53 protein-coding genes, 1 pseudogene and 1 riboswitch (1 of these 55 cut by a window edge) are annotated in these 57120 nt (G+C 46.3%); of the genes and pseudogenes, 20 read left to right on the top strand and 34 right to left on the bottom strand.

The annotated features are described in order from the left end of the window. The first annotated feature begins 82 nt into the window (after positions 1-82). From LZT21_RS02430 to LZT21_RS02410, 5 genes are read left to right on the top strand one after another with little or no spacing between them, the layout of a single operon-like run. Positions 83-652 (top strand): glutathione peroxidase, encoded by a 570-nt coding sequence (locus LZT21_RS02430; RefSeq protein ID WP_233924454.1) that lies wholly within the window; start codon positions 83-85, stop codon positions 650-652. A gap of 5 nt (positions 653-657) precedes the next feature. Then, on the top strand, positions 658-2067 hold the full coding sequence (locus tag LZT21_RS02425; RefSeq protein ID WP_233989171.1) for an NAD(P)/FAD-dependent oxidoreductase: 1410 nt from the start codon (positions 658-660) through the stop codon (positions 2065-2067). A gap of 13 nt (positions 2068-2080) precedes the next feature. Further along, positions 2081-2866 carry a DUF1365 domain-containing protein gene (locus LZT21_RS02420; RefSeq protein ID WP_233924452.1) on the top strand — a complete coding sequence of 262 codons (786 nt, stop codon included), beginning with the start codon at positions 2081-2083 and terminating at the stop codon, positions 2864-2866. Beyond that, positions 2863-4170, top strand: a complete 1308-nt coding sequence (locus LZT21_RS02415) for a cyclopropane-fatty-acyl-phospholipid synthase family protein (RefSeq protein ID WP_233989170.1) — start codon at positions 2863-2865, stop codon at positions 4168-4170. Before LZT21_RS02420 ends, LZT21_RS02415 begins: the two co-directional genes overlap by 4 nt. After that, positions 4167-4949, top strand: a complete 783-nt coding sequence (locus LZT21_RS02410) for an SDR family NAD(P)-dependent oxidoreductase (RefSeq protein WP_233924450.1) — start codon at positions 4167-4169, stop codon at positions 4947-4949. The genes LZT21_RS02415 and LZT21_RS02410 overlap by 4 nt, the downstream gene beginning before the upstream one ends. A gap of 16 nt (positions 4950-4965) precedes the next feature. Here the strand turns inward: LZT21_RS02410 and LZT21_RS02405 are convergent, their stop codons facing one another. Genes LZT21_RS02405 through argS form a run of 3 tightly spaced genes read right to left on the bottom strand, consistent with a single transcriptional unit; the run spans position 4966 to position 8081 of the window. Next, on the bottom strand, positions 4966-5733 hold the full coding sequence (locus LZT21_RS02405) for a thiol:disulfide interchange protein DsbA/DsbL (RefSeq protein WP_233989169.1): 768 nt from the start codon (positions 5731-5733) through the stop codon (positions 4966-4968). Beyond that, positions 5730-6320 (bottom strand): SPOR domain-containing protein, encoded by a 591-nt coding sequence (locus LZT21_RS02400; RefSeq protein WP_233924448.1) that lies wholly within the window; start codon positions 6318-6320, stop codon positions 5730-5732. Before LZT21_RS02400 ends, LZT21_RS02405 begins: the two co-directional genes overlap by 4 nt. A gap of 9 nt (positions 6321-6329) precedes the next feature. Beyond that, positions 6330-8081 (bottom strand): arginine--tRNA ligase, encoded by a 1752-nt coding sequence (gene argS / locus LZT21_RS02395; RefSeq protein WP_233924447.1) that lies wholly within the window; start codon positions 8079-8081, stop codon positions 6330-6332. A 41-nt stretch (positions 8082-8122) separates the two neighbouring features. Here argS and LZT21_RS02390 point away from each other — a divergent pair, with 41 nt between their 5' ends. After that, positions 8123-8455, top strand: coding sequence for a DUF1840 domain-containing protein (locus LZT21_RS02390; protein ID WP_233924446.1), 333 nt, complete (start codon positions 8123-8125; stop codon positions 8453-8455). A 30-nt stretch (positions 8456-8485) separates the two neighbouring features. Here LZT21_RS02390 and metH read toward each other — a convergent pair whose 3' ends face one another. Both metH and LZT21_RS02380 read right to left on the bottom strand, forming a co-directional pair. Then, complete coding sequence (gene metH, locus LZT21_RS02385; protein WP_233924445.1) at positions 8486-11221, bottom strand: methionine synthase; 2736 nt, start codon at positions 11219-11221, stop codon at positions 8486-8488. Continuing rightward, on the bottom strand, positions 11218-12321 hold the full coding sequence (locus LZT21_RS02380; RefSeq protein ID WP_233934774.1) for a homocysteine S-methyltransferase family protein: 1104 nt from the start codon (positions 12319-12321) through the stop codon (positions 11218-11220). Before LZT21_RS02380 ends, metH begins: the two co-directional genes overlap by 4 nt. A 77-nt stretch (positions 12322-12398) precedes the next feature. On the opposite strand from LZT21_RS02380, the gene LZT21_RS02375 reads away from it, so the two are divergent. Further along, positions 12399-12887, top strand: coding sequence for a PhaM family polyhydroxyalkanoate granule multifunctional regulatory protein (locus LZT21_RS02375; RefSeq protein ID WP_233924443.1), 489 nt, complete (start codon positions 12399-12401; stop codon positions 12885-12887). Here LZT21_RS02375 and LZT21_RS02370 read toward each other — a convergent pair. Further along, positions 12802-13902, bottom strand: coding sequence for an MBL fold metallo-hydrolase (locus LZT21_RS02370; RefSeq protein ID WP_370634753.1), 1101 nt, complete (start codon positions 13900-13902; stop codon positions 12802-12804). The two genes, LZT21_RS02375 and LZT21_RS02370, sit on opposite strands and share 86 nt — an antisense overlap. Between LZT21_RS02370 and aceK the strand changes: the two genes are divergently transcribed. Continuing rightward, positions 13894-15678, top strand: a complete 1785-nt coding sequence (aceK, locus tag LZT21_RS02365) for a bifunctional isocitrate dehydrogenase kinase/phosphatase (RefSeq protein WP_233989168.1) — start codon at positions 13894-13896, stop codon at positions 15676-15678. The two genes, LZT21_RS02370 and aceK, sit on opposite strands and share 9 nt — an antisense overlap. Further along, positions 15678-15872 (top strand): DUF1289 domain-containing protein, encoded by a 195-nt coding sequence (locus tag LZT21_RS02360; RefSeq protein ID WP_233989167.1) that lies wholly within the window; start codon positions 15678-15680, stop codon positions 15870-15872. The genes aceK and LZT21_RS02360 overlap by 1 nt, the downstream gene beginning before the upstream one ends. Positions 15873-15917: 45 nt before the next feature. Here LZT21_RS02360 and LZT21_RS02355 read toward each other — a convergent pair whose 3' ends face one another. Beyond that, entirely contained in the window at positions 15918-16901 is a 984-nt protein-coding gene (locus tag LZT21_RS02355; protein WP_233934776.1) for an MDR family oxidoreductase, read from the bottom strand. 147 nt (positions 16902-17048) lie between these two features. Here LZT21_RS02355 and LZT21_RS02350 point away from each other — a divergent pair, with 147 nt between their 5' ends. From LZT21_RS02350 to LZT21_RS02340, 3 genes are read left to right on the top strand one after another with little or no spacing between them, the layout of a single operon-like run. After that, positions 17049-17291 (top strand): hypothetical protein, encoded by a 243-nt coding sequence (locus LZT21_RS02350; protein ID WP_233989166.1) that lies wholly within the window; start codon positions 17049-17051, stop codon positions 17289-17291. Between the two features lie 23 nt (positions 17292-17314). Next, the gene (locus LZT21_RS02345; RefSeq protein WP_233934778.1) at positions 17315-17827 is read left to right on the top strand and encodes a flavin reductase family protein; all 513 of its coding nucleotides are present in this window, start codon (positions 17315-17317) and stop codon (positions 17825-17827) included. Positions 17828-17863: 36 nt separating this feature from the next. Beyond that, the gene (locus LZT21_RS02340) at positions 17864-18532 is read left to right on the top strand and encodes a glutathione S-transferase family protein (protein ID WP_233934779.1); all 669 of its coding nucleotides are present in this window, start codon (positions 17864-17866) and stop codon (positions 18530-18532) included. A 10-nt stretch (positions 18533-18542) separates the two neighbouring features. Here the strand turns inward: LZT21_RS02340 and LZT21_RS02335 are convergent, their stop codons facing one another. The 8 genes from LZT21_RS02335 to LZT21_RS02300 all read right to left on the bottom strand — a co-directional run bounded on the left by LZT21_RS02335 (position 18543) and on the right by LZT21_RS02300 (position 30091). Further along, positions 18543-21584 (bottom strand): efflux RND transporter permease subunit, encoded by a 3042-nt coding sequence (locus LZT21_RS02335; RefSeq protein ID WP_233924435.1) that lies wholly within the window; start codon positions 21582-21584, stop codon positions 18543-18545. A 49-nt stretch (positions 21585-21633) separates the two neighbouring features. Next, entirely contained in the window at positions 21634-22776 is a 1143-nt protein-coding gene (locus LZT21_RS02330) for an efflux RND transporter periplasmic adaptor subunit (RefSeq protein ID WP_233924661.1), read from the bottom strand. Between the two features lie 176 nt (positions 22777-22952). Then, positions 22953-24602, bottom strand: a complete 1650-nt coding sequence (locus LZT21_RS02325) for an efflux transporter outer membrane subunit (RefSeq protein ID WP_233924434.1) — start codon at positions 24600-24602, stop codon at positions 22953-22955. 58 nt (positions 24603-24660) lie between these two features. After that, positions 24661-26493 carry a glutamine--fructose-6-phosphate transaminase (isomerizing) gene (gene glmS, locus LZT21_RS02320; RefSeq protein WP_233924433.1) on the bottom strand — a complete coding sequence of 611 codons (1833 nt, stop codon included), beginning with the start codon at positions 26491-26493 and terminating at the stop codon, positions 24661-24663. Continuing rightward, positions 26494-27939, bottom strand: coding sequence for a bifunctional UDP-N-acetylglucosamine diphosphorylase/glucosamine-1-phosphate N-acetyltransferase GlmU (gene glmU, locus LZT21_RS02315; protein ID WP_233989165.1), 1446 nt, complete (start codon positions 27937-27939; stop codon positions 26494-26496). It abuts the gene before it with no gap. Beyond that, positions 27936-28841, bottom strand: a complete 906-nt coding sequence (ttcA, locus tag LZT21_RS02310; protein ID WP_233989164.1) for a tRNA 2-thiocytidine(32) synthetase TtcA — start codon at positions 28839-28841, stop codon at positions 27936-27938. Before ttcA ends, glmU begins: the two co-directional genes overlap by 4 nt. Positions 28842-28861: 20 nt before the next feature. Further along, the gene (locus LZT21_RS02305; protein ID WP_233924430.1) at positions 28862-29257 is read right to left on the bottom strand and encodes a dihydroneopterin aldolase; all 396 of its coding nucleotides are present in this window, start codon (positions 29255-29257) and stop codon (positions 28862-28864) included. Between the two features lie 9 nt (positions 29258-29266). Further along, positions 29267-30091 carry an SDR family oxidoreductase gene (locus LZT21_RS02300; RefSeq protein ID WP_233924429.1) on the bottom strand — a complete coding sequence of 275 codons (825 nt, stop codon included), beginning with the start codon at positions 30089-30091 and terminating at the stop codon, positions 29267-29269. 43 nt (positions 30092-30134) lie between these two features. On the opposite strand from LZT21_RS02300, the gene LZT21_RS02295 reads away from it, so the two are divergent. After that, positions 30135-31316, top strand: coding sequence for a class I SAM-dependent methyltransferase (locus LZT21_RS02295; RefSeq protein ID WP_233989163.1), 1182 nt, complete (start codon positions 30135-30137; stop codon positions 31314-31316). A 19-nt stretch (positions 31317-31335) separates the two neighbouring features. Here LZT21_RS02295 and LZT21_RS02290 read toward each other — a convergent pair whose 3' ends face one another. Genes LZT21_RS02290 through LZT21_RS02280 form a run of 3 tightly spaced genes read right to left on the bottom strand, consistent with a single transcriptional unit; the run spans position 31336 to position 35383 of the window. Next, entirely contained in the window at positions 31336-32490 is a 1155-nt protein-coding gene (locus tag LZT21_RS02290) for a polynucleotide adenylyltransferase (protein WP_233989162.1), read from the bottom strand. Further along, the gene (locus tag LZT21_RS02285) at positions 32487-33398 is read right to left on the bottom strand and encodes a complex I NDUFA9 subunit family protein (protein WP_233934784.1); all 912 of its coding nucleotides are present in this window, start codon (positions 33396-33398) and stop codon (positions 32487-32489) included. The genes LZT21_RS02290 and LZT21_RS02285 overlap by 4 nt, the downstream gene beginning before the upstream one ends. Continuing rightward, positions 33395-35383 carry a transglycosylase SLT domain-containing protein gene (locus LZT21_RS02280; protein ID WP_370634771.1) on the bottom strand — a complete coding sequence of 663 codons (1989 nt, stop codon included), beginning with the start codon at positions 35381-35383 and terminating at the stop codon, positions 33395-33397. The genes LZT21_RS02285 and LZT21_RS02280 overlap by 4 nt, the downstream gene beginning before the upstream one ends. 75 nt (positions 35384-35458) lie before the next feature. On the opposite strand from LZT21_RS02280, the gene LZT21_RS02275 reads away from it, so the two are divergent. After that, on the top strand, positions 35459-36076 hold the full coding sequence (locus LZT21_RS02275) for a 5-formyltetrahydrofolate cyclo-ligase (RefSeq protein ID WP_233989160.1): 618 nt from the start codon (positions 35459-35461) through the stop codon (positions 36074-36076). Between the two features lie 25 nt (positions 36077-36101). Here LZT21_RS02275 and metF read toward each other — a convergent pair. The 3 genes and pseudogenes from metF to metK form a co-directional block, all read right to left on the bottom strand. After that, positions 36102-36941, bottom strand: a pseudogene (gene metF, locus LZT21_RS02270) (methylenetetrahydrofolate reductase [NAD(P)H]); the annotation flags it as partial. Between the two features lie 33 nt (positions 36942-36974). Further along, a complete protein-coding gene (gene ahcY / locus LZT21_RS02265) occupies positions 36975-38426 on the bottom strand; it encodes an adenosylhomocysteinase (protein ID WP_233924422.1) in 1452 nt (483 codons plus the stop codon). Positions 38427-38488: 62 nt separating this feature from the next. Next, positions 38489-38582, bottom strand: a riboswitch (S-adenosyl-L-homocysteine riboswitch). A gap of 91 nt (positions 38583-38673) precedes the next feature. Next, positions 38674-39840: a methionine adenosyltransferase gene (metK, locus tag LZT21_RS02260; RefSeq protein ID WP_233924421.1), complete on the bottom strand. Its 1167-nt coding sequence runs from the start codon at positions 39838-39840 to the stop codon at positions 38674-38676. 175 nt (positions 39841-40015) lie between these two features. Here metK and LZT21_RS02255 point away from each other — a divergent pair, with 175 nt between their 5' ends. From LZT21_RS02255 to dapF, 3 genes are read left to right on the top strand one after another with little or no spacing between them, the layout of a single operon-like run. Next, positions 40016-40936: a lysophospholipid acyltransferase family protein gene (locus LZT21_RS02255; RefSeq protein ID WP_233989159.1), complete on the top strand. Its 921-nt coding sequence runs from the start codon at positions 40016-40018 to the stop codon at positions 40934-40936. 12 nt (positions 40937-40948) lie between these two features. Beyond that, positions 40949-41854: a lipid A biosynthesis acyltransferase gene (locus tag LZT21_RS02250; RefSeq protein WP_233989158.1), complete on the top strand. Its 906-nt coding sequence runs from the start codon at positions 40949-40951 to the stop codon at positions 41852-41854. Beyond that, positions 41851-42747 carry a diaminopimelate epimerase gene (gene dapF, locus LZT21_RS02245; RefSeq protein ID WP_233924418.1) on the top strand — a complete coding sequence of 299 codons (897 nt, stop codon included), beginning with the start codon at positions 41851-41853 and terminating at the stop codon, positions 42745-42747. The genes LZT21_RS02250 and dapF overlap by 4 nt, the downstream gene beginning before the upstream one ends. Before the next feature lie 9 nt (positions 42748-42756). Here dapF and pyrE read toward each other — a convergent pair whose 3' ends face one another. Then, positions 42757-43443: an orotate phosphoribosyltransferase gene (gene pyrE / locus LZT21_RS02240; RefSeq protein WP_233934788.1), complete on the bottom strand. Its 687-nt coding sequence runs from the start codon at positions 43441-43443 to the stop codon at positions 42757-42759. 8 nt (positions 43444-43451) lie between these two features. On the opposite strand from pyrE, the gene LZT21_RS02235 reads away from it, so the two are divergent. Beyond that, positions 43452-44234, top strand: a complete 783-nt coding sequence (locus tag LZT21_RS02235) for an exodeoxyribonuclease III (RefSeq protein WP_233924416.1) — start codon at positions 43452-43454, stop codon at positions 44232-44234. A 16-nt stretch (positions 44235-44250) separates the two neighbouring features. On the opposite strand, the gene LZT21_RS02230 is transcribed toward LZT21_RS02235, so the two are convergent. The 12 genes from LZT21_RS02230 to gatC form a co-directional block, all read right to left on the bottom strand. After that, positions 44251-45603, bottom strand: coding sequence for an MFS transporter (locus tag LZT21_RS02230; protein WP_304610425.1), 1353 nt, complete (start codon positions 45601-45603; stop codon positions 44251-44253). Then, positions 45566-46147, bottom strand: coding sequence for a methionine biosynthesis protein MetW (metW, locus tag LZT21_RS02225; protein WP_233924415.1), 582 nt, complete (start codon positions 46145-46147; stop codon positions 45566-45568). The genes LZT21_RS02230 and metW overlap by 38 nt, the downstream gene beginning before the upstream one ends. Continuing rightward, positions 46144-47283: a homoserine O-acetyltransferase gene (locus LZT21_RS02220; protein ID WP_233924414.1), complete on the bottom strand. Its 1140-nt coding sequence runs from the start codon at positions 47281-47283 to the stop codon at positions 46144-46146. The genes metW and LZT21_RS02220 overlap by 4 nt, the downstream gene beginning before the upstream one ends. After that, positions 47280-47942 carry a nucleoid occlusion factor SlmA gene (gene slmA, locus LZT21_RS02215; protein ID WP_233924413.1) on the bottom strand — a complete coding sequence of 221 codons (663 nt, stop codon included), beginning with the start codon at positions 47940-47942 and terminating at the stop codon, positions 47280-47282. Before slmA ends, LZT21_RS02220 begins: the two co-directional genes overlap by 4 nt. A gap of 18 nt (positions 47943-47960) precedes the next feature. Next, a complete protein-coding gene (gene argB, locus LZT21_RS02210) occupies positions 47961-48863 on the bottom strand; it encodes an acetylglutamate kinase (protein WP_233924412.1) in 903 nt (300 codons plus the stop codon). A 41-nt stretch (positions 48864-48904) separates the two neighbouring features. Then, the gene (gene dksA, locus LZT21_RS02205; protein WP_233924657.1) at positions 48905-49312 is read right to left on the bottom strand and encodes an RNA polymerase-binding protein DksA; all 408 of its coding nucleotides are present in this window, start codon (positions 49310-49312) and stop codon (positions 48905-48907) included. A gap of 249 nt (positions 49313-49561) precedes the next feature. Further along, the gene (locus LZT21_RS02200; protein ID WP_233924411.1) at positions 49562-50617 is read right to left on the bottom strand and encodes a GTP-binding protein; all 1056 of its coding nucleotides are present in this window, start codon (positions 50615-50617) and stop codon (positions 49562-49564) included. Positions 50618-50662: 45 nt separating this feature from the next. After that, on the bottom strand, positions 50663-51655 hold the full coding sequence (locus LZT21_RS02195) for a tyrosine recombinase XerC (RefSeq protein ID WP_233924410.1): 993 nt from the start codon (positions 51653-51655) through the stop codon (positions 50663-50665). After that, positions 51636-52310 (bottom strand): DUF484 family protein, encoded by a 675-nt coding sequence (locus LZT21_RS02190; RefSeq protein ID WP_233924409.1) that lies wholly within the window; start codon positions 52308-52310, stop codon positions 51636-51638. The genes LZT21_RS02195 and LZT21_RS02190 overlap by 20 nt, the downstream gene beginning before the upstream one ends. A 9-nt stretch (positions 52311-52319) precedes the next feature. Beyond that, on the bottom strand, positions 52320-53786 hold the full coding sequence (gatB, locus tag LZT21_RS02185; protein WP_233989258.1) for an Asp-tRNA(Asn)/Glu-tRNA(Gln) amidotransferase subunit GatB: 1467 nt from the start codon (positions 53784-53786) through the stop codon (positions 52320-52322). Further along, on the bottom strand, positions 53786-55306 hold the full coding sequence (gene gatA, locus LZT21_RS02180) for an Asp-tRNA(Asn)/Glu-tRNA(Gln) amidotransferase subunit GatA (RefSeq protein ID WP_233934790.1): 1521 nt from the start codon (positions 55304-55306) through the stop codon (positions 53786-53788). The genes gatB and gatA overlap by 1 nt, the downstream gene beginning before the upstream one ends. Further along, the gene (gene gatC / locus LZT21_RS02175; RefSeq protein WP_233924407.1) at positions 55303-55596 is read right to left on the bottom strand and encodes an Asp-tRNA(Asn)/Glu-tRNA(Gln) amidotransferase subunit GatC; all 294 of its coding nucleotides are present in this window, start codon (positions 55594-55596) and stop codon (positions 55303-55305) included. The genes gatA and gatC overlap by 4 nt, the downstream gene beginning before the upstream one ends. 61 nt (positions 55597-55657) lie before the next feature. Here gatC and LZT21_RS02170 point away from each other — a divergent pair, with 61 nt between their 5' ends. After that, the gene (locus tag LZT21_RS02170; RefSeq protein ID WP_233989157.1) at positions 55658-56701 is read left to right on the top strand and encodes a rod shape-determining protein; all 1044 of its coding nucleotides are present in this window, start codon (positions 55658-55660) and stop codon (positions 56699-56701) included. A gap of 24 nt (positions 56702-56725) precedes the next feature. Then, on the top strand, positions 56726-57120 hold the 5' portion of the coding sequence (mreC, locus tag LZT21_RS02165) for a rod shape-determining protein MreC (protein ID WP_233924405.1). The gene runs 553 nt beyond the window's last position; only the first 395 of its 948 coding nucleotides appear in the window; it begins with the start codon at positions 56726-56728; its stop codon lies beyond the right edge, outside the window.

The raw sequence follows: 57120 nt of genomic DNA, 5'->3' as shown, positions 1-57120 counted from the left end.
ATTAAGCTGGAATGTCTTAGACTTGCACTTTTGCGGTTCCCACCTAAACCGCCCACGCGTTTTTACCCTGAGGCTAATAAGCATGTTGAAGTTGAAATTACTGGCATTTATTTGCTTCTTTTTAGGCGGTTCTTTTGCTCTGGCGCAGGCAGCGTCTAGCCAATGCAGCCCCCTACTTTCGCATACTTTTCCACGCCTGCAAGACGAGGCACCACAAAACTTATGTCAATATCAAGGTAAGGTCATTTTGGTAGTGAATACTGCGAGTTATTGTGGTTTTACGAGCCAATATGAAGGTCTAGAAAAATTGTATGCCACTTTTAAAGATCAAGGCTTCGTGATACTGGGCTTTCCATCAAATGATTTTGGCCAACAGGAGCCTGGCAGCAATAAAGAAATTGCCGATTTTTGCAAAAATACCTATGACGTAAAATTTCCTATGTTTGCTAAAACAGCTGTCAGTGGAAAAAATATTAATCCGCTATTCAAAATGCTAGTGGCCCAAACCGGAACCACCCCAAAATGGAATTTTTATAAATATGTCATTGACCGTAATGGGAAAGTGATTGATTCTTTCAACAGCATGACTAAGCCCGAGAGTAAATCGATTACCAGTGAAGTAGAAAAACTACTTAAAGAGAAAGTGTTGTAATTTTAATGACGACAAAAAAGCGTGTAGCCATTGTTGGTGCCGGCATAGCTGGTCTAGGCTGTGCGTATGCCTTACGTCAATCGGCTTTATTGGAACTCACCGTATTTGAAGGCGGCGATCACCTTGGTGGCCATAGCCATACTATCGATATCGAAATTAACACCCCTACGGGGCTAGTTCGCCATGGCGTTGATACCGGATTTTTAGTTTTTAATCGGCAAACCTATCCCCGTTTATTACGTTTGTTTGAAGAGTTGGCGGTTCCCATTGTGGCTTCAGAAATGTCCTTTTCAGTTGCACTTGAAACACCAACGAAAGTATCTCCCGCTGGCAATCCAGAGCGTGCACTAGAATGGGCAGGCACAAATCTCAATGCATTTTTTGGGCAGCGGAAAAATATATTTAAGCCCGCTTTCTGGTTAATGGCTTATGACATTATGCGTTTTAATCGCTTGGCTACTGCCCTAGCTTTAAAGCAAAAACATGAACCCCATACCAACCTCGGTAGAGAAGAAAGTATTGCGGTTTTTTTAAAGCGCCATCGCTTTAGTGAGCATTTTTGTCAATGGTATTTTTTGCCAATGATTGGCGCTATTTGGTCGTGCCCAGTTGAGCAGATGCTAGCGTTTCCCATTTTATCAATGGCTCGTTTTTGTCATAATCATGGCTTATTAAAAATACAAGGGCGCCCCCAGTGGCTAACCGTACAAGGCGGCTCTCGTGAATATGTAAAACGCTTAGTTAGCGCACTAGAATTGCACGCAGTAACCATTACGCGGGAAAAGGTATTACGGGTTACCGTGCCTGAGAATATCAACAGTGGCAGTAAGATTGCCATTCAAACTGCACAGGGTATAGCGTATTTTGATGAAGTAGTCATGGCCTGTCATAGTGATGAAAGTTTGCGCTTGGTGCATGGAAATAGCGCAGCCGAGAAAGCAGTCCTAGCGAGTATTCCCTACCAGCAGAACCGCGCTATCCTCCATACTGATAGCTCTTTTTTGCCCACCGCAAAACGCTGCTGGGCCTCCTGGAATTACGTTACAGAAATGGGGCATACAGCCCATCAAGCAACTGCTGTTAGTGTCAATTATTTAATTAATAAACTCCAACCGTTACCAGTGCAACTTGAGCAAATACCCATCATCGTCAGTTTAAATCCGCTGCGGGAACCTAAACCAGAAACGATTCATGCGGTGGTTCACTATGCACATCCCATTTTCGATGCTAGTGCTATTCAAGCCCAATATGATCTAGCCTTGATGCAGGGTAAATCGTCAGTCTGGTATTGCGGCGCTTGGGCAGGCTACGGCTTTCATGAAGATGGCTTACGTTCGGGTGAATTAGTAGCGGCCGATTTACTGGAGCACCTACATTCGTTTGCCTTACCAGCGCCCGTTCAGCGCACGGCCTAATTGAGAAAACTACATGAAAGAAGCTCAACTCACTTTCGGCGTAGTTAAACACACCCGCTTTCGACCTAAGCATAATTCATTTGGATATCGGGTTTTTACTCTCAAAATTCCGCTGCGCTTACGGCGCACTGATGCACAAGTACTAAGCCGTCATGGCTTGGGGGACAATCAATTTCGCTTTATTTCCTTTTATGATAAAGATCATGGTCAAGGTAATGCAGATTCGCTGGCTTGGGTAGAGGCACTCTTAACTCAATATCAGATTAATGGGGTTGATGGCGAGATTTGGCTCCAAACTTTTCCACGGGTTTTGGGTTATACCTTTAATCCCGTGAGTTTTTGGATTTGTACCCGCACAAACGGTGAAGTACGTGCCGTTGTGGCGGAAGTCAACAATACCTTTGGCGAGCGGCATTGTTATTTGCTGGCTAAAGATTCCGGCGAATCGATTCGTTCTGGTGAAACCTTAGCGAGTCGCAAAGTCTTTCATGTCTCACCATTTTGTGAAGTGCAGGGCAATTACCATTTTCGCTTTTTATTTGCCCAAGATAGCCAAGCAAAAAATCGTACCCTTTATCGCATTGAGCTACTTGAAGATGATCAGGCCCTTATTAATACAAGCATTAGCGGAACTGAGCGACCTTTAAATCGGCGCAATTTACGCTTGGCCATCTTGAGTTATCCTTTAATGAGTATTGGCGTGATTGCCCGAATTCATTGGCAAGCAATTAAGCTGTGGCTTAAAGGCGTGCCCTTTCACTCAAAACCCCAACCACCGGAATTTGAAGTAAGCCGATGAATCGACCTGGACAGCCTTTACTGGCTAAACTCAATTTCTCAAAAGCACGGGCCGATACGGCTAGCTATCGTAATATTCCGCTGGCCGCCAGAACCATTTTAAAAATGCTTGGACATTTAAGTGCCGGTCATCTTTCGATTGCTCTGCCAAATGGAGAAATTCAACACTTCGGGCAAGTAAGCGAGGCTCTACATGCTGAAATTCATGTGCTTGATTGGGGTTTGTTTAGAGATGTCCTACGCCATGGGGATATTGGTTTTGCTGAAAGTTATATTCGCGGTAAATGGGAGACGCCCAACCTTAAGCTCCTACTTGAGTTAGCCATACGAAATCGAACTATTTTAGAAAAAGCAATTTATGGCAGCTGGGTGGGATCCTTAGCCTACCGATTTAAACATTGGTTAAGACGCAACTCAAAAGCGGGTAGCCGCAAGAATATTCATGCGCACTATGATTTAGGTAATGCGTTTTATGGGCTCTGGCTAGATGAAACGATGACCTATTCCAGCGGATGGTTTGAGTCCCAGGGGCAAACATCGTTAGCTCAAGCCCAAAATGCTAAATATCAACGCATTCTCGATTCCTTACAATGTAAAGCAGGTGATAGCGTTCTTGAAATTGGCTGTGGCTGGGGTGGCTTTATGGCTGTAGCTGCCCGCGCAGGCCTGAATATTACTGGGCTAACTCTCTCGAGCGAACAAGCTAAATTTGCACATGAGCGTATCGCTCAGGTCAGTCAAGCTGATGCGGTTAATTCCACTCGCGCTAGCCATCAGCCGATTAGTTTTGTCGTGCGCCTACAAGATTATCGCGACTGTCATACTCAGTTTGATGGCATTGCTTCAATTGAAATGTTTGAAGCAGTAGGTGAAAGCCATTGGCCCGAATATTTTCAAAGTATTGCAGCCTGCCTGAAACCCAATGGCAAGGCCTGCGTGCAAACTATTGTGATTGCCCCTGACTTATTTGAGCGCTATCGCAATAGTACCGACTTCATTCAGCAATACGTTTTCCCCGGTGGAATGTTGCCATCACGTGATGCTTTTATTGCTCAAGCTAACCAAGCGGGGTTACAAATTGACAGCGAATTTGCTTTTGGTAAAGATTACGCCAAAACCTTAGGCATCTGGTTTGAGCAATTTAACGCTAAATTGCCTGAGGTAAAACAACTTGGCTTTGATGAGGCCTTTATTCGCTTATGGAATTTTTATTTAATGTATTGTGCTGCTGGCTTTTCAGAGCAAAACATTGATGTCGTGCAATTTACGTTAAGCCATCAGCCAAGCACAATTCCGTCGCCATGAGCATGCAGCAACCCGGAATTACTCAATTTACAGGCCTACGGGTCTGGGTAATTGGTGCCACCAGTGGAATTGGTGAAGCATGTGCAAAAACACTCATTACGGCAGGAGCAAGAGTCGCCTTATCAGGACGCCGCTTTGAGCGCCTAGAGACCCTTTGTGCCTTAGGTCAAGTTAATCAATGTTTAAGCTTACCCCTTGATGTTACTAAGGCAGAACAAATTGATCTGGCCTATCAAGCAATTGTGCGCGCTTGGCATGGGCTCGATTTATTACTCTTTGTTTCTGGGATATATATTCCGCTGCGGGCTGATAATTTTGCGCTTGCTGCTGCTGAGCAAACCGTACAAGCAAATGTACTCGGCCCCATGCGGGCTGTAGCTGCAGTTCTGCCCGATATGCTTGAACAACATGCTGGCCATATTGCCATTGTGGGTAGCGTAGCCGGCTATAGTGGCTTACCCAAAGCGCTCGCTTACGGTCCCAGCAAAGCGGCAATGATTAATTTTTGTGAGGCTTTATTCTATGATTTGCAACCCCGCGGATTAAGTGTGCACATGATCTCGCCCGGTTTTGTAGAAACCCCAGCAACCGCCCAAAATGATTTTGTGATGCCCGCACTAATCAGCCCAGAAACAGCAGCGCAAGAAATTTTAGCCGGTATTCAACAGGGTAAATTTGACATTCACTTTCCTAAACGGTTCTCGCGATTTTTAAAATTCTTACGCCTGTTACCGTACCCAATTTACTTTTGGATTTTGCGTCACTTTGTCAAAATTTAATGCTGTTCTTCAGTATTTATTTGTACTTCTCTTTGCGCACTTTGTCGACTAAATAATCCATTGTTTGAATGGCTTTTGTTTTGGTTCCTGCAATCGATGGAGAAGTAACATAGCGCCCTTGAATAACCACCGTTGGCACACCGTCAATACGATAGTTAGTCGATTGTTGATTGGCATTCCGTGCTTTTGATACGGTAGCAAATGAGCGAAAGGTGGTAAGAAAGGTATTGCGATCGAGCCCCTGACTGACTGCCCAATCGGCAATGTCATTTTCCGTTAGTAGTCGTTTGTTTTCTTTATGAATCGCGGTCATGACTTTATTATTTAAGGCATCCCCTTTGCCCATGGCTTCGAGCGTAAAAAATAGCTGACTATGCACTAAAAAATCGTCTCTAAATGCCACTGGTATACGTTTAAATACTACGTCTTTACCTTGGCGACTAGCCCAAGCACTAAGTTCGGGTTCAAACTCAAAACAATGCGGGCAGCCGTACCAAAAAAATTCAATTACCTCGACTTTGTTTTTGGTTTCGACGGGTTGCGGGGCAGTTGAAATGCGGTAGTCAATACCCTCTTGAATTTTTTGATTGCCAGGCTGAGGCTTAATATTAGACGCTGCGCTACCTGCCGCTTGGCCTGCGGTTTGGCCTGCGGTTTGGCCTGCGGTTTGGCCTGCCGTTTGGCCTATGATTTGCGCACTCAGCTGCCCCAAGGGCAAAAGACTAAAGGCTACTAATAAGCCACGAACACAAAGTTGACGATAAAAAGAAAGGGGTGAAATCATGATTTATTTGCTCGAATAATAGTGGGTTTCATGCCAAGACTACTTAATTTATTAGTAATTGCTTTGGTATCTTCAGTTGAGACAAATGGGCCAATCCGCACACGCCATACGACACTACCCTCGACTGATGCTTCACTCATTTGCGCCTCAATACCCTGAATTGCTAAGTTTGCCTTTTGTGCATCGGCCTCAGCTTTTTTGCTGTAAGCGCCTACTTGGACAAAGAAAATGGGTTCGGTATTCTTGGCTTCTGGGGCTTTGACATCTGCTGGCTTTTGCTCAGGTTTTTTGCCATTGGCAATATCGCGAATCGGATCGGGGCTAGCTTCCGTATTGCTAGGTGGTTTTTTTCCTTGCAAGGGCTTATTCAAATCTAATGGGGTGGCAGCTGGGGCGCCCTCTTCTTCAACTGGAACGGCGGGTTTAATCGTTAATGGTAAGTTCGGCGCCCGAATTCCGGGCTTTTCTTGCGGGGGCGTTTTCGATAAATAAAAAGCTACCCCCAAAGCTAAAGCAAGGCCTAATGTTAGCCCGAGAATTAAACCCAATAAGGTACCCCCAAATTCTCTTGTCGATTTCACTTTCATCCCCTCATCTTACATTTTGCTCGGGGCTGATACCCCCAAAACAGCCAAGCCATTCTGAATTACCTGACGGGTCGCCGCTAATAAAGCTAAGCGAGCATTTTTTAACTCGAGATCATCCACTAAGACACGATCTGCATTGTAAAAGGTATGAAAATCGCCGGCTAAATCGCGTAAATAAAAGGCGAGTGCATGGGGGGCTAAATCGGCCGCGGCCGTAGCAAGTAATTCTGGATATTCAGCTAATCGCCGCAGCAAATGATCGGCAGCTTTACTACTTAATAGACTGAAGTTTGCTGTAGCTAAATCAGCAGGAGAACCATGCCATTGCGCCAGAATGGAGCAAATTCGGGCGTGAGCATACTGGACATAAAAAACTGGGTTTTCGTCGTTTTGTTGCAAGGCTAAATCAACATCAAAAATAAACTCCGTATCGGCTTTGCGCGAAATTAAAAAGAAGCGGACTGCATCACGTCCGCGTTGTAACGCCAACTCACGCTCCTCCGCTGTCATGGCGTCATGAATACCACCCGACCATTCAATTAAATCGCGCACCGTGACATAAGATCCAGCGCGTTTCGATAATTTCACGACTTCGCCATTGCGCATCACCGTAACCATTTTATGCAAAACATAGGCTGGGTAATTACTGGGAATGGCCCACTGACGTTGCTGTGCCACCCCCTGTAAACCTGCGCGGACGCGCATGATGGTGCCATGGTGATCACTACCCTGAATATTGATGACCTGCTGATAACCCCGCTGCCATTTACTCGCATGATAGGCAACATCGGGTACAAAATAGGTATAACTGCCGTCAGACTTTCGCATCACCCGATCTTTATCATCGCCGTCTGCAGTCGTTTTGAGCCACAAAGCACCATCGGTCTCATAGGTTTTACCAGCGGCCTCTAAGTCAGCGACAATGTGGGCCACGCTGCCATCGGCATATAGAGAAGACTCTAAGTAGTACTGATCAAATTGCACCCCAAAAATACTTAAATCCAGGTCTTGTTCTGCCCGTAAATAAGCAACCGCAAATTGACGAATTGATTCAAGATCGGTCTCTGAGTGATGCGCTGGCAAAGCGCGATATGCTGTTGCAATATCGGCAATGTACTCACCGTTATATGCTAACTCTGGCCATGCACTATCGCCTGGCTTGAGCCCACTTAAGCGCGCCTGCACTGAGAGGGCTAGGTTGGCAATTTGCACACCTGCATCGTTGTAATAAAACTCGCGGTGAACTGCTAATCCTTGGGTGCTGAGTAAATTAGCAATGGCGTCTCCTAGGGCTGCCTGTCGCCCATGCCCTACATGCAATGGGCCAGTAGGGTTAGCTGAAACAAATTCGATCATCACTTTGGCTGGTTTTGCATTTCCCGCTGAGGGCGCTAACTTGACTAAGCCAAAGCGCGCTTGCTCAACTAAGATCTCTTTAATAACCGCTGTTTTAGCTTGATTGGTCAGGCGAAAATTAATAAAACCAGGCCCAGCAACTTCAGCAGCAGCAATGAAGTCGGCATAATTGGCTTGGTTTGTTAAATGGCTAATTAAGGTTTGCGCTAAATCACGCGGCTTAAGCTGCCATAGCTTTGCTACTTGCATGGCAATATTGCAAGCCACATCACCATGATCAGTCGATTTTGGCCGTTCGAGCTGGGGTACTGGTATGTCAGTTGGCGACAAACCGTGAGCGAGTGCTGTCTGTTTTAAAGCTTCACTTAAGAGCTGAATTAAATGGTTCTTTTGGGTTGTCAACATAGATTAATGAGTTTATCAGGCAGCAATGGTAAGCTCGACAGATGATTTACCATTTTCATTCTAAAGCCGGCCCCGAGGTGATCATGTTAAGTGATCTGAGTGAACGCATTTTTACAATCTTGGGCAAGCCCCTTGAGCAACGCGGCATTTTGACTGCCGCTGAACTGCCAAATTTAATTTGGCTCCTTGAAAGCGCTATTATTCAAGATCAACAGCAACGCCAATCCCAAACTCAGCCCCAAACCCAATCCCAAGGAGCTCACTCTAGCTCGGCAATGGCAAAAGGCGATCCTCTCGGCAGGCGGGCCTTTCCATTTTTAGAGCTCATGAAGCAGGCGGCGGCGGCGCAAGAACCTCTGGTGTGGGACATCTAAACTGCGTTGCAATCAGTTGCAGGTACTGTCCTAGTCGAATTGACTTGCTAAGGAGCGCTGTACCACTTCAATTGTTTCATTGCGTCTTTTAGCTAAATCTGCCAATTGATCTTGACCTACTTTGCCCACATTAAAATAACGGGCTTCGGGATGACCTAAATAAAAGCCACTAACACTCGAAGCAGGGTTCATCGCGAATGATTCTGTTAAGCTCATCCCAATATCTTCTGAGCCGAGTACACGTAATAAATCTAACTTCACTTCATGGGCAGGACAAGCCGGGTAACCTGGCGCTGGGCGAATACCTTGGTATTGCTCAGCAATCATTTGCTCATTACTAAGTTGTTCGTTCGTGGCGTAACCCCATAAATCGGTACGCGCCCGCCAATGCATTAATTCAGCGAATGCCTCAGCTAAACGATCGGCTAGTGCTTTAAGCATAATTGCACTGTAATCATCATGTTGCGCTTGAAATTGCGCCACTTTTTTCTCGACCCCGTGGCCTGTAGTCACCGCAAAACAACCTACATAATCAGCAATGCCAGTGGCATGCGGTGCAACGTAGTCGGCTAAGCTGCGGTTCGGGCGCCGTTGGCCATCGACTACGGGTCGTTCGCTCTGTTGGCGCAAGTTATGCCAAACAAATAAGGGGTGATTGCGGGCTTCATCAGTATATAAAACGATATCGTCGCCAACCGTGTTGGCGGGATAAAAAGCCATTACGCCATCTGCCTGCAACCATTGGCCTTTAATTAATTTTTCCAACATTGCCTGTGCATCTGCAAATACTTTGCGCGCTTCCACGCCAACAACTTCATCATCCAATATTGCTGGAAACTTACCTGCCAAATCCCAAGTTTGAAAAAAGGGAGTCCAGTCAATAAAGGGGGCTATTTCAGCAAGTGAGTAATTTTTAAAGAGCCGCCGACCAATAAATTTGGGTTTGTGTGGAACCCAATTTTGCCAATTAATACATTCCTGATTTTTGCGTGCCGCCTCTAAAGAAATGAGAGGCGTCTTGCGTTTGTTCGCGTGTTGGTCGCGGATACGGACATAATCTTCCTGTAATTCAGAAATGAATTTTTTTGCGCCCTCATCGGAAAGTAAACTTGACGCTACCGAAACTGAGCGCGAAGCATCGGGTACATAGACCACTGGACCATCATAGTGCGGGGCAATTTTGACGGCAGTATGTACCCGAGAAGTGGTCGCGCCGCCAATCATTAAAGGTAATAAACGGTCGCGAAAATAGGTATCGCGTTGCATCTCTTGGGCTACATAGGTCATTTCTTCAAGTGAAGGTGTAATCAAGCCAGACAGGCCAACAATGTCGGCCTGCTCTTCTTTGGCTTTCTTTAAAATTTCGGCGCAAGGCACCATCACGCCCATATTAATAACGTCAAAATTATTACACTGCAGAACCACAGTAACAATGTTTTTACCAATATCGTGTACATCGCCTTTAACTGTGGCCATCACAATTTTGCCTTTGGCCTTCGCTTCACCACCACCAGCGATATGCAAACGTTTTTCTTCTTCAATGTAGGGAATTAATACCGCAACAGCCTGCTTCATAACGCGCGCGCTTTTAACGACTTGCGGTAAAAACATTTTTCCAGCACCAAATAAATCGCCAACCACATTCATGCCATCCATTAGTGGGCCTTCGATTACCTCAATTGGCCTGCCACCCGCTCCCATAATTTCTGCGCGTAAAGTCTCGGTATCGTCAACAATAAATGTGGTGATGCCGTGGACCAAAGCATGGGTTAAGCGCTCGCGAACTGGCGCCTCTCGCCAAACTAAATTTTCTACTTGCTTACTAGCATCGCCTTTAAAAGTTGCGGCTATCGCTAATAAACGTTCAGTAGGGGTTTGGCCATCTTTTTCTTTAAAGCGATTGAGTACGACATCTTCAACACGTTCGAGTAACTCTGGGTCAAGATCAGCATACACACCTAGTTGCCCGGCATTGACAATCGCCATGTCCATGCCAGCTTGAATGGCATGATAGAGAAATACGGTATGAATGGCCTCGCGAACGCGATCATTGCCGCGGAAAGAAAAGCTGACATTAGAAACCCCGCCGCTTACTTTTGCGCCGGGTAAATTGGCTTTTATCCAGCGAGTAGCGTTAATAAAATCAACCGCATAATTATCATGCTCTTCAATGCCGGTGGCGATCGCAAAAATATTCGGATCAAAAATAATATCTTCAGCAGGAAAGCCCATCTCACCGACCAACAAGTTGTAGCAGCGTTGGCAAATTTCAGTTTTGCGCTTAAAGGTGTCAGCTTGACCTTGCTCGTCAAAAGCCATTACTACAGTAGCCGCGCCATAGCGTTTAACTAAACGCGCTTGTTTACGGAATGCGTCTTCACCTTCTTTAAGGGAAATAGAATTCACAATGGATTTGCCTTGCACGCACTTTAGGCCAGCTTCAATCACCGTCCATTTCGACGAATCAAGCATGATGGGAACTCTAGCAATATCTGGCTCTGAGGCAATTAAATTCAAAAAGCGGGTCATTGCCGCCTCGGAATCCAGCATCGCCTCATCCATATTGATATCAATTACCTGCGCACCATTTTCAACTTGTTGGCGGGCGACCGCCAAAGCTTCATCAAATTGATTATTCAAAATCATGCGCGCGAAAGCTTTTGAGCCAGTTACATTGGTACGCTCACCGATATTGACAAAGCCCACTGCAGGAGTGATATTGCAGGGCTCTAAGCCAGCTAAGCGCATCGGCTTGATATCACTCATGACAAGACTTCAGGTGAATTTTCACGATAAAACGCCCTGGGTTTACGGCGGGCTACTGCGGTGGCGATAGCTCGAATATGCTCTGGCGTAGTGCCGCAACAGCCGCCTACTAAATTGACTAAACCATCGGCTGCAAAACCATCAATTAATCCGGAAGTCATTGCGGGGGTTTCATCAAAGCCCGTATCGCTCATGGGGTTCGGTAAGCCGGCATTCGGATAGCAGGAAATTGCCGTATCGCAAACCCGCGCTAATTCGGCGATATAAGGGCGCATTAAAGCCGCTCCTAAAGCACAATTAAGGCCGAAAGTCAGCGGCTTAATATGACGCAAACTGTTCCAAAATGCCTCAACCGTTTGGCCAGATAAAATGCGCCCCGACGCATCGGTGACGGTACCAGAAATCATCACTGGTAAAAGTTCTCCAGTTTCTTCAAAAAATTCATCGAGCGCAAATAACGCTGCCTTAGCATTTAAAGTGTCAAAAATAGTTTCAACTAAAAATAAATCGACACCTCCAGCAAACAAACCTTCAATTTGTTCGCGATAGGCTTTGCGTAAAATGTCAAAGGTTACATTTCGCGCGCCAGGGTCATTCACTTCAGGAGATATACTCGCAGTTTTAGGAGTTGGGCCAATGGCACCAGCTGCAAACCGCGGCTTATCTGCTGTGCTATAGGCCACACAAGCCTCGTGAGCAATACGCGCGGCTTGTTCATTCATTTCACGAGCTAGCTCGGGCATGCGGTAATCATCTTGCGCAACGGTGGTGGCGCCAAAGGTATTGGTCTCGATAATGTCGGCGCCCGCCGCAAGATATTGATCGTGGATGTCGCGAATAATTTGTGGCTGCGTTAAAACTAATAACTCGTTATTCCCCTTAACATCGCTGGCATGCTGCGCAAAACGCTGACTCGCCGGCAAGCCGCGATAGTCGGCTTCAGAAAGCTTCCGCTGCTGAATCATGGTGCCCATTGCGCCATCTAAAATTAAAATGCGCTCTTGCAAGAGCTGGGGTAAAAGGGCGCCACGCGTATACCTTGCCGAACCGAAAAAGGCAGGTACTGTTGAAGTGGGTGCTACTGAACCATTTGATTGCATTGTGAGGTTAAGAGGATTAATCTTTAGAATCCCGTATTTTATCGGTATTGCTTGTCTTTAGCCAAAATGGAGAATTTATGTTTGGAACTATCCCAGAATTTAATCAAAGCCTTGAGATGTTGAAGAACATGTGGGGGCAAGGTGTGGCCGGGCAAAATGCCGGCCAATTTCCCTTTACTACCGATATGAACAAGGCAGCTAGCGGATTTAATAATGCTTTTGCAGGTCTTGATGTCGTTGAAATTGAAAAGCGGATTAAAGATCTTAAAAGCGTTGAGAATTGGTTAAACCTGAATTTAAACGTCTTGAAGTCGACTATTCAAGGGCTTGAAGTTCAGCAAGCCACGCTTTTAGCGCTGCGCTCTTTTGGCGAGGCGATGGGCTCGGCACAGGAAGCTGCCATGGACAATGTGAATAAAGCAACCGCGGCAGCAACCGCGGCGGCAACAAATGCTGCTGCATCTGCAGGGAATGCAGGGTCTAGCGGACGGAAAACTGCCAAACCCCGGCGGAAGCCTTCCGCGTCAGCTTTCCCAAGCGCCAAAGATGATTCAAATGGGCAATAGCTTCGCCCATGGCAAAGGTCATTTGATGCGTATCCAGTGAGCGCTTAAATAAAATAGGCACTAGGTCGCGCGCTGTAATCGGCTGGTTGCACGCTTCCATGGTGTCGGCTAAGCGATCAACATGGTGATCTTGTAATTGCTGAACACGTAAATGAAGGCCATTAAAGGGCTTACCGTGGGAGGGTAAAACTAAGGTATCGACAGGTAATTGGGCAAATAACGCCAAGGAACGTAAAAACAATCCCAAGGGATCGGCATCGGGATCGGCATCATAAACACTAATGTTGGTAGAGATACGTGGTAAGACCATATCGCCTGAAATAAAAACCCCTAATTTTGCGCAATACAAGGTGGCATGTTCAGGCGCATGCCCATAGCCCATTTTTACCTGCCACAGATGCCTGCCAATAGAAATGACATCCCCGTCCATCAAACGCCGATAGCGCTGCGGCATCCCTGGCACCATCTTGCTGTAATAGTCAGAACGGCCCCGAATTAAAGCCAAGTCTTCGGCGGAATTAAGCCCATGGCGCTCCAGATGATCGGCCGATCCCCCTCCTCCCATTTTGGCGCCAATTGCTGCGCCCCCCTCTTTATTGCTTAACCACTGAGCAGTTAAATACTCTGCCATCGACATCCATAAGGGCGCCTGCCACCGCTCGCATAACCACTTTGCCAACCCCACATGATCGGGATGCATATGGGTCACAATCACCCTTAATACTGGCAAATTGGCCAATTGAGTGGCAAAAATAGTTTCCCATGCGGTCTGCGTCTCAGCATTACAAATACCACAATCAATGATGGTCCACCCCTCTACACCATCGATTTCATCGCGTAAAAGCCATAAATTAATGTGATCTAAGGCAAAGGGCAGGCGCATTCTTATCCAGCGCACCCCAGGAACCACTTCCCTAGCTTCACCCAGCGGTGGAAGGGCGTCCCCCAAGGGGTAGTGGATTTGAGGATTAGTCAAGTTCTGTACGCTTCGATTAAGCTTAGTGGCATGAACCATTTTCCCAAATTATTGTCATCGCAGGTTGCTTTCGATATGGCGCAAACGCTGTTGGCCGGATTTCAACGCCATTACCGCATCTTCCGCGAGGCTGGAACAGCGGCAAAAGCCTGCTTTGAGGCGCAAGATTGGTTTGGGGTAAGTCAATTGCAGCGGAATCGCATTGATTATTATGATCAACGCGTACAAGAAACTGTGCAAATTTTGGAAGATGAGTTTGATGCAGAAAATTGTTCCGATGAGGTGTGGCAGCAAGTGAAATTACATTACATTGGTTTAGTTTCTAATTTACACCAACCTGAGTTAGCGGAAACATTTTTTAATTCAGTATGTACCCGCATCTTACGCCGTGATTATTTTCATAATGATTTTATTTTTGTCCGCCCTACCATTTCTACCGAATACCTAGAGAACGACGAAGCCCCAAGTAAGCCCACCTACCGCACTTACTATCCAGAAAATCGTGCTGGCTTAAAACAAGTCCTTGCAGATTTGCTACTGAGTTTTCAATTTAAAACACCATTTGAAAATTTAACGCGGGATATTGAATTATTAAATCAATGCGTGAACGAGGAATTACATGGCGCTACGACACAGGCAGATTTTCAAATTCATATCTTAACTGGCCTTTTTTTTCGTAATAAAACTGCCTTTATTATTGGCCGCATTATTGATGGCGAAAAAGTGATCCCCTTAGCAATTGCGCTAATGCATAACGCAGCTGGTCAACTATATATAGATGGCGCATTATTATCTGAAGTCGATTTACGCCTAATATTTAGTTTTACTCATAGTTATTTTTTAGTCGATATGGAAGTGCCTTCAGCCTACGTTACTTTTTTGCGCAATTTGTTACCCCACAAACCCCGTGCGGAACTTTACAACATGTTAGGACTACAAAAGCACGGTAAAAATTTGTTTTACCGTGACTTTCAACATCACTTACTGCACTCTACTGATTTATTTCGCATTGCGCCTGGCATTAAAGGTTTAGTGATGCTGGTATTTGATTTACCTAGCTACCCCTATGTTTTTAAGATGATCAAGGATTCCTTTCCGCCCCCCAAGGAAACAACCCGTGAAATCATCATGGCCAAATATCAATTGGTTAAACAGCATGATCGGGTAGGGCGAATGGCTGATTCACTCGAATTTTCTGATGTGGTTTTCCCCCTTGAGCGTTTTACGCCTGAATTAATTGCCGAAATTCAAGTGCAATGTCCGTCATTACTGCAAATTAGACCAGGCCTAGATGGTCTAGATGAATTAGTTATTAAACATGTCTATATAGAACGGCGGATGACGCCGTTAAACCTTTGGCTGCAGGATGGTAGCGATGCCGAAATAGAGCATGGAGTGTTGCAATATGGCAATGCTATTAAGGAATTAATTGCCGCTAATATTTTTCCAGGTGACTTACTTTACAAAAATTTTGGCGTCACTCGCTATGGCCGGGTTGCTTTTTATGACTACGATGAAATTGAATATTTAACTGCCTGTGAAATTCGTCATGTTCCAGCGGCCCGCACTGAGGAGGAGGAGTTATCGGGCGAACCTTGGTATCCAATTGGGTCGAAAGATATTTTTCCAGAAACCTTTCGGGTTTTTTTACTGGGCGATCAGCGGGTCAAACACTATTTTCTTAAACATCATCCCGATTTTTTTGATCCTGAAATGTGGCGCTCGCACCAAACCCATTTAAGGGCTGGGGCCTATCCCCATTTTATTGAATATGATGCTGATAAACGTTTTATCAATCGGTTTAAAACGTCTTAATGAAATTGAATCCCATTGCACCCATTGCTTCGCCCTGTATTAATTGGTGTGAGATTAATCCAGACAATGGCTTTTGTCGCGGTTGCTATCGTACGCTTGAAGAAATTGCAGCATGGTCGAGCGCCAATCAAACTGAGAGACAACTCATTTGTCTGCGCTTACCTGAGCGCAAAGCCAACGATGTTATCAATTAAAAACGGCTTCACGATAGCCGCTATATTAAGAGTAAAAGCGCATTCTTAGCGATTCACATCCACAATTAAACGTCCACGAATTTTGCCAGCAATTAAATCAGCCGCTAGCGGAATAGCCTCGGCCAAGCTAATTTCGTGGGCAATTGCGTTGACGATGGTGAAGTCGCAAAGCTGACTTAATTGCTCCCAAGCTGAAATACGTTTCGCCTTATCTACGGTAACGCTATTGATGCCATACAAAGTAATGCCGCGCAAAATAAATGGGGCTACGGTAGTTGGAAAATCCATGCCTTGGGCTAAACCACACGCAGCAACTGCACCATTGCTTTTAACTGCCGCACATGCATTAGCTAAGGTATGACTACCCACGCTATCGATAACCGCAGCCCAGCGCTCTTTAGCAAGGGGTTTACCTGGAGTTGATAAACTGGCCCGCTCAATGACCTCGCTAGCGCCCAGCTGATGTAGATATGCGCTTTCTTCTGGTCGACCACTACTAGCGACTACCGTAAAACCCAGTTTGCTCATGAGCATCGTGGCAAAACTACCCACCCCCCCTGCTGCCCCGGTGACTAAAACTTCACCAGCGCTAGGCTGCAAGCCATGCTGTTGCAGGGCCATGACACACAACATGGCGGTATAGCCAGCCGTACCAATTGCCAGGGTTTGCTTCGGGGTCAAGCCCTTGGGCAGGGGTATCAGCCATTCGGCCTTAACCCGCGCCTTTTGGGCTAAACCGCCCCAATGCCCCTCTCCCACCCCCCAGCCATTCAAAATAACCTGATCTCCAGGCTGATAATCTGGGCTACTACTGTCGAGTACTTCGCCAGCAAAATCGATGCCTGGAACCATCGGAAATGCCCTGACAACAGGGCCTTTGCCAGTAATGGCAAGGCCGTCTTTATAATTTAAGGTGGAATACAGTACCTTAACCAACACTTCGCCAGCGGGTAAATCGGTCTCGTCGAGTTCGGCCAAGTCGGCACGATAGCCTTTTTCGTCTTTATTAATCAAGATCGCTTTAAACATTAAAATTCCTTAAAATTAACAACTTTACTTAAACGGTTTATTCTACGAGCACGATTGCATATGAGGTTTACCATGAAAAAAATTCTACTCTTCACCGCTACTTTTAGCTGCCTCTTGCTAAGCGCTTGTTTTTCAACGGAATTAAGTATGTCAATGGGAAATATGCGACTCATTAATTCCAGCGCAGACCCGCAAGAAGTCATGAATTTTGCAACTAAAGTATGTAAAAACGATTTTTATCTAGGCGCAAGTTTTCTCTCTAAAAATAGTAAAGAGTATCGGTTTAAGTGCGTGAAGGCTGAAGACAATGAAGTGCTAACCCCCATACCAGGAACTGTTATCCCTACTGGCGGCGCTACGCCCACTCCCGCCGCAGCCAATAAATCATAAATGGCTAGCTCAAGATAATCCGCATGCCCAGTTCTGTAATTAATAAGCCGATCTCATCCGAGGATTTACGTCAGGGTTTCGCTGCTTTTCCCACTGGCGTCACGGTAATTACTGGGCTTGATGCTACGCAAGCGCCAATCGGCATCACCATTAGCTCCTTCAATACCGTTTCGCTGAATCCCCCGTTAGTTTTATGGTCGATTGCGAAACAATCCCCATTAGCGGCTGCTTTTTCGGTGGGTGCTCAACATATTATTCATGTACTGAATCATGCTCAAGAAGATCTCGCAATCACCTTTGCCAAACGCCGCACCGGTCAATTTGCCACAGTAAATCATCTACTTAATGCCAGTGGTATCCCCTTTTTACAAGGCTGTGCAGCCCACTTTGAATGTGAAACCGTGGCTGTTTACCCTGGTGGCGACCACCTTATTATTGTTGCCCAAATTCATGATCTTGCCCATGACCCTGCTAAAGCCCCGCTGCTGTTTCATCGTAGCGAGCTATCAGGTATTAAACACGTGGCCAAGGAATAAAAAAATAGTGCCAATCACAATAAGGATAATTATTTCATGATGCGACTCTGGGGTAGGAAAAGTTCAATCAATGTTCAAAAAGTATTATGGTGCTTAGCTGAGCTCCAACGACAAGAGCAGCGTGACTATGAACGTATTGATGCGGGCTTACATTTTGGTATTAATACGACCCCCGACTATCTCAAAATGAATCCCAATGGTTTGGTCCCAACCTTACAAGATGGCCAGCTCACTCTGTGGGAATCGAATTCAATTTTGCGCTACTTGGCTCGCACTTATGATGCGGCTGGAACTTATTTTCCTAACGACAATCTTAGTCAAGCCAGCTCAGATAAATGGTTAGATTGGCAAATTTCAACTCTTTGGCCCGCCTTACGTCTACCCTTTCTGGGGCTGACGCGTGTGCCAGAAGCGGAACGTAACTATGCCGCCATTAGTAAAGGCTTTGCCGATACCCATCAATATCTTGGCATCCTTAACGCTTGCTTACAAGAGCACGCTTTTTGTGCGGGTGAACGCTTTAATTTAGGCGATATTCCTTTAGCCATTTGCGTTAATCGCTGGATTTTATTAGCAGAGACATTTCCTGAGCAATTGCCGGCGCGCCCACAATATGAACATTTAGAAAAATGGTTTAAGCGCATTCAAACCGAAACTCAGTTTGCCACTATTGCAGAAACTGAATTAATGGTGAGTAAACCCTAATTACCTAAATTTAAATGGCGCTTTGTTTAAATTTATTCGCGTGGTGATCGGCGCCAATAAAGAGGTACATCGCTGGCACGACAAATAAAGTAAACAAGGTGCCAATCGATAGGCCAGTAAAAATTACGATTCCCATCGATTGTCTACCTGCTGCCCCAGCCCCAGAAGCAATTACCAGCGGTACTACACCCAAAACCATCGCTGCAGTGGTCATTAAAATTGGCCGCAACCGCACACTGCTTGCTTCGATAATGGCTTCTAATTTATTGCGGCCGGCCATTTGTAACTCATTAGCAAATTGCACAATTAAAATACCATGCTTACTAATTAAGCCCATTAAAGTCACTAAACCAACCTGGGTATAAACATTGACAGTGGTGAAGCCAAGATTAATAAAAATTAAGGCGCCAAATAAAGCAAGCGGTACCGAAACTAAAATCACCAAGGGATCGCGAAAGCTTTCAAACTGAGCTGCAAGCACCAAAAATACAATCAAAATCGCAAAGAACATGGTTACCAAGAAACCGCCTGACTCGGCAATAAATTGCCGTGATGGGCCTGCATAATCAATGTTATAGCCACTAGGTCCAGCTTCTTTGATGGCATTTTGTAAAAAGGTTAATACTTCGGCTTGTGAAACGAATGGGGTGCTAACTCCCGAGATCGTGGCAGAATTTAATTGCTGAAAATGATTAATTGACTGCGGCACAACCCGTTGTCGAATCGACGCAATCGTACGCGCCTGAATCATATTGCCGCTGGGAGTGCGAATATAGTAATCTAAAATTTGCTCGGGGTTTAAGCGATCTACTTGTTTTACCTGAGGAATGACCCGATAAGATCTGCCAGCCACAGAAAAATAGTTGACAAATCCTCCGCCCAATGCGGCTGAAAGTGCGCTACCAACATCTTTTTGGGTCATTCCTAAAGCAGCAACTTTTTCTCGGTCTATCTCGAGTACGTCTTGTGGCTTATCAATTTTTAAATCGGTATCAACAAAGAAAAACATCCCACTTTTGCGGGCTTTATCGAGTACGGCCTGCGATACTTCATTTAAATTTTCGTATGATTCGGTTGTATTAATGACCACTTGAACTGGTAGCCCTTGGGCGCCAGGAAGAGCGGGAAACTGAAACACAGCCACTCGTGCACCAGCAATGCTATTCCACTTTTTTTGCATATCTTGCTGAAAGGCGCTAGCACTTCGACTGCGTTGCGCCCAATCTTTTAAAAGTACGCCGCCAAAGCTAGATGTCGGACTAGTAATTTGAAACATTTGCGCATACTCTGGTTCGGCGCTAGCAATTTGATATAGTTGATTTGCATACATTTGCATTTGATCAACCGTTGAATTGGGCGGGCCTGCAGCTTGCATTAAGACAATGCCCTGATCTTCTGTAGGCGCTAATTCAGACCAAGCTGTAGCATATAAATAAGCTACACCTACTAATAAAAATGCGCCCATGACAATGACGACCTGCCAAGTTGTTAATAAACTACGAAGCAGCGCTTGATATCGATGATGAAAGCGCTCAAATACCAAATCGATTTTTTGAACAAAGGGTGAGGCCTCTTGCTGTTCAGTAAAAATTTGTGCGCACATCATCGGCGAAAGCGTTAAGGCAACCACGCCCGAAACAGCCACCGCTCCGGCTAAAGTAAAGGCAAATTCTGTAAACAGCGCACCGGTTAAGCCACCTTGAAAGCCAATGGGAATATAGACCGCAATTAATACAATGGTCATGGCTAAAATGGGATTGCCCAATTCTCTTGCTGCAATCAATGCTGCCTCGAGTGGCGATTTACCTTCTTTCATATGGCGATCGACGTTTTCGACCACAATAATAGCGTCGTCAACGACCAAGCCGATCGCCAAAACTAAGGCTAAGAGGGTTAATAAATTAATCGAATAGCCCAATACTTGCATCATAAAAAATGCGCCGATTAAGGACAGCGGCATAGCAATAAGGGGTACCAAAACTGCCCGAAAACTACCTAAAAATAAATAAATCACTGCCGTTACGATGACTAATGCCTCGACTAATGTTTTAATAACTTCATCAATTGAGGTATTAATAAAGGCAGTAGAGTCGTACACAATTTTGCCGGTCAAGCCAGTAGGCAATTGTTTTTGAATAGGTGGGAAGGCTGCTTGAATTCGTGCAGCCACATCTAATAAATTGGCCTCTGGCGCGACTTTGATTCCAATGAAGACTGATTTTTTACCACTAAAAGCCACATTGGTGTTGTAATCTTCAGAACCTAAGCTGACATTGGCAACTTGATCTAAATAAACTAGGTCTACGCCATTACGTTTAATGATGAGCTTACGAAATTCAGCTAAATTATGTAAATCGGTACCCGCAACTAAGTCAACCGCAACCATCGAGCCTTTTGTGCTGCCAACGGCAGATAAATAGTTATTGGCCGCTAGAGCGTTATATACATCATCTGGCCCAACTCCTAAACCGGCCATCCGATCAGCGTCTAACCAAGCCCTTAAGGCAAACTTCCGACCACCTAAAATTTCAGCGTTTTGCACGCCAGCAATGGAATCGAGTTTCGGTTTGACAACCCGCAATAAATAATCCGTAATACTGTTGTTGGGTATGTCATCGCTATAAAAACCCATATATAAGGCGGCAGTTGATTGCCCCAATTGCACTGTTAAAACAGGTTGTTGTGCCTGCGGTGGTAATTGATTACGCACTGAGGCAATTTGAGTATTAATTTGAGTTAAGGCTTTATTGGAGTCGTAATTGAGCCGCAAGGTTGCGGTAATGGTAGAGATGCCGCTGATGCTGGCTGAGGATAAATAATCAATACCCTGCGCCTGAGCAATAGCTGATTCAAGCGGTTGAGTAATAAATCCTGCAATGGTTTCTGGATCTGCTCCAAAATATGCCGTAGTGATGGTAACAACCGCATTTTGGGTTTGCGGGAACTGATTAACTGGCAAAGTCGTTACAGCCTTCAAACCAAAAATTAAAATCAGGCTACTTACCACCACCGATAGAACGGGCCGGCGAATGAAGAGATCGGTCCAATTCATCACGCTAGCCACCAGCGTAGACAATAATGACTAATTGCATTCATCAACACTAATTTTCCTGAGGCTTTGGATTAGGAGAATTGGCGGGGAGTACTTTATTATTAATGATTAAAGGCGTGCCGTTTTTTAATTTTAGTTGGCCGCTAGTGACAATGGTAGCTCCCGCCTCTATACCCTTGGTAATCGCGACCTGATCACCCCGAGTTGAGCCAGTTGTGACAAATACTTGCTGGGCTTCAATCACGGGCTGGCCATCTTTTCCAAGGCGCTCAGTTTTCTTGGCTATAAATACAGTAGAGCCATAAGGGTTATAGCTTACAGCGGTTAAAGGCAAAGTAAGTAGTTTGACTTTATCGCCTAAATTAATATTTACATTAGCAAACATGCCCGGCAAAATTTTCTTATCCGGATTAGCTAACAAGGCTTCAATTTGAATATTGCGCGTATTTAAATCGACCTTAGGACTAATTGCTGTAATTTTTCCAGCAAATGCAATACCTTTATATGCATCAGTCGATAGCGCAATCGATTGGCCAACCGCAATAGTACTAACTGCGCTTTGTGGCAAAGTAAAGTCAACAAATATCGGGTCAATCGTTTGTAAGGTCATTAACTTCTCACTAGCGCCAACGTACTGTCCTGGGTTCAGCGTCACAATTCCAACGCGGCCGCTAAAAGGGGCCTTTAAATTCTTTTTAACAATTAGTGCCTCTTGTTGCTGTACCAGTGCCCGTTTTGACTTCGCGTCGGCTGCGCTGGTATCAAAAACATTTTTACTGATAGCCTGAATTGCCAATTGCTGTTTATCGCGCTCATTAATCACTTTAGCTAATTCAGCTTGGGCCCTTAATGATTGCAATTGGGCTACTTCAGCAGCATCGACTAACTTGATTAACAAGCTACCTTCTTTCACATCCATGCCCGACTTCACCGGCACCTGCTCGACTAAGCCCTCTACTCCTGTGCTCAATTCAACCCCGCGATAGGCGCGCATATTACCCACACTACTTAGCATGGGTTGCCACTCCTCGTATTGAACAACCGTAGTAGAAACAGCGGCAGGCGGCAAACCTGCACTGGAAATAAAATGCTTAATTAGCATCGTTTTAGTCTGATTAAAGACAAAAATTAACCCCAGCAGTAAAAAAACACCCACCAACATCACCGTCATGCGGCGGCGCATTTCTGTCATCGCCATTAATTTGGCATAGGCACGCGTATTTTTAAAGCGCTGATAGGGGCGCAGTTTCTGAGCTATACGCGCATAGGTATTTTTTATTTTGATCCACAAGAGATACAATTTTTCGCGCACTTGCCAAGTCTTTAGTAACAGCCGTACTTTAGTTTTAAGGGTTTCAAGAAGCTTCATTATTTAACGATCAGGTTGGCATTTGCAATGGGTAACTCAGCCGAAGTAAGTGGAGAGGCTGCCGAAGTGGCTGTGGGAGTACCTTCGACAGACGCGCCTAGGGCACTCTCGCTACTAGCAATTGTTTTAGCTTGATAAGCAGGTCCTTCTCGATTCCACCAGCCCCCGCCCAATGCTGTAAATAAAGCTGCGGTATCAGAAAAACGGAGTGCTTGCGCTTGCAAAGAGCGAATTTTGGCATTTTGATATTGGGTTTGGTAGTACAGCACCTGCAAATAACTAGCGGTTCCAAGACGATATTGATGTTGTACCAAATTGAGTGTTTCTTTGGCATAGCGTTCAGTATCGGTAGCAGCAGTTAAAGCCTTTGCATCAGCATCTAAAGCCTGGAGCGCATCCGCAACCTGCTGAAAGGCAGTGATCACTGCGGCTTGATATTGAAATACGGCTTGCTCATAATTGGCCATGGCACCGCGGCGCTGCGCTAATAATTGGCCGCCCTGAAAGAGTGGCTGAAATAATCCGCCAGCAATGGACCAAAGCGCAGCAGTGGGCCCAAATAAAGCGCCGGTGGTTAAGGCTGCGCTACCCTCAGCGCCACTCAAAGTAATTTGTGGCAGCAAGTTGGCAGTGGCTACGCCAACTAAAGCGTTGGTTGATTTCATTACCGACTCAGCGGCAAGTATATCGGGGCGTTGACGCACTAAACTTGAAGGCAATGACAGTGGTAGCTGGTCTGGTAGATGCAAATCACTTAAATTAAAACCTTTAATAACTGCACTTCCCGGAAATTCGCCCGTTAAAGCAGCGAGTTGATTACGCGCAAAAGCAACATTTTTTTCATACACCAATAATTCTGCCTGCGAGCTTGCCACTAAAGCCAGCTGAGAAGTGAGGTCTACTTTAGATACGCTGCCAATTTCGAGTTGCTGTTTAATAATATTAGCAAAATAAGTTTGTGCTTCTAAAATTTCTTTAGTAGCTTGGTATTGCGCACGCAATTGAGCCTCGCGTACTGCAGCAGTTACTAAATTCGACGTTAAATTCAGGTATGCGCCCTCAAGTTGGTATTGACTAATCTCAGCTTGAGCACGAGCATTTTCTACTGTTCTGCGCGCCCGGCCAAAAAAGTCAGGCACATAACTAATATTCACTGTGGTGTTGTAGAGATCATAAATGGGATCCCCGCGCGGCAGTCCATACACCGCATACGGCAATTGTTCGCGAGTGGCACTTGCATTGCCACCAATTTTAGGAAAATACTGACCGCCAATTTGAGCGCTAACATTTTCTTTTGCTGCGCGCAAGGCGGCATCAGCTGCAGCTAAGTTTGGGTTTTGCTCTAGGGCTTTGCGAATTAATACATCTAACTCGGGGGATTTAAATAGCTCCCACCACTTTGCCGGGATGTCTTTACTTTCAACTAAAGTTTGCTCGCTACCACCCGGAACATCTGGGGTCGTTGCTAATTTAGCAGGAAGAGGCTTTTCAGTTAACGTGCCCACTTTAGGCGCATCGGGTTGCTTAAAGTCGGGCCCCACCGCACAGGCAGCCAAAATACCTAGCAGAGATACTGCTAATAGCAGGCGCGCTAAATAGCGAACTTGATTATGAGGGCCAATAGAGGGGGGGCTAAACAAAATATTCACCAAGCTTATTTAAACACAAATGTGCATTTTCCCCTGATTCTTAAAGGGATTAAATGAACTACTCCACCGTCACGCTTTTAGCTAAATTACGGGGTTTATCGACGTCGGTACCCCGCGCACAAGCAGTATGGTAAGCCAATAATTGCAGGGGGACCACCTGCAAGATGGGCGAGAGATCGCCATAGTACTCGGGCAGGCCGATGACATGAATACCGTCACTACTTTTCATTTGTGTATCGCGGTCGGTAAACACATACAACACCCCGCCCCGGGCTTTGACTTCCTGCATATTCGATTTTAATTTTTCCAATAAAGCATCATTGGGCGCAACCGTAACAACCGGCATTTTTTCGGTTACTAGCGCCAACGGCCCATGCTTTAACTCACCAGCAGGATAAGCCTCGGCATGAATATAAGAAATTTCTTTTAACTTAAGAGCACCTTCGAGGGCAATGGGATAGTACAAACCACGTCCTAAAAAAAGCACGTTTTCACATTTCGCAAATGCTTCGCTCCAAGCAATGATTTGTGGCTCGAGAGCCAAAACCGCATATAAGGCTTTAGGCAATCGGCGCAAGCGACGTAGTAAGTCTTTTTCTGCCTCGGGATTTAAGGCCCCAGCACGCTTGGCAATAGAGGCAGCTAATATATACAGCGCCACTAACTGCGTGGTAAAGGCCTTGGTTGAGGCTACGCCAATTTCAGTACCCGCTTTAGTAATAAAATGCCATGGTGTTTCACGCACCATTGCACTACTAGCCACATTACAAATTGCCAACGTAAAACGCTGTCCCAAACTTTTAGCGTGACGTAAAGCAGCGAGCGTATCGGCAGTTTCCCCCGATTGAGATATCACGATTACCAAGGTATTTGGCTTGGAAACCGTTTTTCGATAACGATACTCACTAGCAATTTCAACTTGCGTTGAAATACCACCTAAGTCTTCAAGCCAATACTTACCAACACAGGCGGCATAATAACTCGTGCCACAAGCCAAAATTAAAATTTGCTCAAACTCTAACCACTGCTGCGGGTTAGCGCCAAATAATTCTGGACCAAAGCTGCTCACATTCGCCAAGGTATCTGCAATAGCGCGGGGTTGTTCAAAAATTTCTTTCTGCATGAAATGGCGATAAGGGCCTAAATCAACGGCCTCAGCCTGTGCTGGCATGGGCTTACTTTCACGCGTTAAAATTACCCCGTCATGATCTATTATTTGAATGGTGCTGCTTGTGACGATAGCAATATCGCCCTCCTCTAAATAAAGCATCGATTCAGCTTTACCCGCTAGTGCTAGCGCATCTGATGCTAAGAAATTTTCTTGCCGGCCAAATGCTGCAACCAAGGGCGATCCCGCTCTGGCGCCAATCAGGGTTTGCGGATTGTCTTGCGCTATTACCGCTATCGCATAAGCGCCATACAAACGGGGCAACACCAACCGTACTGCCAAAGCTAAATTTCGTTCGACTTGTGCGGCATAAACTTGGTGAATTAAATGGGCAATGACCTCGGTATCAGTTTCTGAAGTAAAAATGTAGCCTGCTTGCATTAATTCAGCGCGTAAGCTTTCATAATTTTCAATAATGCCGTTATGCACTACCGCAATCAAATTTTGTGAAATGTGGGGATGCGCGTTTTCCGTATCTGGCTTACCATGAGTGGCCCAGCGGGTGTGTGCAATACCTAGCGTGCCTGAAAATTGATTGGCTTGCGCAGCTAAATCGGCAACGCGCGCAGTAGTGCGGGCCCGCTCAATTGGATGCAGGGGGTTTGCTGCATTAATCAGGGCAAACCCACAAGAGTCGTAGCCGCGATACTCTAAGCGGCGTAAACCCTCAATGAGAATTTCAACGACATTATGTGCTGACACTGCACCAACTATGCCGCACATTTATTTTTTTCCCTTGCTTGATAATTTTTTCTTTGCAAGTACTTTTTTTTCTGGACGTTGCCATGGCACTGAAACTTGTTTAGTGCGTGATACGGTCAGTTGATTTGCAGGAGCATCTTTAGTTAAGGTGGTGCCCGCACCTAATGTAGCTCCGCGCCCTACTTTAACTGGAGCAACCAGTTGCGTATCTGAGCCGATAAAGACATCATCTTCAATAATGGTTTGATGCTTGCTAACCCCATCATAATTACAAGTAATTGTGCCCGCCCCAATGTTCACGCGCTTACCCACGGTGGCGTCACCCACATACGCTAAATGATTAGCTTTACTGTGCGCACCCAATTGACTATTTTTTACTTCGACAAAATTACCAATATGAACATCGTTAGCTAAATTAGCGCCAGGCCGTAAACGTGCGTAGGGGCCAATGCTGCAATCATCACTAATTATTGCCCCATCTAGATGGCTAAAGGCTTGAATTACTACGCGCTTGCCAACTTGGGTATTTCTTAAAACACAGTTTGGACCGACCTGAACCCCTGTTGCTAAGGAAACGTCGCCCTCAAACACGCAGCCAATATCAATGAAGACATCTTGACCACATGTTAATTTACCCCGCACATCAAGCCGCGTAGGATCGGCGAGAGAAACGCCATTACTTAATAAATTGCTCGCAATTTCCTGCTGAGCAATCCGCTCTAAGGCGGCTAGTTGAGCGCGATCATTAACGCCAAGCGTTTCCCATACATTCGTGGCCTGGGTAGTGCGAATCGGTACGCCATCTTTAACGGCCATCGCAATTACATCGGTTAAATAATATTCTCCCTGCGCATTACTAGCCTTTAAAGCCTTGAGCCAACGCGTTAGATGCTGGCTTGGCAACACCATCATGCCGGTATTAATTTCTTGAATTGTGCGTTGCTGCCGAGTGGCGTCTTTTTCTTCAACAATAGCCGTTACTTCACCTGCAGAATTGCGCATAATGCGGCCGTACCCCTGAGGATCTACCATGTCTTGCGTCAATAGGGCTAAAGCTGAATCTTGACCCGCGACACCATCGGCCAATTGGATTAAGCACTTTAAGGTCGAGGGGCTAATTAAAGGTACATCACCATATAAAACTAGGGTTGGCACAGCTGGGTTTAATTTGGGCAAGGCTTGCAATAAGGCATGTCCCGTTCCATTTTGCTTGGCCTGTAAAACGGTATCTATTTTGGTGGTGAGTTTTAAGGTGGCTTTATTTTGTTCAGCAAAAGTCATTAAAAATTGGCTTACGAGCGGCGCACCGTGGCCAATGACTACCAGTGGAGCTGTTTTGGGGCTAATACTCAAGGCAGTTTCAAGTACATGCTGCAACATGGGCTTACCAGCCAATCTTTGCATTACTTTAGGCAAGGCAGAGCGCATGCGCTGACCTTGTCCGGCTGCCAGAATAACGATATTCATAAGCTTGCAGTATAAGTGCCTAGGGGGCCGCTTGTATTTGTAGGCAGTGCTGGAGTGCTCTCATCAAACGCTTTATCCCCATCACGTTCGGGCATGAAGCCTGCTAGCGCTTCGGCTAATTCAAGATTTTTAAAGTTAAATGCGGTGCTATCAAGTAAATGCGAAGGCACAATTTGATGCAGTGCGCGAAACACATTTTCGACTCTACCAGGATTTTTTTTCTCCCAATCGCGTAACATTTGCTTCATTGCACCGCGTTGCAAATTGGGTTGGCTGCCACAAAGATCACAGGGAATAATCGGAAACTGCATGACGCCAGCATAACGCTCAAGTAAGCGCTCTGGCACATAGGCCAGTGGACGAATCACAATATGTTTACCGTCATCAGAACGCAATTTAGGCGGCATCGCCTTTAATTTTCCGCCATAGAATATATTCAGCAAGAAGGTTTCTAAAATGTCGTCACGATGATGTCCTAGAGCAATTTTAGTTGCACCTAACTCGCTCGCAACGCGGTATAAGATGCCACGCCGCAAACGCGAACACAAGCCACAGGTTGTTTTCCCTTCGGGAATCACACGCTTCACAATACTATAGGTGTCTTGTGTCTCAATATGAAATGGGACAGGTAGGCTAGCCAAATAATTAGGTAATGTAGCGGTCGGAAAATTAGGTTGCTTCTGATCTAAGTTAACCGCAATGATGTCAAATTGAATTGGTGCTCGCTCTCTGAGCTTCAACAAAATATCAAGTAAGCTGTAACTATCTTTGCCGCCAGAGACGCAGACCATTACCGTGTCGCCAGGGCTGATCATATTAAAGTCACCAATCGCTTGGCCAACCATGCGAGTTAATTTCTTTTCTAGCTTATTCTCCTCAAATTCAACTTTGCGGGCATCCATTTTATTCGGCCTATAACTTATTAAGTTGGCTTGATACGAAAAATTTCAACCCCCACCGAAGCGCAGTCGGGATAAACATCGGGCTTTGCAGTAGAAATGCGCACTGCAACCACCTTCGGGTGCTCCAGCATCGCATCGGCTATCGTGTCACATAAAGTTTCTTGTAAATGAATATGGCCCTTTTGGGTGCGTAAGCGTATGGTTTCCCGCATAAAGTCATAATCAACGACTTCCTCTAAGCGATCTTCTTTAGGCGTATTGATTTGAATTGGAATATACAAATCGACATTGAGAATCACGCGCTGCTCGGCTTTCTTTTCATGATCATGCACGCCAATGTTGATATATACCTCGTAATCTTCTAAAAATAAACGTCGGTACTCCATTAGATTTAGGAGGGGATGAGTGACTTGCATAAATTTGACCTAAGGAGTGGTAAACATAATATCGCGGGTAGAGGGGAATAAATGTTGGCCCCCGTCAACGTAAAGTGTAGTGCCAGTTATCGCTTTAGCGGTGGCTAAAAATACCGCTGCTTTGCCAATATCTTCCGCACTTGATGATCTTCCTAAGGGCGTCATTTGATGTGCCTGAGAAAATCCCAATGGAGTTTGGTCGCCCGAAGGCATCGTAATACCAGGAGCTAGACCGACAACACGCAGTTGCGGAGCAAAATCTAAGGCTAATAATTGGATTGCGCCTTGTAGTGCATATTTTGAAAGCGTATAGGAAAAGTAATCGGGATTGGGATTGATTAATTTTTGATCAAGTAATTGAATAGCGGCCGGTATAAAAGTGCGCTCTGTATTGCTGGTAATGCTAGATTGGGTTTTTTGCTGCAGATACATTAACTGGGTTAATAAAATGGGCGCTGCTAAATTCAACTTCATAGTGTCAAGCAAAAATGGGGTTCGCAAAGGATTTTCAAGCGAACTGGGCCGATCGTATTCAAAGCTAGCGGCGCTGTTAACTAAACACGCTAATGGACCAAAAGCCGTCTCAACGCTCGTAAATAACTGCTGTATGTCGGCTTCCATGGTTAAATCGGCTTGAAAGATTAAGCAACGACGGTTGAGTGACGTAATTTCAGCTTGGGTAGCCTGGGCTTCAGCATGCGAATGGCCGTAATGTAAAGCAATATCCCAGCCCTGCCGAGCAAACTCAAGGGCGATCTCGCGACCCAAGCGTTTAGCGGCACCGGTAATTAATACGGGCCGATTTGGGTGTTGGTTGGAAGGGCTAATGCTCATGCAAACTGAAACTCTCTTAGACTTGTGAGTTATGGATATTACCTTGAGCAGATCAGAAATGGAGCGCACCCAGTTACTCCAGCAAAAAATTAAGGCCAAAATTAGCCAAAATGGGGGGTGGATTCCATTTTCAAATTACATGGAAATGGTGCTATATACCCCGGAATATGGCTATTACAGCGCTGGTTTGCCTAAATTTGGCCCTGCGGGCGATTTCATTACCGCTCCCGAACTAACACCCCTATTTGGCCAAACCATTGCCGCATGTTTAGCTCCCTGCTTGCATGCCCTGCAGCAAGCCGGCTTACCAACCCGTATTTTAGAGTTTGGTGCTGGCAGCGGAAAACTGGCAGAAACCCTTGTGCAGCAGCTCACCCAACTTGGGGCGCCGCTGGCGCACTATGACTTTCTGGAAATTTCGCCTGATCTGGCAAAACGCCAACAAGCGCGCTTAGCAGAAGCCAAAAAGCAGCATGCTTGGCACACTGAACTAGGTTGGTTACAAGCAATGCCCAATGCATTTGTTGGCATCATCTTAGCGAATGAAGTTTTAGATGCTTTATCTTGTGAAGTCATCAAGCTGCAGCAAGGTCGCTGGTTTTTTCAAGGCGTTGGTGTTGTAGCTGAGCAGTTGCAGTGGTCAACTGGTGGAGAGGTGCCGACGGACTGGCTACCCCAAAACTTACAAAATACCGATAACTTTCCTGAAGACTACACCACAGAAATTCATCCCCAAGCAAATGCCTGGATTCACACGCTCGCTAGCAGCTTACAAACCGGCTTATTTTTAAGTTTTGATTATGGCTTTCCGGCTCATGAGTTTTATCACCCGCAGCGTCAAGCGGGGTCGCTTATGGTTCACCATCGCCACCATAGCATTACTGATCCCTTTTATCTGCCAGGTTTATGTGATTTAACTAGCCATGTTGAATGGAGTGGCGTTAGTAACACAGCAATAGATGCTGGCGCAGATGCGCTTTATCTAAATAATCAGGCCAGTTTTCTGCTGGAGGCGGGCATTAGCGATTTAGCTTTACAAGCTGGCAATCCAAATAATCCAAAACAATTTTTACCCATTTCTCAAGCACTCCAAAAATTATTATCGGAAGCAGAAATGGGTGAGCTTTTTAAAGTCTTTGCTTTTACCAAAAACCTGCGCACTTTTTTTCCCTTAGCAGAGGATTTATCGATATTGCCAGGTTTGGGTGGGCGTAATCGCCTCTAGTTAAATGAGTTAAGGCGAGTTAGCAATAAGGCTCAATAGCCTTTAAGCGAGCTGCCTCGATGGCGATTCGAATCGCCTCCCCCGGATTGTTCTGGGCGCCAACTGACTGAGTATTGAGGTCTTGCAGGCGCGTATTCGCCTGCGCAATTTGTGCAGCGTCAACCGCTTGCGCGGCCTCTAATGCTAATCGTAAAGGCTCGGTAAGATAATTCAATTGTTGCAGTAAATGCAAGAGTGCATGGGTACGTTCGGGTTTGCGCCAGACATCAGCCCGATTAAACCAAGTCATTACCCCATGTGCGCTCAGCGGGCCTGCCAATACTAAATTCCGTAAAGCAGAAAAAAGAATGGCATAGTCACGAATTCGATGCGGCATGCGCACGTGTTCGGCCCATTGGGTAATATCGGCAGCAGATAAATTACTTAATACGACTGCACAAACATCGGCGGCTTTATCTTCACTGAGCGAAATTAAATTCAGCGCTATTGCTAAGGCTTTTGCGGCCTGCACATCGGCGAGCTGCTCCTCTGTGCCGTGAGCCAGCAGTATTGCCGCTGCCCCCGTTGCCTGAAACACCTCAAGCATCCGTAAGGGCTGAGTAGACCCAAAACCGCGTGATATTTCTTGCCAAACTCGCTCAGCTGATAAATCTTGTAACTCGCCAGAGCGGACAATGGTTTGCGCTACCTGCATTGTTTCTGGTGCAATTGCAAAGCTAGGCAGCGCTGCTGCAAACCGCGCCAGCCGTAATAAACGTAAAGGATCTTCGGCAAATGCAGGCGAAACATGGCGCAATATGCGGGCTGCTAAATCGGCTTGGCCGCCATATGGATCAATAATCGGCCCACTTAATTGCCCCGCGCTATCCAGCGCTTGTGCCATCGCATTAATTGTTAAGTCACGTCGCCCCAGATCTTCCTCCAAGCTGACATCGGGTTCAGCATGAAATGTAAAGCCCTGATAACCTCGACCTGTTTTACGTTCGGTGCGCGCTAAAGCATATTCTGCTTGCGTAGTCGGATGCAGGAACACGGGAAATTCACTGCCTACTGGTCGATACCCCAAAGCACTCATTTCAGCAGGGCTAGAGCCCACTACAACATAGTCAATATCATGCACTGGCAAGCCTAATAAAGCATCGCGAATGGCGCCGCCGACAGCATATATTTTCACGTCAGCATACTTTCTAGACGCTTACGAGCAAGGCCAAAATCGAGGGTGAGGGCATCGCGCCCATTGCTAGGTAATACATTAGGTAAACGCATTGAGGCAATATTATCGCGCGACATGAGGGTGGGGCCTGGACCATATTCAAAAGCCAAAGCCTGCAAATAGCCGATTGCCGCTGGCAGAGGAATAATCCAGCCTGGGGCATCCGCTTTACGAGCAGCAAATCGAACTAGGTCGGCCATCGAGAAAATTTCTGGGCCGACTAAATCAAAAACCTGATGAATGGTCTGCGGGCGCTGTAACGATTGAATAAAAGCCGTGGCGACATCATCCACACTTACAGGTTGAAATAAAGCCGTCGAATGGGCTAAGGGAATGACCGGAAAAATTTTAGTTAGCTTAACAAAGAGATTAATAAATTGATCCTCTGCCCCAAAAATTACGGAGGGTCGAAAGATAGTCCAATCTAAATGACTTTCTTTCACTAATTTTTCACCATCGCCTTTACTGCGTTGATACATTGAGGGGCCATTAGTATCTGCGCCTAGGGCACTCATGTGTAAATAGCGTTTTAACTTATTTGCCTTCATTGCGGCAATGATGTTGCGGGGTAAATCGACATGCGCCTGCTGAAAAAACTTGCCGTAGGGCTGGGCGGGCCGATCGTGCAACATGCCGATTAAATTAATCACCGCGCCCTGTTCAGTGAGTTGGGAACAAAGCGCCTGAATTACTTGGGCTTGATTGACATCGGCTTCTTGGAGATGAATATTGGGTAACAAGCGCAGATCGCGCGCGGCAGCTAAATGACGGGTTGGCAATAAGACTGAATAGCCTGCCGTTTGCAGTTTACGAGCGAGTACACGCCCCACAAATCCATTACCACCAATTAATAAAATTTGATATTTCATGGTAACTCGCTTTGATTTGCAGTTTTAGGCGCAATCACCCCAAGGCGTTGCTTAAGAGATGGTGTTTGTCCTGAGATCACCGTGGTGTAATAGTTAGCATTGGCTAGGACATTTTTAACATAGGTACGCGTTTCATTAAACGGAATCGTCTCAATAAAAATCGCCCCCTCTACAGGTCGTTCTAATTTTTCACGCCATTGTTTTGGCCTTGATGGGCCCGCGTTATAAGCTGCCGAGGCTAATACCCAAGAACCGTCGAGGTCTAGTAAAACCATATTTAAATAATTGCTTCCCAAGATCATATTGGTATTAGAGTCTTTTAATTGTTCAGTGGTAAATGAATTCATGCCAATTTTTTTTGCCACATACTTGGCCGTAGTTGGCATGACCTGCATTAGTCCAGATGCGCCGACTGAGGAGGCAGCATTAATGATAAAACGGGATTCCTGTCGGATCAGCCCATAAGCCCAAGCTAAATTTAAATTGATTTCACGGGCAATTGGCGTTAGCTCATCACGAAAAGGCATGGGGTAACGTAAACTCAAATCATGGTCGATTTTGGTTCGATCGGCTGAACTAACAACCCGATCAAACAGTTGTACTCGTTTGGCGTATTCAGCAGCAGCGATGAGTTGCTTATCTGTCATGCCCCGCAACTCCCAATTCCACTCGCGATTGCCTTCAAAGCGTAAATTCATGGCATAAAGCTTCGCACCCCTATTAAAACCCCGGCGCTCTGATAATGCCTTGACATCTTGCTCGGCAATCTTGGAGTGCACCGTGGCGCTATGCGCACCTTTGCCTAGCTCTTCACGCGCTAATTGCCCATAGAAATTAAATTGATCTTGAATGGCTTCAAATTGCTCACGCGCCCGCTGCTCAATTTTAGGATCTTGGGCGGCCGTTGCTTTCAGTGCACGCCCATACCAATAGGTCCAAGCTGGGTCTCGCTGGCGCACTGCCGGATTCATCCCCTCAATGGCCTCTTTAACCAAGACCCAGTCTTGGGCGCGCAGTGCCGCGCGTACTTTCCATTCTTGTGATTCGGTTGAAAGTAATTCATTAAAACCTAAATTTTGTTGTTCACGATACGCATCATCTGCTTTGGGGTCTAATTTTTTAGCTAAAAATTGACCAATAACACCCCAGGCAAGGGCTTGATGTTCTTTGTTGAAGCGGCTGCTATTTTGCAAAAAGTCGTTATATGTTTTACGCGGATCTTTGCTCGCACTCTTCACTATCTCGGCAATGGGATCTTCTCCGCCAATACGCCGCGACATCGTGTCATAACCCATTTCTGCAGCCGCCCGCCCAACTGCCTTTGCCTCACTAATACTCAGGCCATTCGCTGCCACTAAGAGCGGTACTAATTCTTGGCAGGCTTGCCCAAAATAACGGGGATCAATCAACACGGCTTTTGCTTCGATGCTGACTTTTTCTGCGCTTTCTCCTTTTGCTAAGCGAGATTGAAGGGCATAGCATTTCACCGCAGTATCGTCATCCAAGACAAACTTGGCATACTCAGCATCAAAATTACTCCAATCTTTTCTACGCCCCAAAACCAATAGCCAGTCATTGCGCATCCGATCGGCTAGCGCAGTTCCCTGATATTGATTTAAAAAGGCCTTAACCTGGTTGTCAGCTGAAGTATCGGCCCGGGCAGCGCCGCCACCATCAAAAAGTTGCGGCTTTATTCTAAAGTAGGTGACATAATCGTCAAACTCGTAATTGACGAGACTACTAGCCAATTGCTGGGCACGAAAAACATCATTACGCTTAGCTGCTTCACGTAAATCAATAAATTCCTTGTCAGCCGGACTTAGCTCATCCGCATTTATTTTGCTGGCATAGGATTGCGGTAACTTAGACTTTTTAGTTGCCGCTTCGACAGCGGTAACGCCTAATAAAGCCATGCATAAAAGCCCTGCTACTAGGTCTGGTAGCCATTTTTTTCTTGAATTCTGCTTTAGTACTAACTCTTGCATTGGCTGGTCGACAAGCCGATTGGATTGCTGCATGTTAAATTGACTTTCTATTCTTTCAACATAATACTGTTTACCATGACAATTGATCCCTTCCAAGAGCTCCGCAAAGATTTGCTTAGGCAGCGTATCGCTTTCACGCGCGCGAATGACTACATTGATTTAAAGGATAGGCTGATTTTGGCGCTAAATCAATTTCTAGCTGGGCCGGGAGCAGGTATTGAATCCATTGCACTATATAGCCCCATCCGCAATGAGGTTGATTTTCGTCCTGCCCTAATACATTGGGCACAACAGGCTAGCTCTCGAAAGTTAGCCCTGCCTTTAGGGCTAGCCAATAAGCAACTTGATTTTTATGAATGGCACAGTGGCGATGCATTGATTAAAAATAATTTTGGCATTCTCGAGCCTAACCCCCACAACCTAGAGCGCCCGAAAATAGATCCCGATTGCATTCTTCTGCCCGTTGTAGGATGGTCGCGATCACAAGAAAATGGTCACTCACGTTATTGGCGTCTTGGCTATGGCGGCGGCTACTTTGATCGCACCCTGCTAGCCCTCAAAACCCGCAAGCCAAGCACGATGAATATTGGGGTTGGCTTCGATTGGCAAGAATTAAGCCCGTCTCAATGGAAGCCTCAAGCCCACGATCAAGCCTTAACTTATTTGCTCACCGAATCGGGACTGCACCAATAAGTACTGGGGCTTACTTGAGTACGTATTATTGTTGGCCGAGACTTAAATTATTGGCAATTGCCAAAATAGCATTTGCCTGGTTTAAAGCATAAAAATGGAAACCGGGCGCTCCCGCGACAAGCAGTTGATCGCAGAGATCGGTAATGACCTCCTCACCAAATGCGCGAATCGATGCAACATCATCGCCGTAAGATAAAAGCCGTAGACGAATCCAGCGCGGTACCTCTGCGCCACAAGAATCAGAGAAACGAATTAACTGACTACTATTGGTAATGGGCATGATGCCCGCAATAATGGGTTGAGTCACACCTAGCGCAAAAGCCTCATCGACAAAACGAAAATAGGCATCGCTATTAAAAAAATACTGGGTTATGGCTGAATTTGCACCCGCCTGCATTTTTTGCGCAAAGAAAGCAACATCGCTGGCTGGTGAGCGCGCTTGCGGATGCATTTCAGGATAGGCGGCGACATCGATATGAAACCAATCACCTGTTTCGGCACGTATAAATTCTACTAACTCATTGGCATGATGAAACTCACCATATTGCCCCATTCCTGAAGGCAGATCGCCACGCAAGGCGACGAGGCGATGAATGCCTAAATCACGATATTGCATCAACATCATTCGAACGTTTTCTTTAGAGCTGCCGACACAAGATAAATGAGGTGCAACCATTTGGCCAGCCGTGTGAATTTCACTGACAACTTTTAAAGTGCCTGCTTGTGTCGAACCGCCAGCGCCAAAAGTTACCGAGTAAAAAGCGGGCTTAAGCTCGGCGGTTAAACGCTCGCGTACGAGCCGTAATTTTTCCTCACCCTCGTTTGTTTTTGGCGGAAAAAATTCGACGCTCAGTTCCATAATCTTGGCCTGTTCTGCAAATTGAGAAGTTTTGCTCGCTTAATAACGATAATTTTCAGGCTTATATGGGCCTTCTTTGCTTACACCAATATACGTTGCCTGCTGAGCAGAAAGTTCAGTTAATTGCGCGTTTAATTTTTTCAGCTGTAAACGGGCGACCTTTTCATCTAGATGCTTAGGCAAGGTATAAACGCCAATCGGATATTTCTTGGTACCGACAGCGCCCCACAATTCAATTTGGGCAATCACTTGGTTTGCAAAAGAAGAACTCATCACATAAGAAGGGTGACCAGTACCACAACCTAAATTAACTAAACGCCCTTTAGCCAAAATAATTAAGCGCTTTTCTGGCTTACCATTCGCAGCTGGGAAAATCACATGATCGACTTGTGGCTTGATTTCTTCCCACTGATATTTTTCAATGCCGGCAATATCGATTTCATTATCAAAGTGGCCAATATTACAAACAATCGCTTGGTCTTTCATGAGCTTCATATGTTCTTCGGTAATGACATGGTAATTACCCGTTGCCGAAACAAAAATATCGGCCTTGTCGGCAGCATAGTCCATCGTCACAACCCGATAACCTTCCATGGCTGCCTGTAAGGCGCAAATAGGATCGACTTCAGTTACCCAAACTTGCGCGGACAATGCTCGTAAGGCTTGGGCAGAACCTTTACCGACATCGCCATAACCGCATACAACTGCCACCTTGCCGGCAATCATCACGTCAGTAGCGCGTTTAATCGCATCAACTAAAGACTCACGGCAACCGTATAAATTATCGAATTTACTTTTCGTGACCGAGTCGTTGACATTAATAGCTGGAAAACGTAAATCACCCTTAGCAAACATTTGATATAAACGGTGTACACCGGTAGTTGTTTCTTCAGTAACGCCCTCAACTTTAGCTAAACGGGTTGAGTACCAAGTTGGGTCACTCGCCAGTTTCTGTTTAATGGCAGCAAATAAAATAGTCTCTTCTTCGCTAGTCGGGTGGTTTAAGACTGCCTGATCTTTTTCGGCTTTTGCGCCTAGGTGTAGCAGCAAGGTGGCATCGCCACCATCATCCAGAATCATATTGGTGAAGCCGCCATCAGCCCACTCAAAAATACGGTGGGTGTAATCCCAATACTGCTCGAGTGATTCGCCCTTAATGGCAAATACAGGAGTGCCATTAGCGGCAATTGCAGCTGCAGCATGGTCTTGGGTGGAAAAAATATTGCATGAGGCCCACTGCACTTCAGCGCCAAGCGCTTCTAGGGTCTCAATGAGCACAGCGGTTTGAATGGTCATATGCAAAGAACCGGTAATGCGAGCTCCGCGCAGTGGTTGACCTGCCGCAAATTCATTACGAATCGCAATTAAGCCGGGCATTTCGGTTTCAGCAATCGCAATTTCTTTACGGCCAAAACTTGCTAAGGAAATATCAGCGATTGCGCAGCGAGTTGCGACAAAATCATTTAAATTGAAATCAGCTACGGTATTCATTCCTGCTCCAGCTAAATAGAGATCAATGCTGGGGCAAGTAAACTCGCCAACCATTGACCACGGGTTAGCGAGCGCAGTTGCAAAAGCAGACTAGGTCTGCCCTCTTCAAGCCTGGGGAGGCAATTCAATTAGCCCCTTGCAACGCTCCTTGAAGATCTGGTTAAATTGTAAACACTTTTTTAGCTTCCTGCATAACTTCAGCTAAGTTCGCTTGAAAGCCTTATCAGAACAGACTTTCAAGCGTACATTAAATTCCTGCTGCGGCTTTCAAAGCGGCAGCTTTATCACGCTGCTCCCACGTAAAGTCGGGCTCTTCGCGCCCAAAATGCCCATAAGCAGCAGTTTTACGATAAATCGGTCGCAATAAATCGAGCATTTTGACAATCCCTTTAGGACGTAAATCAAAGTGCTCAGCTACCAATTGGGCAATTTTTTCATCGGCAATTTTGCCGGTGCCATACGTGCTCACCATCACGGATGTGGGGTGCGCCACTCCAATTGCATACGAAATTTGAATGAGACAACGCGTCGCTAGCCCTGCAGCAACAATATTTTTTGCCACGTAACGCCCTGCATAGGCTGCTGAGCGATCTACCTTAGAAGGGTCCTTGCCCGAAAATGCGCCACCGCCGTGCGGCGCTGAGCCACCGTAGGTATCTACAATAATTTTTCGGCCTGTCAGGCCGCAATCTCCCTGCGGGCCACCAATTACAAAGCGGCCAGTCGGATTGACCAAGTATTTAATCGCGCCTTTAATTAAATGCTTAGGCAGGACAGGCTTAATAATTTCTTCAATCACCCCTTCGCGCAAGCGCTCTAAGGAAATATCCTCAGCATGCTGCGTCGAGAGTACGACCGTGTCGATTGAGTCTGGCTTGCCATCAACGTAACGTAAAGTAACTTGCGATTTGGCGTCGGGGCGTAACCAATTTAAACGGCCGTCTCGGCGTAATTGCGATTGACGCTCGACTAAACGATGGGCCAAGTGTATTGGCATAGGCATTAGCTCAGGGGTTTCATCACAGGCATATCCAAACATTAAGCCTTGATCGCCAGCGCCTTGATCTAAGCCGTCATCGGCCGCATGGTTGACACCCTGAGCAATGTCGGGACTTTGTTTATCGTAGGCGACCAAAACCGCGCAGCCCTTGTAATCAATACCATATTCGGTATTGTCATAGCCAATTTCGCGCAAGGTATTCCGCGCAACTTGAATGTAATCGACATTGGCGTGAGTGGTAATTTCACCCGCAAGCACCACTAAACCCGTGTTGCAAAGTGTTTCTGCAGCGACTCGCGCGGTCGGATCTTGGGTCAAAATGGCATCTAAGATGGCATCAGAAATTTGATCAGAAACTTTATCGGGGTGGCCCTCAGTAACTGACTCTGAGGTAAAGAAATATTCGTTTGCCATTGCATTTTCCTTATTAAAAAATAAACACGACTTAAATGACAACAGACGTGCCGGAAATACAACGGCGACGCTTTAGCAGAATTTTTGAATCGCCCCGCAAGTTGTCTTAACTCGGCGATAGTGCTATTTTAACTGAAAAAATGCCTACTTACTAAAGGGGTTGATCCTCCAGTAGATGGGTCTGCAGTTCAGCCTGATTTTGTCTGCGTACGGACTTTATGAATATCATTATCAAATGCTTTCTCCATTAATTAACCTCATGCTCCGCATTGTGGCTGCCCTGCCTTTAGCAGTTGCGCAAGGTTTTGGTGGCTTTTTGGGCTATGTTGCTTATCTAGCCTCTGCTAAGTATCGCGCCCTTTTTAAGGCTAATTATGCTGAGGCCTTAGCGGCAAGCCAGCTCAAATGCCAATATTTAAAGGCTATTCCGGGTTCTGGAATGCTGCTTTCCGACAGTCTGTGGATCTGGCATAACCCCAAAAAAGCCCTTGCTTTGGCTGAGGTTAGCAACTGGAGTCTAGTTGAGGCAGCGATCGACGAGGGTCATGGCCTCATCATGCTCTGTCCCCATTTAGGTGGTTTTGAAATTATTCCGCGCATTTTGGCAAACCATTTTCCAGCCACTATTTTGTACCGCCCTGCCAGACAAGATTGGTTGAATAAGGTGATTGAATCGTGGCGCGCTTACCCCAATATGCATTTTGTACCGACCAATCTGCATGGTGTTCGGCAAATGGTTAGGGCCTTGAGTCGTGGTGAGGCCATCGGCATTTTGCCAGATCAAGTGCCAAGCGGAGGCGAAGGTGTGTGGGCGCCTTTTTTTGGTCGCTACGCCTACACAACTACCTTGCCTGCTCGGCTGGCGGGTCGCAAGCAGATTCCGGTCGTGCTATTTTCTGCGCAACGTAAGGGTTTTGGGCAGGGCTGGCTTATTCATGCAGAACGCTTACCTACATTTTCTGATCACGCTACGCTCGCTGCAGCAGAATTAAATTTAGCTTTGGAAAAAATCATCTGCCGTGCTCCCAATCAATATATTTGGGCCTATAACCGCTTCAAGCACCCTAGTGGCGCAGAACTGCCCCCAACTCAGTAAAAAAATTTCATCATGCATTGGCTACAAACCACACTTCATTTTTTGGTCCTTGGTCTTTTGCGTTTTTTTTCTGTGATGCCTTATGCCCTCACCGTGCATACCGGCTATGCACTTGGATCGCTGGCAGCGCGCCTACCCAGCGAAAGAAAACATGTGGTTAAAACCAATTTGCGCTTATGCTTTCCGCAGCTTTCACCCGCTCAAATTGATGCCTTAGCTTTAGCTCATTGGCGCCTCTTGGGACGAAGTGTCATCGAGCGCAGTCGAATTTGGATGGGTAGCCCCAAGCAAATAAGCGCAATGGTGGACATCAAAGCAGCCATTGAATTGGGTGATCGTAAACCTCGCTTATTAATCACTCCACACTTTGTTGGCATTGAGGGTGGCATCTTAGCGCTCTCCGTGCTAGCGCTTGACCACGACCTACCAAAAGGGACTGGTTTATTTCAAAACATGAAAAATCCTTTTTTTAATCAAAAAATTATTCAATGGCGCGAGCGTTTTGGCGGCAGATCGATTGCTCGGCAAAACCGCTTACGTGATCTATTACGTGAAATTCGAGCTGGTAATTTTGTTTTTATTGCGCCTGATATTGACTTGGGGCCTAAAGACAGTGTGTTTGTACCTTTTTTTGGAATACCAACGAGTACGGTTACTTCCGTATCACGCTTAGCAAAAATGGCTGGTGCTGAAGTTTGTTTAATGATTACGGCACTAAAGCCAGATGAAAGTGGCTATATTTGTTCCATCAGCAAGCCCATTGATGGCTTTCCTAGTGATGACCCCGTGGCCGATACTGCGCGCCTCAATCGACTCTATGAACAGGAGATTATTAAAAATCCCGCTGAATACTACTGGATCCATAAACGCTTTAAACATCGCCCTCCTGGCGAGCCTGGTTTATATTCAAGTAAATGACAACGCAATCACCACAAAAAATTCGCTTTACTAAAATGCATGGTGCCGGCAACGACTTTATTGTGCTGAACGGTATCACCCATGATTTGAGTGCGGTAACAAAAGACCAATGGCGTAAATTAGCCCATCGCCAACTTGGCGTGGGTGCAGATCAAATTTTGCTGGTTGAAAAAACCACGCTTCCGGATGCTGATTTTCGCTATCGGATTTTTAATGCAGATGGTGGTGAGGTTGAGCAATGTGGCAATGGCTCCCGTTGTTTTATCCGCTACATTCACGAGCAAGGACTTTCTACTAAGAATCCGCTGCGGGTCGAGGTGGCACATTCCATCATCACGCTTGAGGCGCTTGCTGACGGGCAAGTTAAAGTCAATATGGGCGCACCCATCTTTGAGCCCCAGCTTATTCCATTTAATCCGACTGGGCTCCCATCCAAACTAGAGTTTCATGAAACCCTCTATGCCTTACCCATTAGCCGTAATGCTGGCACACATGCTGATTGGATCGCCGCCATATCGATGGGCAATCCCCATGCCATTCAAGTTGTCGATGATATTGAGAGCACCCCGGTTGGTACAGAAGGTGCGCAGATTGAGGCCAATTCGGCTTTTCCGCAGCGGGTCAATGCTGGCTACATGCAAATTCTGCACGCTCATGCCATACGCTTGCGGGTCTACGAACGCGGTGCGGGCGAAACACTTGCCTGCGGTACTGGCGCTTGTGCAGCGGTGGTTTCTGGCATTCGGCGCGGCTTACTGCTAAGCCCAGTACGGGTTGAAACTCGAGGTGGAATTTTAGAAATAGTCTGGCCTGGCATGCTTGATGGTCAGCCTCAAGCGGTTGAGATGTATGGACCCGCAATGACCGTTTTTGAAGGTGAAACTAGCCTCTAACGCTACTTGCTAAGCATTAATTCCGTACTTTAAGCGGTAAGCCTCAACCGCTGGCAAATACTGCTTTAAGTCCGTATCGGCTGAAGCGGTTAAAAAAGTCAGCAAATCATGCAGGCTAGCAATAGAAACGACGGGGATACCGAAGTCTTGTGAAATGCTTTGTACTGCAGAGTAAGCGCCTACATCAAGTGCGGTACCCGATTTTTCCATGCGATCAAGGGCAATTAAGACTGCGGCAGGCTCGCCCCCAGCAGCACGAATTAAATTCACTGATTCGCGTACCGAAGTGCCGGCCGAAATAACGTCATCCACAATCACCACTCGCCCCTGAATTGGAGCTCCCACCATCGTGCCACCCTCGCCATGATCTTTCGTTTCTTTCCGGTTATAGGCAAAAGGAATATTGCGCCCCTGCTCAGCTAGAGCAATGACGGTTGCCGCAGCCAAGGTAATGCCCTTATAAGCTGGGCCGTAGAGCATTTCAAACTGAATACCTGATGCCAATAAAGCCTTGGCGTAATACCGACCCAAAGCGCCTAATAAAACCCCGTTGCTAAATCCTCCGGCATTAAAAAAATAGGGTGATAGCCGACCCGCTTTCGTTTTAAACTCGCCAAACGCTAAGACACGTGCTTCGAGCGCAAAGCGAATAAAGTCGTGTTGATTATTTTGTATTTGATTATTTTGTGGGTTCATAAGCCTCTATGTTACGCATCATTTCCGCCAATCTCAATGGCATTCGTTCTGCCGTCAAAAAAGGCTTTTTGCCGTGGATGCAAAACCAAGCGCCTGATTTTGTCTGCCTGCAAGAGCTCAAAGCCCAGCGCGATGATCTAGACGAGACAATTTTGAACCCAACTGGTATGACTGGCTATTTTCATCATGCCCAAAAGAAGGGCTATAGCGGGTGCGGCATTTACTCTAGGCATCAACCCCAAGATGTACTTTATGGTTATGGTAATGCCGAATTTGATGCGGAAGGTCGGTATGTGGAAATACGCCTCAAGAATTTATCCATTATTTCTGTTTATATGCCATCCGGTTCTAGCTCACCTGAGCGACAAGCGGCAAAATTCCGTTTTTTAAAATCATTTCTACCGCACCTGCTGCAATTAAAAAAATCAGGACGTGAAATTATTCTCTGCGGTGATGTGAATATTGCCCATCAAGAAATTGATCTTAAAAATTGGAAAGGTAATCTGAATAATTCAGGCTTTTTGCCTGAAGAACGCGCTTGGCTGACGCATTTGTTTGACCAGGTCGGCTATGTAGATGTTTATCGCCACCTAGAGCCAGCGGCCAGTGATACCGGCTATACCTGGTGGAGTAATCGTGGCCAAGCGTATGCCAAAAACGTGGGGTGGCGCATCGACTACCAAATTGCTACCGGTGGCATTGCTGCTAAAGCAAAGGCGGCGCGTATTTACAAAATTGAACGCTTCTCCGATCATGCGCCCTTGACCATTGATTATGACTGGCCTATTTAAGGCGATCAAAAAATAACTACTCTGCTATTTTTTTGTTCTGCCCAATATTTAAATGCATCGTCAACCAAATCAGAATTAAGACAGGCGCGCCAATAATGGCTGTACTAATAAAAAAAGCTTGATAACCAAATGCATCTACAAATACGCCGGAGAAGCCCGCTAACCATTTGGGCAATAAGAGCATCATTGAACTAAATAGGGCGTACTGTGTTGCTGAATAGCGAATGTTTGTTAGTGAAGATAAGTAAGCAATAAATGCAGCGCTCGCTATTCCAGAACTTAAATTGTCAGCAGAAATGACCCAAATCAAACCCTGTAAATCATGGCCTTGGGCTGCTAACCAAGCAAATAAAAGATTGCTTACCGCCGATAACACAGCACCCACAAATAAAATGCGCATCACGCCAAAGCGCAGAGTTAAAACTCCGCCAATAAAAGCACCAAGCAAGGTCATGATGACGCCAAAGACCTTGCTCACGGCAGCAACCTCATCTTTGGTGTAGCCCATATCCACATAAAAGGGGTTGGCCATAATGCCCATCACTACATCGCTGATCCGATAAATCGCAATTAAGGCCAAGATGATGATGGCTTGATAGTGATAGCGCTGAATGAATTCAGCAAAGGGCTCAATCAAGGTTTGGTATAGCCAAGCTTTTGCATTACGTGCTTGTGGTAGCAAAACTTGCGCTGGTTCTTGGCTAAATAAGGTGGTGATAACGCCAACACTAATTGAAGCGGCCATACAAAGATAAGCAAATTGCCAAGCACTAACATCATAAGATCCACTATCCGTCTCGACCCGCGCTGCCAGCCATAAAACGCCGGCACCGGCCCAGATTAGAGCGAGTCTATAGCCAGTTTGATAGGTGGCTGCCAAGGCCGCCTGATGATTGCTATCGGCCGATTCAATCCGAAATGCATCTAAGGCGATATCTTGCGTGGCAGAACCAAATGCCACAAGTAGTGCGCACCACACGATGGGATTCAATGCAACCTTAGGATCAATACTGGCCATGCCCAGTAGACCTAAAATAATTAAGGCTTGGGCAAAGAGCAGCCAACTGCGTCTGCGGCCAAACCATTTAGTGAGAAAAGGAATTCGCAGACGATCGACTAACGGCGCCCAAACCCACTTAAAGGCATAAATTAAACCAACCCAAGTTAAATAGCCAATGGTGCTACGATCAATTCCCGCCTCGCGCAACCAAAAACTTAAGGTGCCCAATATTAGTAAAAGCGGTAAGCCTGCAGAGAAGCCTAAAAAAAGCATTCGTAAACAAGGCCATTCGAGATAAACCCGAAAATCTTTAAGCCATGACTGAATTACATTAAGCACGTCGAATACGAAATAATGCCAAGCTGCCAAACAGATTGGGTAACAAAGTCACCTCTCTGCCTTCATGCAAAATACATTGATCAATCACCTTGAGACCCAAACTGGAAGCGAGTTTTTCAAAGTCGGCGACAGTTAAAACGCGCACGTTTGGCGTGTTGTACCACTGGTACGGCAGGCTCTTCGAAACTGGCATATGCCCAAAACCTACGGCTAGACGATGTGACCAATGGCCAAAATTTGGAAATGAGATAATCGATTCTTTCCCTACCCGCACTACCTCGCGCAAGATTTTTTCGGTCTGGTGGATAGTTTGTAGTGTCTGCGAAAGCACGACGGTATCAAAACTCTGATCGCCAAATAAAGCGAGGCCACCCTCGAGATTTTGCTGAATGACATGAATATCTTTTTGCACGCAGGCTAAAACCCGCGCATCATCTATTTCGACACCATAAGCTTGCACCGGTTTTTGCTGGCGTAAAAATTCTAGAAAACTACCGTCACCACAACCCAAATCTAGTACTTGGCTAGACGGGGCAATCCATTTGGCGATCGCAATAAAGTCAGCGCGCATCATACGCTAGCCTCATCCATGGTCTGAAAATAGGCCCGAATTAACTGGTGATAACGCGCATCATCTAATAAAAAAGCATCGTGGCCATGCGGGGCATCAATTTCGGCGTACGTTACAGCACTTTTATTAACCAGCAGAGCTTCAACAATTTCGCGACTACGATTGGGTGGAAAACGCCAATCGGTAACAAAACTAATTACCAAAAACTTCGCCTGCACTTCAGCCAATGCGCGACTCAAGCTACCTCCTGAGCGCCGCGCAGGATCAAAATAATCGAGCGCACGGGTAATTAATAAATAGGTATTAGCGTCAAAATAAGTTGAAAATTTTTCACCTTGATGACGTAAATAACTTTCTACCTCAAACTCGACATCAAAACTAAAACGATATTCGTCAGGCGCTCCAGCAGGGCGTTGTAGTTCACGGCCAAACTTTTCTGCCATATCGTCATCGGATAAATAGGTAATATGTCCCACCATACGCGCTAAACGTAAGCCGCTTTTAGGCACCACACCATGCGCATAATAATTGCCACCATGAAAATCGGGATCGGCAAGAATGGCATTTCTAGCTACCTCGTTAAAGGCAATATTTTGGGCCGATAGCTTGGGGGTTGATGCTACTGCTATACAGTGCCCAATACGCTTGGGGAATTGAATTGCCCAGGCAATCGCTTGCATGCCTCCGAGACTGCCACCCATCACGGCAGCAAAACGCCGAATACCCAATTTATCGGCTAAACGTGCCTGAGTATTAACCCAATCTTCAACCGTAATTACCGGGAATTCGGCACCATAAAAAGTGCCAGTTGCCGGATTGATGCTCATTGGACCAGTTGAACCAAAACAAGAGCCTAAATTATTCACACCAATGACAAAAAAATGGTTGGTATCGACTGGCTTACCTGGTCCAACCATGTTGTCCCACCAGCCCATATCGCTGGCATCATCTGGATTGGGGCCGGCAACGTGGTGCGAGGCATTTAAAGCGTGACAAATTAATACTGCATTGCTTTTAGTGGCGTTCAATTTGCCATAGGTTTCGATCACTAAATCGTAACTAGCTAAGATTGCACCGCTTTGCAACGGCAAAGGCTCGGCAAAATGAATCGTATTACGAGAAAGGTTTAGCTCGCTCATTCTGAGAGCAAGATACGCAGGCTAAGTTCTGAAGCCTCTGTGGGTAGTTTTTTGAAGCCGCTGCGCGCAAAGCGATGCCAGCGTCCTAATATATAGCTCATGAGAATGGCGGCACGAATACTAATCTCTTCCTGCCCCAATTTGGCTATCTGCCCGCCTTGGGTTTGCGCAATCCGCAAAGATTGCTTGAGGGATGCCTCAACGCGGTCTAAAACCTGACTAATGCGCTCTTGTAAGCGCTCATCTTCTTGTAAAAGAGCGTCGCCCAACAGCACACGGGTCATCCCTGGATTTTTTTCAGCAAACGCCAATAGCATTTGCAAAATGCCGCGCACTTGGGCCAAACCTGATTCTTCTTTTTGGGTAATTTGGTTGATTAGCCCGAATACAGTTTGCTCAATAAAACCAATCAACCCCTCAAACATTTGCGCTTTACTAGCAAAATGCCGATATAAGGCGGCTTCAGAAACTTGAATTTTTGCTGCCAATGCCGCAGTCGTAACGCGCTCACCTTTCGGGTGTTGCAGCATTTCCGCTAATACTTGCAAAATTTGTAAGCGCCGTTCACCTGGTCGCGGCCGTTTACGCAGTTTGTCAGAGCCCTGACTCTCACCTTGAGATTCTGCTGCAAAGGGGGCGGATTCTCTACTCGGGCTCATTCAACAATTTTCCAGAACTTAGCGTGATCGAATCATGGTACCAAAAGCTTGCTCGGTCAAAATTTCTAACAGCAACGAGTGCTCAATTCGACCGTCAATAATATGTACGGAGTTAACCCCGCTTTTAGCTGCATCGAGTGCTGAAGCAATTTTTGGCAACATCCCCCCCGAAATGGTGCCGTCGGCAAAAAGGCTATCGATTTCGCGGGCAGTTAAATCGGTTAGTAATTTACCGCTCTTATCCATTACGCCATGGGTATTGGTCATCATCACTAATTTTTCAGCTTTGAGAATTTCGGCCATCTTGCCTGCCACTAAATCAGCATTGATATTAAAAGCCTGTCCTTCTGCGCTAAAGCCAATTGGGGAAATTACGGGAATGAAGGCGTCGTCTTGTAAAGCCTTCACTACTGCTGGATTAATCGCTTCAATTTCACCCACAAAACCGAGATCGATGGTTGCGCCCGGCTTAGATTCATCGGGCACAAACATTTTACGGGCATGTATTAAGCCGCCGTCTTTACCCGTTAAGCCTACCGCTTGACCGCCATAATGATTGATTAACATGACAATATCTTGCTGCACTTCGCCGCCTAAAACCCATTCCACGACTTCCATGGTTTCTTCATCAGTGACGCGCATGCCCTGAATAAAAGTGCCAGTCTTGCCAATCTTCTTTAAAGCTTCATCAATTTGTGGGCCGCCTCCATGCACGACCACGGGATTCATGCCGACCAATTTCAATAAAATGACATCGCGCGCAAAACTTTCTTTAAGGCGCTCCTCAACCATGGCGTTACCGCCATATTTAATGACAATTGTTTTGCCATGGTATTGGCGTATATAGGGCAAAGCTTCGGCCAGAATCTCCGCCTTTAACAAGGGGGAAATATCGGCTATAGTAGGTAAAGTCTTCGTCATTAACTAGCTTTAGTTTACGCTTGCCTGAGTTTATATTTGACTTAATTACCGAACAGTTTTTGACGTAGCTCGCGCCGCTCTTGGGCTTCAAGCGATAGGTTTGCTGTGGGCCGCGCAATTAAGCGTGACAGGCCAATGGGCTCGCCCGTCTCTTCACACCAGCCATAATCACCCGACTCAATGCGTGCCAAAGCTTGCTCAACTTTTTTTAACAGTTTACGTTCGCGGTCGCGAGTACGTAACTCCAGCGCATGCTCTTCTTCAATCGTCGCGCGGTCGGCAGGATCGGGCACCAAAATATTTTCCCGCAAATGCTCGGTTGTTTCCGAGGCATTTTTTAAAATATCCTCTTTCAGAGTGGCAAGTTTTAAGCGAAAAAATTCCAGCTGGGACGCATTCATATAATCTTTATCACCCATCTGTAGTAACTCAGCCTCTGTTATAGGCATGAACGTAACGCCTTTCGAGGACGGTTTTGCGCTCGCCTTTGCTGCGGCCTTCACGGTTTCTTTGACCATTGTCGCGCTGACTTTCTCCGTGGTTTTCTCGGCTAACTTCGCGTTACTTGCTGTTTTTGCGATCATCTTTTTCTTCCCAATATTCCTGAAGCATTATTGCCCCATTCTGCCAAGGTTTTAAGTCTTTACTTTAAATCTGACTGTGGCGCGGGATTGTACCTCAAGGAACCCTGCGCCAATTTAAACCAAACATCCCTCTAAGCCCGCCATTAATGTATCTTTGGGTAAATCGATGCCGATAAAGACCATGCGGGTTTGCTTGGGTTCGGCACCCCAAGGCCCAGCTAAGTCACTGCCCATCATTTGATGTACGCCCTGAAACACCACTTTTCGGGCACTCCCCTTCACGTAAAGCACTCCTTTATAACGCAACATTTTTTCACCAAAAACCTCAAGTATTCCACCTAAAAAATCTTCTAACTTTTTAGAATCAAAGGGGCGCTCACTACGAAATACAAATGATTGAATTCGATCGGTATGGCCAGCATGATCATGATGCTGATGCCCATGGTCAGAATGATCATGAGCGGCGTGCTCATGACTATGATCATGCCCACAGTCAGCGTGATCATGCTCTTCTGCGCCTAAGAAATGGGGGTCAATATCGAGTTTGGCATTGAGATTAAACCCTTTTAAATCCAATACTTCATTGAGCGGCACGACCCCCTGAGTAATCGCCTTGATGGGTGCACGGGGGTTCATATGCATGAGCCTACTACGTAAATTCGCTATTTCAGTAGGACTGACTAAGTCTGTTTTGGTAATAAAAATTTGGTCGGCAAAACCCACTTGCCGCTGGGCCTCTTCATGCTCAGATAACTGCTGTTGACCATGTTTTGCATCGACTAGGGTCACAACCGCATCGAGCACATAATGCTCAGCCACATCATCGTCCATAAAAAAAGTTTGCGCTACTGGCCCTGGGTTAGCGACACCTGTTGTTTCAATGACCACGCGCTCAAACTGAATTTTTTTCTGCTGGCGTTGTTCCCATAGTTGATTTAAGGCCTCAACTAAATCGCCACGAATGGTACAGCAAACACAACCATTGCTCATTTGCACAATCGTTTCTTCACTGCTTTGTACCAAAATATCGTTATCGATATTTTCTTCACCAAACTCGTTTTCAATAACAGCAATTTTTTTACCGTGCTGTTCGGTCAAGATATGTTTAAGTAAAGTCGTTTTACCGCTACCTAAAAATCCAGTAAGTATTGTGACGGGAATTAAAGCCATATCAGTTCCATTTCAGTGCTTGGTGAAGATAATAAGCTAGCTATCTTACGCCTTGCTGGGTTTAGCGCGGGGATGAGCCAAATCGTAGGCCTGCGCTAAATGCTGAAAATCCAGGGCAGTATATATTTGGGTGCTGGCGATATTGGCATGGCCCAACATTTCTTGCACTGCGCGTAAATCATGTGAGGATTGCAAAACGTGGCTAGCAAAGCTATGCCGCAGCATATGGGGGTGCACATGGGTTGGTAAACCTGCACGGATCGCTAAGGTACGCAGCCTTACCTGCACCGTGCGCGGGGCTAAACGTTCGCCTTTGGCGGAAATAAATAAAGCTGGGCTAAGTGGCTGAGGCTCTACTGTCTCGAGAAAGTTCCGCCACGCCCGTAATGCCGTCATGGCAGGCAAGCCTACGGGGATGCTCCGGCGTTTACCGCCTTTTCCCAAGACTGTTACCTCAGCCGCGTCCCAATCTAGCCAGCCTGCAGACTCGCGCTGACGGTCACGGCTAATTAAAATATCGATGCCAAGCAGTTCTGATAAACGTAAGCCCGAGGAATACAACAACTCGATTAAAGCGGCATCGCGAAGCGAATCTAAATCCTTTTTTTCTAAAACTTCGCGCTGGGCTTGCTGCACTAGGGCAATGGCTTGCTCTACAGACAGCGCCTTGGGTAGCGGCTTATTGCGCTTAGGCGCTTTCACGTCGGCAACTGGGTTAGTTAATAATTGAATTTTATGAATCCGCTTTTTTTCTGCGCTTTGCTGACCTAGCCAATCAAACCAGCCGCGCCAAGCAGATAAGGTTCGCGCAATACTTCGCGGTGATTGATTCTTTGCATGTAAGCGCGCAGCCCAACGCCGAACCTGCGCATTAGTTGCGCTCAGCAAATCGCTGCCATCCTCCTGGGCAAGCAGTTGTAATTGCCTTAAATCGTGCTGGTAAGCCGTGAGCGTATGGGGCGAAAGCTGCCGTAATACATGCAACTCGTGCACGTAAGCTTGCGCTAATGGTAATAATTCAGGTGGCGGCAGGCTCATAAGCGCGCACACGATCGAGTGCAGCGGCAGTTAACTCAGCAATTTGACGTAAATAAAAAGCCCCCATATCTGCCGTAAAGCGGCTGGCATCTTTACTTGCGAGCAAGAGCACTGCAGGCGCTGACTGACTGCTCAAGGGCAAACCAATCGCCACTAAACTTTGCCATTGATCGTCAATTGCTGTTTGGGTCGCTAGTAAATCAATACTCACAGCGGGCAATTCTTTAGCAGAGCCACACAAAGGATTTTCTAGCCACGGTGAAAAAAATGCTTGGGGGGGCAAAATCAAGGCTGCATCAACCTCAAATACCTCGGCTAAACCAACGGTCACTGCAGCCTCTACTTCAAAGCGAGTGCTGGCCCGCATGAGTAATAACAACCAAGCCACTAAACCCTTTTGGGTTTTATCATTGCGGCTACCAAAATGGAGCATTTCACCCAGCCGACGATTCAGTTCTTGATTTTGGGTGCGTAAGATCGACATCTGCCGCTCTTGTAATGAAATAGCGCTACCGCCATGGGGATGCTTTAAGCGAATTTCATTTAACAAATCGGCATAGCGCTCAAAAAATTCGGGGGTCGCTCGCAACCAATCAGCGACTAGGGCTTCTTGCTCTGCCTGCTTGGAATCGATTGCGCTATGACTAGAACTCATACCCTCTTCCTAACTTAATTTTTTACGTAATAAATCGTTCACTTGTTGGGGATTAGCCTTGCCTTGAGAAGCCTTCATAATTTGCCCTACCAATGCATTAAACGCTTTTTCTTTGCCGGCCCGAAACTCTGCAACTAATTTAGCATTGTCGGTTAACACTTGATCAATTAAAAGCGCTAACTCACCACTATCGCTAATTTGTCGCCAGCCACGCTGATCAATGATGGTGTCAATCGTACTACTCCGTTGACCAGTGCTAGCCTCATCCCACAAAATGGTAAAAATATCTTTGGCAATTTTATTTGAAATCGTGCCGTCAGCCACGCGCTCGAGTAATGGGGCTAAATCGTTCGCACTAAGCGGTGAATCGCTCGCTGCTAGGTTAGCGCGATTCAGCGCCGAAGCAAGCTCTCCCGTAACTAAATTGGCGGCGACCTTTGCCATGGGCTGTCCCACCAAGCTAACCAGGGCATTAAATAATTGTGCCGTCGCCCGATCTTGTGATAACAATTGCGCATCGTAGGCAGAAAGGCCGAATTCTTTTTGCCATTGGTTGCGCACGGCGTCTGGCAGGATGGGCATGCCAGCGCGTACTTTTGCAACCCATGCCTGATCAATTTGTAAAGGCAATAAATCAGGATCAGGAAAATAACGGTAATCATTAGCGTCTTCTTTGCTGCGCATGCTCCGCGTTTCTTTTTTATCGGGATCATACAGACGGGTTTCTTGTTTAACCTCGCCGCCATCTTCGATTAATTCAATTTGTCGACGAATTTCATAATTCATCGCCTCTTCCATAAAGCGAAACGAATTCAGATTTTTAATCTCGCAACGCGTGCCTAATTTCTCCGAACCCATTGGCCTAACTGAAACATTGGCATCACACCGAAATGAACCCTCTTGCATATTGCCATCGCAGACATCAAGCCAAACAACTAAACTGTGCAGGGCTTTGGCGTAAGCCACGGCCTCTGCTGCGCTGCGCATTACCGGTTCGGTCACGATCTCTAGTAAAGGCGTACCGGCACGATTTAAGTCGATACCACTGGAGGGCTCGCCATGGGGTCCAATAAAATCTTCATGCACCGATTTACCAGCGTCTTCTTCTAAGTGAGCACGGGTTAGTTGAATTAACTTGCTCTCGCCATTAAAAATAATTTCTACTTGACCACCCAGCACAACAGGAATTTCATACTGGCTAATTTGATAGCCTTTAGGTAAATCGGGATAAAAATAATTTTTGCGGGCAAAAATGCTGCTGGGCGCGATGGTTGCGCCAATGGCTAAACCAAAGCGAATTGCATGCTCGACCGCTTGGCGATTTAAGACGGGTAACACCCCAGGCAAAGCCAAATCTACTGCGCAGGCTTGGGTATTTGCAGGCGCACCAAAATGTGTGCTCGCGCCACTAAAAATTTTGGATTGGGTTTTTAATTGCGTATGCGTTTCAAGCCCGATGACCGCCTCCCATTCCATTACGCCACCTCGCTCGGCTGCCGCAGGTGCCAATCACTAGCCTGCTGATATTGATGGGCAATTTGCAAGAGACGGGCTTCGGAAAAATAATTACCGATCAGTTGCATACCAATGGGGAGGTTATTTTGATTAAAGCCACAAGGCACACTCATTGCTGGTAAGCCCGCTAGATTGGTTGATAAGGTATAAATATCGGCCAAATACATTTGCAAGGGGTCTTGGGTTTTTGCTCCCAAAGGCCATGCCACATCGGGTGCAACGGGCCCCAAAATGACATCACAGTGCTGAAAGGCTGCCTGAAAATCGGTGGCAATAATGCGCCGTATCTTTTGCGCTTGCAAATAATATGCATCATAGTATCCATGGGATAAAACATAGCTGCCAATTAAAATGCGCCGCTTCACTTCTGCGCCAAAACCTTCGCTACGTGATTTTTTATACAGCTCTTGTAAATCAGAATATTGCGCTGTGCGATGGCCAAAACGCACGCCGTCAAAACGACTTAAATTACTCGAGGCTTCAGCCGGGGCAAGCACATAATAAACAGGGATAGATAATTTTGTTTTGGGCAAAGTGACGGAGCATAAAGTGGCGCCCAAGGCTGCTAGCTGTTCTGCTCCCGCTTCAACTGCCTGAGCTACTTCCGGTGCCAAGCCTGCAGCAAAAAACTCCGTAGGCAAACCAATGCGCAAACCACTTAACGGTTTCGTTGCATTTTTAATTTGCGGCTCACTCCAGCCTTGGTTCAAATAACGGCTATAGTCTTCTCCCGAATCGGCTAATGAAGTGGAATCGCGTCCATCATGAAATGACATGGCACTTAAAAGCCACGCGCAATCTTCTGCGCTCTTACCAATGGGGCCCGCTTGGTCTAAAGAGGATGCGTACGCAATCATGCCGTAGCGCGACACCCGTCCATAGCTTGGCTTAATTCCCGTTAACCCACAAAGTGCTGCGGGCTGACGAATCGAACCACCTGTATCGGTGCCTGTGGCTATCGGTGTTAGCCCCGCAGCAACAGCTGCTGCTGAACCGCCTGATGAACCTCCTGCTACGCATGCAGGATTCCATGGATTAAGCACCGCGCCAAAAGCCGAGTTTTCATTCGAGGAGCCCATTGCAAACTCATCCATATTGGTTTTACCCAAACAAACCATGCCGGCGGCAGTAGGATTTTGCTCATCGGGCATCCCTAGACGGGCCACCACTGCAGCATCAAATGGGCTTTGATAATTTTCGAGCATCTTGGAACCCGCGGTTGAGTGCCAGCCCCGAGTGACAAAAACATCTTTATGCGCCACTGGGATGCCCGTTAAAGGACCGCCTAATCCGCTTGCTCGTAAGGTGTCGGCGGCCTCTGCCTGCGCCAAACTTAAGGCAGGATTAACATCTAAAAATGCATTCCAACGGCTACCCTTGGCGATGCGCTCTAAAAAATAGCTGGTTAACTCGCGGCTAGATACCTGCTTAGCCGCTAAAGCCTTTGATAACAAGGCCACTGTACTAACATGCCAACTCATTCAAGCACTCGCGGCACGAGAAAATAGCCGTCTTTTTGAGCTGGGGCTGAACGCATATTTGCCGTCCGTTGATCGGTTTCGCTCACTTCATCAGTACGAAGCGGTTGAGCTAAGTCGCGTAAAAAAAGAATCGGGTGAGCCAGCGGCTCACAAGTGCTGGTATCCACTGCTTGCATTTCAGCAACCAAAGCAAAAATTGCCTGTAACTGGGGCAAAAGTGCCTCAGCCTCAGGTTCGCTCAATTCGAGCCTAGAAAGGTGCGCAATGCGCTGGACTTCATCGAGTTTCATTGGGCGCTAGGGTATCATTCTTCTTTATCTTCATTAACTCGACTATTTTCCCACTTCCATTATGTTTGGTCTGATTCGTAACTATTTTGCCAATGATCTCGCAATCGATCTTGGTACGGCAAATACTCTGATTTATATGCGCGATCGGGGAATCGTACTCGATGAGCCTTCGGTAGTTGCAATTCGCCAAGAAGGTGGTCCTAATGGTAAAAAAACCATTCTGGCGGTAGGTACTGAAGCAAAAGCGATGATAGGTCGTGTACCTGGCAATATTGAAGCTATTCGCCCCATGAAAGATGGGGTCATTGCTGACTTCACCATTACTGAGCAAATGCTCAAACAATTTATCAAAATGGTGCATGAAAGTAAGCTATTCAGACCCAGCCCGCGCATTATTATTTGCGTGCCATGCGGCTCAACTCAAGTTGAGCGGCGAGCCATTCGTGAGTCGGCTTTAGGCGCTGGTGCATCACAAGTTTTTCTCATTGAAGAACCCATGGCTGCAGCCATTGGTGCAGGCCTTCCCGTGTCTGAAGCGCACGGTTCAATGGTAATAGATGTTGGCGGTGGCACCACTGAAGTTGGGGTGATGTCCTTGGGTGGCATGGTTTATAAGGGCTCTGTTCGCGTTGGTGGAGATAAATTTGACGAAGCCATTGCCAACTATATTCGCCGCAATTACGGCATGCTTATTGGCGAACAAACTGCAGAAAATATTAAAAAAACAATTGGTTCAGCTTTTCCAGGCTCAGCCGTATTAGAAATGGAAGTAAAAGGTCGTAATTTGGCTGAAGGTATCCCGCGCAGTTTTACGATTACTAGTAATGAAGTGCTTGAGGCGCTGACTGACCCCTTAAATCAAATTGTGACTGCAGTTAAAGCGGCGCTTGAACAAACCCCTCCTGAGTTGGCTTCCGATATTGCGGAGCGCGGCATGATGCTCACTGGTGGGGGCGCCCTCCTGCGCGACCTCGATCGTCTTCTATTAGAAGAGACTGGTTTACCCATTCACATTGCAGAAGACCCCCTTACCTGCGTAGCTCGTGGCTCTGGTATTGCGCTCGAGCGCATGGACAAGCTGAGCGGCGTTTTCTCGCAAGAGTAAACAACCGTTTATTCGGTCAGAGCCTTGCAACATAGCGCTCCGCCCCTCTTTAAACAGGGTATTTCAGCCCTCGTCAAACTACTTGCTTGTCTGGCAATTAGCTTAGCCTTGATGATCATGGACTTCCGTTTTAATACGCTAGATCCGGTTCGCAATCAAATCAATTGGCTCTTGCGGCCACTTGAATATGTCAGCCTAACGCCACGCTTGTTTTTTGATTGGACAAGTAATTACTTTACTACCCGTAGCGAGCTCGAACGTGAAAATCAAAGTATGAAGCTACGTCAATCTGAATTAGCATTACTTGCTACTCAGGGCGAATTACTTTTGGCTGAAAATCAAAATTTACGACAACTACTCAATTTCCAAAAACAACTCACTTATAAAACCTTGCCAGTTGAAATTTTATTTAATCCCCC

It is taken from the genome of Polynucleobacter sp. IMCC 30228, assembly GCF_021395205.1.
Lineage (GTDB): Bacteria > Pseudomonadota > Gammaproteobacteria > Burkholderiales > Burkholderiaceae > Polynucleobacter.
This window is presented reverse-complemented; position numbering and strand designations above follow the sequence as displayed.

Coding starts and splice junctions, on each gene's coding strand:
- LZT21_RS02430 (WP_233924454.1), top strand. CDS start 83: ATGTTGAAGTTGAAATTACTGGCATTTATTTGCTTCTTTTTAGGCGGT.
- LZT21_RS02425 (WP_233989171.1), top strand. CDS start 658: ATGACGACAAAAAAGCGTGTAGCCATTGTTGGTGCCGGCATAGCTGGT.
- LZT21_RS02420 (WP_233924452.1), top strand. CDS start 2,081: ATGAAAGAAGCTCAACTCACTTTCGGCGTAGTTAAACACACCCGCTTT.
- LZT21_RS02415 (WP_233989170.1), top strand. CDS start 2,863: ATGAATCGACCTGGACAGCCTTTACTGGCTAAACTCAATTTCTCAAAA.
- LZT21_RS02410 (WP_233924450.1), top strand. CDS start 4,167: ATGAGCATGCAGCAACCCGGAATTACTCAATTTACAGGCCTACGGGTC.
- LZT21_RS02405 (WP_233989169.1), bottom strand. CDS start 5,733: ATGATTTCACCCCTTTCTTTTTATCGTCAACTTTGTGTTCGTGGCTTA.
- LZT21_RS02400 (WP_233924448.1), bottom strand. CDS start 6,320: ATGAAAGTGAAATCGACAAGAGAATTTGGGGGTACCTTATTGGGTTTA.
- argS (WP_233924447.1), bottom strand. CDS start 8,081: ATGTTGACAACCCAAAAGAACCATTTAATTCAGCTCTTAAGTGAAGCT.
- LZT21_RS02390 (WP_233924446.1), top strand. CDS start 8,123: ATGATTTACCATTTTCATTCTAAAGCCGGCCCCGAGGTGATCATGTTA.
- metH (WP_233924445.1), bottom strand. CDS start 11,221: ATGAGTGATATCAAGCCGATGCGCTTAGCTGGCTTAGAGCCCTGCAAT.
- LZT21_RS02380 (WP_233934774.1), bottom strand. CDS start 12,321: ATGCAATCAAATGGTTCAGTAGCACCCACTTCAACAGTACCTGCCTTT.
- LZT21_RS02375 (WP_233924443.1), top strand. CDS start 12,399: ATGTTTGGAACTATCCCAGAATTTAATCAAAGCCTTGAGATGTTGAAG.
- aceK (WP_233989168.1), top strand. CDS start 13,894: ATGAACCATTTTCCCAAATTATTGTCATCGCAGGTTGCTTTCGATATG.
- LZT21_RS02370 (WP_370634753.1), bottom strand. CDS start 13,902: ATGGTTCATGCCACTAAGCTTAATCGAAGCGTACAGAACTTGACTAAT.
- LZT21_RS02360 (WP_233989167.1), top strand. CDS start 15,678: ATGAAATTGAATCCCATTGCACCCATTGCTTCGCCCTGTATTAATTGG.
- LZT21_RS02355 (WP_233934776.1), bottom strand. CDS start 16,901: ATGTTTAAAGCGATCTTGATTAATAAAGACGAAAAAGGCTATCGTGCC.
- LZT21_RS02350 (WP_233989166.1), top strand. CDS start 17,049: ATGTCAATGGGAAATATGCGACTCATTAATTCCAGCGCAGACCCGCAA.
- LZT21_RS02345 (WP_233934778.1), top strand. CDS start 17,315: ATGCCCAGTTCTGTAATTAATAAGCCGATCTCATCCGAGGATTTACGT.
- LZT21_RS02340 (WP_233934779.1), top strand. CDS start 17,864: ATGATGCGACTCTGGGGTAGGAAAAGTTCAATCAATGTTCAAAAAGTA.
- LZT21_RS02335 (WP_233924435.1), bottom strand. CDS start 21,584: ATGAATTGGACCGATCTCTTCATTCGCCGGCCCGTTCTATCGGTGGTG.
- LZT21_RS02330 (WP_233924661.1), bottom strand. CDS start 22,776: ATGACAGAAATGCGCCGCCGCATGACGGTGATGTTGGTGGGTGTTTTT.
- glmS (WP_233924433.1), bottom strand. CDS start 26,493: ATGTGCGGCATAGTTGGTGCAGTGTCAGCACATAATGTCGTTGAAATT.
- glmU (WP_233989165.1), bottom strand. CDS start 27,939: ATGAATATCGTTATTCTGGCAGCCGGACAAGGTCAGCGCATGCGCTCT.
- ttcA (WP_233989164.1), bottom strand. CDS start 28,841: ATGGATGCCCGCAAAGTTGAATTTGAGGAGAATAAGCTAGAAAAGAAA.
- LZT21_RS02305 (WP_233924430.1), bottom strand. CDS start 29,257: ATGCAAGTCACTCATCCCCTCCTAAATCTAATGGAGTACCGACGTTTA.
- LZT21_RS02300 (WP_233924429.1), bottom strand. CDS start 30,091: ATGAGCATTAGCCCTTCCAACCAACACCCAAATCGGCCCGTATTAATT.
- LZT21_RS02285 (WP_233934784.1), bottom strand. CDS start 33,398: ATGAAATATCAAATTTTATTAATTGGTGGTAATGGATTTGTGGGGCGT.
- LZT21_RS02280 (WP_370634771.1), bottom strand. CDS start 35,383: ATGCAAGAGTTAGTACTAAAGCAGAATTCAAGAAAAAAATGGCTACCA.
- LZT21_RS02275 (WP_233989160.1), top strand. CDS start 35,459: ATGACAATTGATCCCTTCCAAGAGCTCCGCAAAGATTTGCTTAGGCAG.
- ahcY (WP_233924422.1), bottom strand. CDS start 38,426: ATGAATACCGTAGCTGATTTCAATTTAAATGATTTTGTCGCAACTCGC.
- metK (WP_233924421.1), bottom strand. CDS start 39,840: ATGGCAAACGAATATTTCTTTACCTCAGAGTCAGTTACTGAGGGCCAC.
- LZT21_RS02255 (WP_233989159.1), top strand. CDS start 40,016: ATGGGTCTGCAGTTCAGCCTGATTTTGTCTGCGTACGGACTTTATGAA.
- LZT21_RS02250 (WP_233989158.1), top strand. CDS start 40,949: ATGCATTGGCTACAAACCACACTTCATTTTTTGGTCCTTGGTCTTTTG.
- dapF (WP_233924418.1), top strand. CDS start 41,851: ATGACAACGCAATCACCACAAAAAATTCGCTTTACTAAAATGCATGGT.
- pyrE (WP_233934788.1), bottom strand. CDS start 43,443: ATGAACCCACAAAATAATCAAATACAAAATAATCAACACGACTTTATT.
- LZT21_RS02235 (WP_233924416.1), top strand. CDS start 43,452: ATGTTACGCATCATTTCCGCCAATCTCAATGGCATTCGTTCTGCCGTC.
- metW (WP_233924415.1), bottom strand. CDS start 46,147: ATGATGCGCGCTGACTTTATTGCGATCGCCAAATGGATTGCCCCGTCT.
- LZT21_RS02220 (WP_233924414.1), bottom strand. CDS start 47,283: ATGAGCGAGCTAAACCTTTCTCGTAATACGATTCATTTTGCCGAGCCT.
- slmA (WP_233924413.1), bottom strand. CDS start 47,942: ATGAGCCCGAGTAGAGAATCCGCCCCCTTTGCAGCAGAATCTCAAGGT.
- argB (WP_233924412.1), bottom strand. CDS start 48,863: ATGACGAAGACTTTACCTACTATAGCCGATATTTCCCCCTTGTTAAAG.
- dksA (WP_233924657.1), bottom strand. CDS start 49,312: ATGCCTATAACAGAGGCTGAGTTACTACAGATGGGTGATAAAGATTAT.
- LZT21_RS02200 (WP_233924411.1), bottom strand. CDS start 50,617: ATGGCTTTAATTCCCGTCACAATACTTACTGGATTTTTAGGTAGCGGT.
- LZT21_RS02195 (WP_233924410.1), bottom strand. CDS start 51,655: ATGAGCCTGCCGCCACCTGAATTATTACCATTAGCGCAAGCTTACGTG.
- LZT21_RS02190 (WP_233924409.1), bottom strand. CDS start 52,310: ATGAGTTCTAGTCATAGCGCAATCGATTCCAAGCAGGCAGAGCAAGAA.
- gatB (WP_233989258.1), bottom strand. CDS start 53,786: ATGGAATGGGAGGCGGTCATCGGGCTTGAAACGCATACGCAATTAAAA.
- gatA (WP_233934790.1), bottom strand. CDS start 55,306: ATGAGTTGGCATGTTAGTACAGTGGCCTTGTTATCAAAGGCTTTAGCG.
- gatC (WP_233924407.1), bottom strand. CDS start 55,596: ATGAAACTCGATGAAGTCCAGCGCATTGCGCACCTTTCTAGGCTCGAA.
- LZT21_RS02170 (WP_233989157.1), top strand. CDS start 55,658: ATGTTTGGTCTGATTCGTAACTATTTTGCCAATGATCTCGCAATCGAT.